Below are 57,671 nucleotides of genomic sequence, written 5' to 3' on the forward strand. Positions count from 1 at the left end.
AGCCGCTCCCCGACCGCGCCTGGACCACGCCACAGACTCACCCGTCGAAATTGTCGCCCTCCCAGGTAGGCAAAGGGCCCGAAACGCTACCTGGGAGGGTGATCGGGCTGCATCGCGCTGGAAAAGGTGGCGGTAGAGGTCACCAACCCCACCGCCTAGTCCAGCCCCCAGTTCCAGTCCTTCGTGGCGGTGCGCAGGTGCGCGTAGGAGCGCACGGTGCGTCCGTTGAAGGCGGCTGAGGCCGGCGAGGTGCCCGCCACCGTCCACTCCGGCGGGTTCTCGGCACCGGACAGGGCCCACGCTGCCTGGCGGGCCGCACCCAGGGCCACGTATTCCGCGGGGTCCGGGACCAGCACGTCCACCCCGAAGATGGACGGGGCGACCGCGCGCACCGCGGCCGAGCGTGCGCCGCCGCCGATGAGCAGCACGCGGGTGGCCTCCACACCGGTGGCGCCCACGAGCGCCTCCACGGCGTCCTTCATGGAGCACAGCAGTCCCTCCACGGTGGCGCGGGCGAAGTCCTCGCGGGTGGTGGCGGTGGTGATGCCCTGCAGGATGCCGGTGGCGTTGGGACGGTTGGGGGTGCGCTCGCCGTCGAGGTAGGGCTGCAGCACCAGGCCGCCGGCGCCGGGGTCGGACGCCAGGGCCAGGTTCTCGAACTCCTCCCAGTCCACGCCGAGCAGGCGGCGTCCCATGTCCAGCACGCGCGCGGCGTTGAGCGTGCAGACCAGCGGGAGGTAGCGTCCTGAGGCGTCGGCGAAGCCGGTGACCATGCCCGCGGAGTCGTGCACGCTGTCGGGGACCACGGCGGAGGCCACCCCGGAGGTGCCGATGGACACGCTCACGTCGCCGGGCTGCAGCGCCAGGCCCAAGGCCGCGCCCTGGTTGTCGCCGGTGCCCGCGCCGATGACGGTGCCACGCTCGGCCGCAGCGGCGTTCACCGATGCGGCGACGACCCCGACCCGCTCATTCGGCCCGGCCAGACGCGGCAGTTCGACGTCGTGGCCCAGGGCGCGCTCGGCGAGCTCGGGCAGCCAGCGTCGTTCGCGGGTGCTGTAGTAGCCGGTGCCGGACGCCTCGCCGTGGTCGGTGACCTTCTCGCCGCGTTCGGAGAGGTGCCAGGTGAGGTAGTCGTGCGGGAGCAGCACGCTGGCGGTGCGCGCGGCGTTCTCCGGCTCATGGTCGCGCATCCAGCGCAGCTTCGAGGCGGTGATCGAGGCGACGTAGCGGCTGCCGGTCAGGTCCACGCAGGCCGCGGGGCCGCCGAGTTCGTCGATGAGTTGCTCGGCGGCGCGTGCCGAGCGGGTGTCGTTCCACAGCAGGGCGTCGCGCACGACCTCCCCGTCGGCGTCGAGGGCGACCATGCCGTGCTGCTGGCCGGCGACGGACACCGCGTCGGCGCGGTCCAGCAACCCGGCGGTCGCCTGCTCCATGGCGTCCACCCAGGCCCGCGGGTCGACCTCGGTACCGTCGGGGTGCGTGGCGCGTCCCTCGTCGACGACCTCCCCGGTCGCCGCGTCCACCAGCAGTGCCTTGCAGGACTGGGTGGAACTGTCGATTCCCAGCACGAGTGCCATATCAGTTGTCTCCTTCGATCTCTCCGAGCACGTGGAGGGTCGCTCCCGTGTTCTCCAGCAGGGCGCGGTCGGCGTCACTGATCTCATTGTCCACGACGACGTGGTCGAACTCCGTAACGTCGGCGATCTTGAACACCCCGGGGGCACCGAACTTCGTGGAGTCCACGACCAGCACCTTCACCGGGGCGGTGTCGAGCAGGGCCCGTTTGGTCTCGGCGGCCTCGGTGTCCGGGTGGAAGATCGCCGGCCCGCCACCGGCGGAAGGACGCACCGCGGTGGTCGAGACGAAGACCACGTCCGCCGACAGCCGCCGCAGCTGCTCGGACGTGACCGCCCCCAGGAAGGAGTCGGTCTCCGGGATGTACTGGCCCCCGCAGCCGATCAGGCGGATGTTGCCCGCCCCCGTGCGCTGCCGGTGCAGGCTCATCGCCGCCAGCGAGTGGGTGATCAGCGCCGAGGGGCTGCGCTGCGGCAGCAGGGTGACCAGGGACTCCAGGGTGGTGGAGTCGTCGACGGAGACCACCGCCCCGTCCTCGACGAGTTCGGCGGCCAGGGCGCACAGTCCGCTCTTGACGTCGCGGTGCAGTTGGCGGCGCTGGCCAACCCCCAGCTCGCTCATCGAGGGGCTGACCGAGCGGGCGCCGCCACGGACCCGTTCCAGCAGGTTCTCGGCGGCGAGGTGGTCGAGGTCGCGGTGCACGGTCATCGGTGAGACCTCGAAGTGGCGGGCGAGGTCCTCGACGCGGGCGGTGCCGTGGCGGGTGACGTAGGCCACGATGTTCTCGCGGCGTTTGTCGGGGCGCTTGTCGGCTCCCGTCGCAGGTGCGGGCTGTGACGTTGGGGGCATGGGCGCAACATTAGCACGGGGGCGATGTGAAGTAACCCCCGTTTTCAACATTTTTTTGTTGTAAGTGGTGACTTTCTAACATAATGGCGGTAGGTTGATCGCATCGGGCCACCAGGTGTGACCCACATCCCTCCCGCCTGACGCTTCAGGAGCACAGATGACTTCCAGCACCACACAGCCGGACACACCCCGGCTGCTCGAACGCCTCGGCATCCCCCGGGCACTGATCTGGGGCTTCGTGGGCCTCACCATCTTCATGATCGGCGACGGCGTCGAGACCAACATCCTCGAGCCCTTCCTGCGCGACGACCACGGGTTCTCCACCTCGCGGGTGGGCACCCTGGTCACCGTCTACGGCATCTCCGTCGCCATCGCCGCCTTCTTCGCCGCCGCCCTGTCGGACCTCTGGGGCCCGCGCCGGGTGATGATCCTGGGCGTGAGCGTCTGGGTCACCCTGGAGCTGGTGTTCCTGTGCCTGGCACTGCCGACGTCCAACCCGTGGCTGATCTTCATCACCTACGGACTCAGAGGCTTCGGCTACCCGCTGTTCGCCTACGGGTTCCTGGTGTGGATCACCGCGGTGGCCCCCGCCGAGGACCGGGCCACCGGCGTGGGCTGGTTCTACGTGAGCTTCTCCGCCGGCCTGCCCACCCTCGGCGCACTGACCGCGACCGTCTCACTGTCCCTGCTGAACCTGGACTTCTACCAGACGCTCTGGCTGTCGCTCTCCCTGGTCATCGTCGGCGCGTGCATCGCCCTGTTCGGCGTGCGCGAGCAGGTCGGACGCAAGCCCCTGGTCGACAACCCCGAGGAGGTCAGCGCCACCCTCTCGCGTGGCTTCAAGCTGCTGGCCCGGGACAAGCGCGCCCGCCGGGTGACCTACATCCGTACGATCAACTCGGTGCCGACCTACGCCATGGCCGTGTACTTCCCCGCCTACTTCACCGACGAACTCGGCTGGAAGCTCGGCTGGTTCCTCATCCTCACCACGGTGATCTACGCGGTAAACCTCCCGTTCAACCCGCTCTACGGACGCATCGGCGACCGCTTCGGCTGGGCCACCACCATGTTCTGGGCCGGTGCGGTCGCCTGCGCCGTCACCCTGGCCGCGGTGTACTTCACCCCGCTGATCGGACGCTCCCTCGGCCTGCCCGACCCGCTCGTCTACGGCGTGACACTGGCCTTCGGCGCCCTGTTCGGCGTCTCCCTGGCCGGCTACGTCCCGCTCTCGGCGATCGCCGTGGCGATCGACCCGGAGCACCCGGGTGCGGCGATGTCGACCTACAACCTCGGCGTCGGCGCCGCGGTGGCCGTCGGCCCGCTGCTGGTCGCGGTGTTCCTCCCGCTGGTCGGCGCCACCGGCCTGACGCTGATCATGATCGGCCTCTACCTCTTCGCCGCCTACCTGTCGCTGACCCTGCGCGGCAACCAGCCCGGCTTCGACGGCGTGCCCGACAACGTCCCTGAACCCCTCGCGGAGAAGGCTGCCGAAGAAGCAGCCCGCCAGAACTGACCCACTCCACTCCACAGCACACACCCACAGCAAGGAGAACTCCCGTCATGCCCACCCTCAGCACCTCCCTCCTCCCCGACGTCCCTGAGATCACCGCGCACACCGGCAACCCCACCGCCGTGCCGTCCTACGACCGCTCGCAGGTCACCCCGGGCATCGTGCACATCGGCGTCGGCGGTTTCCACCGCGCCCACCAGGCCATGTACCTCGACCGTCTGATGAACCAGGGCGAGGCGCTGGACTGGGGCATCGTCGGACTCGGCGTGATGCCGTCCGACGTGCGCATGCGCGACGCCCTCGCCGGCCAGGACCACCTCTACACCCTCACCACCAAGGCGCCGGACGGTTCGGAGGACGCCCGCGTCATCGGCAGCATCGTCGACTACGTCTTCGCCCCGGACGACCCGGCGGCCGCCGTGGCGATGCTCGCCGACCCGCAGATCCGCATCGTGAGCCTCACCGTCACCGAGGGCGGCTACAACATCGACCACGTCACCGGGGAGTTCGTGGAGGACGCCGAGCTCATCGCCGCCGACCGCGCGGCCCTGCGCTCCGGCGACCACGCCTCGCTCAAGAGCTTCTTCGGTCTGGTCACCGCCGCACTCGACGAGCGCCGCCGCGCCGGCGTCGCGCCGTTCACGATCATGAGCTGCGACAACATCCAGGGCAACGGCGAGGTCGCCCACGCCACCTTCGTCGCCTTCGCCACCAGCGTGGACGCCGAGCTCGGCGCCTGGATGGACGCGTCCGTGGCCATCCCCAACTCCATGGTCGACCGCATCACCCCGGAGACCACCGACGCCGACCGCGAGGACGTCGCCGCGCGCGGCTACACCGACGCCTGGCCCGTCGTCGCCGAGGACTTCACCCAGTGGGTGCTGGAGGACAAGTTCACGGCCGGACGTCCGCCCTACCAGGACGCCGGGGTCCAGCTCGTCGACGACGTGGTCCCCTACGAGCTGATGAAGCTGCGCCTGCTCAACGCCTCCCACCAGGGCCTGTGCTACTTCGGCCACCTCGCCGGGCACCGCATGGTCCACGACGTGATGGCGGACCCGCGCTTCGGCGACTTCCTGCTGGCCTACATGACCGACGAGGCGACCCCCACCCTGCGACCGCTGCCGGGCGTGGACCTGGACGACTACCGTCGCACCCTGATCCAGCGCTTCGGCAACACCGCGGTCAAGGACACCGTGGCCCGGCTGTGCGCCGAGAGCTCCGACCGCATCCCCAAGTGGCTGCTGCCGGTGGTGCGCGAGAACCTCGCCGCCGGACGCCCCGTCCGCCTCTCCGCGGCGATCGTGGCGTCCTGGGCACGCTACGCCGAAGGCGTGGACGAGGACGGTGCACCGATCACCGTCGTCGACCGGATGGCCGACCGACTCAAGGAGTCCGCCTCGCACAACCGGGAGGACGCCCTGTCGTTCCTGCGTGACCGGGAGGTGTTCGGCGACCTGGTGGACTCCCCCGAGTTCACCGCCGATTACACCCGGGTGCTGGAGTCGCTGCACACGGTCGGCGCCGAGGCCACGCTGGACATGCTGCTCGCCGAGCGCTGATCCTCCTCCCACCCCGTCCCTCCGACGGGGGTGATCTGTATGGCAGGTGGGGCGGGGGTGGACCGGTACCCGCACGGGCTCTTGTCGCGGTTGTTTCCTCTGTAGTAAGTTCGGTACGGCCCGCTACAGTTAAACGTAGCCTACGGTTAGAGACGTTTCACCAACACCACCGCCCGGCGAACTGCTCTCCACGGCATTCCCACCCCGTCGCCGGGCCAGGAGAGGATCCCCCTTCATGCTGCACACCGCCCGCCGCTCCACCGGACGTACCGTCCGCCGGACCCTGACCGCCACCGTGCTCGCCGGTGGCCTCGTTCTCGCCGGCTGCTCCACCGATGACTCGGACAGCAGCTCGGACGACACCAACTCCTCCGACAGCGCCGAGGGTGGCGCCGAGGAGTCCGAGGTCACCATCGACAACATGTACGGTGAGGCGACCTACAACACGAACCCGGAGACCGTCGTCGCGATCGGTACCGCCGTGGACAACCTGCTCGCCCTCGGCATCACCCCGGACGTGATCGTGGAGCGTGGCGATGACGCCAACGCGGACTGGAAGAACCCGGACCTCGAGGGCGTCGAGCGCATTGCCGTCTCGGAGGACTTCCCGCTCGAGGAGGTCGCCGCCAAGGATCCCGACTTGGTCGTCGGCGACACCTACCGCATCGACGAGGACACCTACAACGAGCTGTCCAAGGTCACCGACGTGCTGCCCGGCATGGACGAGGACGCCAACTGGGAGCCGCAGCTGCAGGCCCTGGGCGAGATCTACGGCCTGGAGGACAAGGCCCAGGAGGTCATCGACGCCGACGAGGAGGCCTTCGCCTCCGCACGTGAGGAGTTCCCCGGCCTCGAGGGCAAGACCGCCCTGACGGTGCAGGACCGCGCCGGTCAGTTCGGCGTGATCGCCGACCCGGAGAACATCGCCAACAAGTTCTACTCCCGCCTGGGCATGACGCTGCCGGCCTCCTTCACGGACGGCTCCCTGAACGTCGACGCCGATCGCGCGCAGATCTCCTACGAGCGCGTGTCCGACCTGGCCGCGAACTTCATGGGCATGTACGCCACCGAGGGCATGGACAAGATCCGTGCCATCGCCGGCTACAGCCAGCTGCCGCAGGTCGAGTCCGGCGCCGTGGTCGAGGATGACAAGGCGGTCATGGCCGCGCTGAACATCCCGTCCTCGCTGTCCAACGCGTGGCTGCTCGAGCAGCTGCAGGACCAGCTGCAGATCGTCTCCGACGAGGACGCCGTCGACGCCGAGTAGTTGATTCGACAGTAAATGTAGTGGGGAGATACTTTCCCACTACAGAATGAGGGCCCGGGATCAGATTCTGATCCCGGGCCTTCTCATTGTCTGCAGGCCTTCACTGCCGTCCGTCGAGGGTCAGCGGATGACCTTTCGCACGGTGGTCTCCTTGTCGCCGAGGTACTCGCGGCGGAAGTAGCTGTCGAGCAGCGAGCTGCCGAGGGACTTCTTGCCGCGCTGACGTGACGTTCCCTGGCCCGTCTTCCCGAACAGGGCACCTGGGCTCTTGCCCTTGCCCGCCCGGCCGGCGGCGCCCTTCTGCCCTGCTGCACCGGCGGCTCCCGCCGCTCCTGCCCCGGCTGCCATTCCATTACCGCCGGCACGTTGTCCGGCGGCGTTGTTGCTACCGGACACAGGGGCCGCCCCGCCTGCCGCCGGGACTCCTCCCCTGGCACCAGCGCCTCCGTGTGCGGCGCCCGCCCCCGGACTGGACGAGCCACCGGCTCCGGCGAGAGGCATGGCACCGGGACTGCGGGGTGTTGCGGTGCTGACGCCTCTGGGGAGAAGGGGTTGGGCCACGGACCCTGGCACGCCTCCGCGCAAACCGGTGGTGGTCCCTGGGGCCGCCGTCCCCGGGGTGACGGTCGGTGTCCCGCGTCCGCCGACTGCTCCGAGGGCCTGGTTCTGCCCGGCGACCATGGATGTCGGCGAGCCTGCCTGCGCGCCACCGGGTGCGCCGTAGGCACCGCCTGTGGGCCCCATCGGCGATTGCCCGACGGGTGCTGCCTGGTTCGCCGCCGCTGGGGCCGCCCCGATCTGGCTGGCTTGCTGTGCGACGGCGTTGGGCTGCGCGGCGGCCTGGGTAGCAGCTGGTGTCGCTGCGCCACCGGCGACCTGGGTGATGGCTTCTTCAGCTGCCATGGTCGCTGCCCCCGCGGAGGTCAGCGCCCCACCACCGGTGTGACTGGTCACCGGTACCGAGAGGTTGGTGACGAGCGGCCGGGCGGTGTCGAGCGCGGGCTGGAGGTAGCCGGCGACGAATGCTGCGACCTGTGCCTGGGATTTCGCGGCGATGGCCGCGGCCCCGGCACCTCCGGTGGCTGCTCCGGCCGCGGTTGCCTCTGCAGCCAACTCGAGCTCCATGGCGACGAGTTGGGTGTGCGCGGCCGCCCGGATCGGCGGCAGCTGCAGCATGGAGGTCGCCATCGCCGTGGAGTTGGCCGAGACGACAGCGCACTGTTCCGCGATCGTCGATATCCCCGCGTAGATGTTCGTGAAGACTTCACCTTCCGTGGTGGAAGCAAGTGAGCTGGCGGCACTGCGAAGCAGTTCCGAAGCAACGATCATTTTTCCGGCCGACTTCGACCACGAATTTGCCGCCGACACGATCCCGCTATCGTCACCGGCGAACATGACTGTCAGTGCCTTCAGGGGTGTCACCGCCTCCACGGCCGCAATTGGGGGAACATAGCCGAGGTCCAGTATAGGAGTCTCGACGCGCGAAGGGAGGATATAATTCTCAAACTCCTCCATGGACTCATCGAACTCCAACATCATCTTGAAGGCGCCCTCCGACGCGATCTCCTGAGCGCGCAAGGACTTCGCCAGCGGAACCAGAGAATCATACAGCCACCCAACATTCGAGATCGCAGCCGTCGTTGCAACCGCAAGGGAACCCGGATGACCGAGAAGATAGGATGCATACTGAGTGGATACGGCAGTCAGGGAAGGTGAAGTAGTAAACAAAGATGTCACAGCATCATGGAGTCCAATGCCATTCAACTCCCTATTAGCAAAGTCGACCCCCTGAGCAACTCGCCGTAGACTATCATAGTCATACTTAAACATAGAATCCCCCACCTAAGATATTCTTGAACAATTGAAGCACCGAAGCCGAACGCTGACATTCCACATTTGCAGCACTATCTGCACTTCCCGAAAACGCGCTATACCTCCCCACCGCTACCTGATCAACAGCAATGCAGCCTACCGCCAACTCCGCCGACCCCGCCCCCAGCCTGAGATATCCATGTAGAGGATCAAGATCGTCCTGATCAATCTTGGAAAACGCACGATAGTCCTCGACGAATCCAATATCAAAAGTACGAATTCCGGAATTGATACTGTCGGCTGCAACCAAGCCACAAAAGGCTATTCCCAAGCCATCATCCGGAGAAACGTCGACATCGAGTCCGATTTGCCCAATTCTATTGTCAATTTCGGGATGACAGGGTTCAGGCATGTCCTCCCACTGCGGCATCATCGCCCTCTCCCCGAGCAGCTCCAGGACGACAGGTTGCCCCACGAATCGTTGGGACTTGTACACCAGGTTATCCATTGGATCCAACGGCCTGGTCTCGAACCAGAGGCCGGTGTGTCCCGCAGGCTGAATCATCCGGCCGTCGTCCGTCACCTCGGGTTCCGCGATCATGCCATCAAGCGCAGCTTCCCCCTCCCCCGCGCCGTCCCCGGAATGCTCGGCCGCGGCGACGTCCACCCCATCCCCGGCCTCACCGTCAGCAGGCGAGCACGCCGTCACCATCATCACCATCACCAGGACGACGACCACGCACGGCAGCCACAACAGCCGATGCGAACCGTCGTCTCCCACGCTCTCCCGATGGACCATAGGCCCCACCCCGCCTCTTCGACTCAATTATCGCCGTCCCACCAGGGACGACATCCAGACAGCCGCTGTTCCCCACGACCCCCACCCGAACCCCCGACGGGCCGGACCACCACAGGGTAACCCACATTCACGAGCGTGTCCAGGGGTAAAACTATCCTTCTGTAGACCGGCTCAGGACGTCCGTTTCCGGTCCACCGGCGTCCCCAGCACGGACAGTGCCGTCGCCAGGCCGGCGTAGTTCGTCACCAGCATCACCAACGCCACCAGCTCCCGGTCGGAGAGGTACGTCGCCAACGCCGACCACGTCGGCTCGTCCACCTCCCCGTGCGCCACGATCTGGTCCACGGCGTCCAGGATCACGCCCCAACGCCTCGTCTGACCATGCGACTCCCCTTCCATCGCCTGAATCTGCTCATTCTTCAGCCCCGCCGACGCCGCCAGCTTCCTGTGGTGCGCCGCCTCATACTCGGATCTCTGCAGATGTGCGACGCGCAGGATCACCAGCTCGGTCTCCCTGCGCGACAGATAACCGAACGGCATCATCATCGCCGAGTACACCAGCCACGGCTTGAACAGCCGACGGGCCCTACCGATCGTGGAGAACACCCCCATGGTCTCCGTCCCCTGCACCTTCGCGCCGATTCGCGCGATCAGGTGGTTGAGCACCCCCAGCTCGCGGACGCCGGGGACCTTCTCACCGGGGCGGGTGATCCGCGCCGAACCCTCGGGTGATGCCTGTGTGGACAGTGACTCCGGGCCAGATACGTTCATACCCCAACACGCTACCCGGCCCGAAGCCGCCACGGGGCCGGCCCGGCAAAAATCCGCCCACAAGACCGCGACGGCACCACCGGTCTACTTGACCGTCTGGTCCTTCTCGTCCTCACGCAGGGTCAGCACGTCCACACCGGTCTCGGTGACGACCATCGTGTGCTCGAACTGCGCGGACCACTTGCCGTCCCGGTTCTGCACCGTCCAGCCGTCGTCCCAGATGTCGTAGGGCAGCTCGCCCAGGTTCAGCATCGGCTCGATCGTCAGCGTCATGCCCGGCTCCAGCACCGTGTTGTACGCCGGCTCGTCGTGGTGCAGCACCACCAGACCGTTGTGGAACGTGGGCCCCACCCCGTGGCCGGTGAAGTCACGGACCACCGAGTAGCCGAAACGCTTGGCGTAGGCCTCGATGACCCGGCCGATCACGTTGATCTCCCGGCCCGGCTTCACGGCCTTGATGCCGCGCCACATGGCGGCGTACGTGCGCTCCACCAGCAGGCGGTGCTCCTCGGAGACATCGCCGGCCAGGTAGGTGGCGTTCGTGTCACCGTGCACACCGTTCTTGTAGGCGGTGACGTCGATGTTCACGATGTCCCCGTCCTGCACCACCGTGGAGTCCGGGATGCCGTGGCACACGATCTCGTTCAGGCTCACGCAGGCGGCCTTGGTGAAACCACGGTAGCCCAGGCAGGACGGGTAGGCGCCGTGGTCGCACATGTACTCGTGGGCGACCCGGTCGATCTCGTCGGTGGTCACGCCCGGAGCCACCACGGCACCGGCCGCGGCCAGGGCGCCGGCGGCGATCCAGGAGGACTCGCGCATCGCCTCGACGACCTCGGGTGTCTGCACCCAGGGCTCACCGACGTTCTCCTGCACCTCGTCCCGCCACGCGTACTCCGGACGTTCGATGGAGTCCGGAACCTTCCGGATCGGGGTGGGGTTACCGGGTGTCAGAAGCGCTCTACTCATGACGCCCCAGCCTACTCCCCGTCCAGGTTGTCGAAGAACTGCTGGGTCACCGCCACGGAGTGCTCCGACCCGCCGCCCAGCACGATCATCGTGGCGAACGCCAGGTCGCCGCGGTATCCCATGAACCAGGCGTGCGAGCCCTCGTTGATCTCCGCCTCACCGGTCTTGCCGTACACCTCGCCGGCACCGGAGATCGCCGAACCCGAACCGCTGGTCACCACCGCGCGCATCATGTCGCGCAGGTTGCCCAGCATGCCGGGGTCCAGGGGCTCGCCCTCCACCGCGTCATTGCCGTCGGTGTCCAGGGTGTGCACCCCGTCGGTGTTGATGAGGTTCGGCACCGGGGTACGTCCGTTCGCCGCGGTGGCTGCCACCAGCGCCATGCCGAAGGGGCTGGCCAGGTCCAGGCCCTGCCCGTAGCCGGCCTCCGTGCGGTCCAGCATCACCTCGCCCTCGGGCACCTGGCCGGTCATCGTGGTCAGCCCCGGGATGTCGTAGTCACGGCCCAGGCCGAACTTCGCTGCCTCCTCCTTCAACTCCCCCGGCTCCAGGTCCGTGGAGATCCGGGCGAACGTGGTGTTGCAGGACTGGGCGAAGGCGTTGCGCATCGAGGTGTTGCCCAACGAGAAGGAGTTGTAGTTCGTCACGATACGACCGCCGATGTCCTGCGTCGCCGGGCACGCCACCGAGGAGTCGGCGTTCAGCCCCTCCTTCTCCACCCCGGCCGAGGCGGTGATCACCTTGAACGTCGATCCCGGCGGGTACTGGCCGGACAGCGCCACGTCGCCCTGCTTGTCCGCCTCCTCGGTCTGCGCCACCGCCAGCACCTCACCGGTGGACGGGCGCATCACCACCATCATCGCCTCGTCGTTGGGACGGGTGTCCACCGCCTGCTGCGCGGCCTCCTGCACCGCGCGCGACAGGCTGACCTTCACCGCCGGCGCGGGGGCGGGTTCGGCGCGTTCCAGGGTGCGCACCACCGAGGCGTTCTGGTTGACCGCCACGACCTCCCAGCCGGCCTCGCCCTCGAGCTCGGGTTCCACCAGGTCGGTGACCCGGGACATGATGTCGGGGGCGAAACCCGGATCAGGACGCACCATCGCCGGTTCCTCGTTGAGCCGGACCCCGTCGATCGCCTCCAGCTCCTCGCGTAGCTGGTCGCCGAACTGGCCGGGGATCATCGTCACCGAGTAGGTGCCCGAGGCGTCCGATGCGGCGGACGACACGGCCGCCTCGTCGATCGTCGGGATGGCTTCCTCACCGGCGTGCGCAGCGGTGAGCACACGTCCGATGCGTCCCACCGCGCCCTGCACCCCACCGGACGTACGTGCCTCGTCGAGGTCCAGCACCACCCGCCAGGTGGTGCCCGGGGTGGCGAGCACCGCACCGTCGGAGCCGACGATGTCGGCGACCTGCGCGTCCATCCGACGCAGCTCCAGGTGCTGGTCGGCGCCCAGGTCCGGGTGCAGCACCGAGGAACGCCACCGCACCGTCCACTCCCCGCCGGTACGCGTGGCGGTGAGGGTGGCGTCGTAGCTGAACTCGCGTTCGCCGGGCAGGTCCCAGGTCATGGTGTAGTCCGCGGTGGCGACGTTGTCGTCGGTGCGCACGCCCTCCACGTCGACCTGCAGGCCGTCGGCCTGCAGGGAGTCCCAGGACTGCTCCAGGGCGTCGGACGCCACGGCGTCGTCGTCGGTGAGCCGGGCGGCGGCCTCGACGTCGCGTGACGAGACCGCGTCGAGGAAGTCACCGACCACGTCGTCGGCGACGTCCGGACGCGGGGTGCAGGCGGAGACCGTGACCAGTACGACGCTGAGCACCAGGCTCAGTACGCCGGCTACGGACGACACACCGGCGCGTGTGGTGGTGGTGCGTCTCGGGGGCCGAGCGCCGGGCGCCCCCAGAATCTGGGTCATGCCGGTCACGCTAGCAGCGCAGCGCGCTGGTTCCCCGGACAAACACGAACCGCTTTCACCCGGCCCCCTGCCAGGTGTGGCCCCGCGGTCTAGGTGGTGACCTTGACCTGGGGGGAGCCGGTGACGCCGGCGGCGGCGAGCTCCTCGGGGTCCATCTCGTCGGCGATCTTCATCGCCTCCTCGATGAGCACCTCGACGATCTCGTCCTCCGGCACGGTGCGGATGACCTCACCCTTGACGAAGATCTGGCCCTTGCCGTTGCCCGAGGCCACGCCCAGGTCGGCGTCGCGTGCCTCACCCGGACCGTTGACCACGCAGCCCATCACGGCCACGCGCAGCGGAATCTCCATGCCGTCCAGCCCGGCGGTGACCCGCTCGGCGAGGCTGTACACGTCCACCTGCGCACGCCCGCAGGACGGGCAGGACACGATCTCCAGCTTGCGCGGACGCAGGTTCAGCGACTGCAGGATCTGGTCGCCGACCTTGATCTCCTCCACCGGGTCCGCCGACAGGGAGGTACGGATCGTGTCGCCGATCCCCTCCGCCAGCAGGGCGCCGAAGGCCACCGCGGACTTGATGGTGCCCTGGAAGGCCGGACCGGCCTCGGTGACACCGAGGTGCAGCGGGTAGTCGCTCTGCGCGGCGAGCTGACGGTAGGCCTCGACCATGATCACCGGGTCGTTGTGCTTCACCGAGATCTTCAGGTCGCCGAAACCGTGCTCCTCGAACAGGCTCGCCTCCCACAGCGCGGACTCCACGAGGGCCTCCGGGGTGGCCTTGCCGTACTTCTCCATGATCCGCTTGTCCAGCGAACCGGCGTTCACGCCGATACGGATCGGGATACCCGCCTCACCGGCGGCCTTGGCGACCTCCTTGACCCGGCCGTCGAACTCCTTGATGTTGCCCGGGTTCACGCGCACCGCGGCACAGCCGGCGTCGATGGCGGCGAAGATGTACTTGGGCTGGAAGTGGATGTCGGCGATCACCGGGATCGGCGACTTCTTCGCGATCGCCGGCAGCGCCTCGGCGTCGACGGTCTTCGGGCACGCGACCCGGACCATGTCGCAGCCGGTGGCGGTGAGCTGGGCGATCTGCTGGAGGGTGGCGTTGACGTCGTGCGTCTTCGTCGTCGTCATCGACTGGACGCTGACAGGGTAGTCACTTCCGACGCCGACGTTGCCGACCATGAGCTGGCGGGTCTTGCGACGGGGAGCCAGCACCGGCGGCGGAGCGTCGGGCAAACCGAGGGAAATTCCGGTCATCGTGTTGTCTAGTCCTTACTTTCCGTGTGGATCTACGGGCACAGTCTACGCCCGGGCGTCCTGACGGGCTAAAACAGTTGGAGTGGGTTGACGACGTCGGCGACGATCACGGTCAGACCGAACACCAGCAGGATCGCCGTGGCCACGTAGGTCACCGGCATCACCTTGACGTAGTCGACCGGGCCGCCGGGCTCGAGGCCGCGCATCCTGCGCAACCGGTCACGCAGCTTCTCGTAGATGACGATGACCGCATGGCCACCGTCCAGGGGCGGCAACGGCACGAGGTTGAACACCGCGAGGAAGAAGTTGAGGTTCGCCAGCAACAGCAGGAAGCTCATCCACTGGCTCTGCTCCACCATCTGCCCACCGATGTGGGAGGCGCCGACCACGCTGACCGGGCTGTCCATCTGACGCTCGGCGCCGAAGATGGACTGCACGACCGGCCAGTAGCGCTGCGGCAGGTCGACCAGCGCCTTCACGGTCTCCTTGCCCAGGTAGTAGGTGTAGTCGGCGGTACCGCCGACCGCGGTGACCGGGTTGTAGTCCACCATCTCCGCGCGCCCGTCGAACTGCACGCCGATCGCGCCGACGGTCTGACCCTCGCGCTCCACGAGCTGCACCTGCAGGTCCAGGTCCACGTCCCGCCCGTCGCGCTGGACCGTCGCCGGCACGGTGACGGTGTCGCCGACGGCCGAGCCGTCCTGCCCCGCGGTGCGTCCGACCTCCTGGACGCCCGAGATGACCTCGGGGATGCTCCCGACATCCTCGCCGTCGACACTCACGAAGGTGTCGCCGACGGCGACGCCGGACGCCGCGGCGGAACCCTCACCGGAACAGGTAACGTCCTGTGTGGCGTCGGTTTCCGGCGAGCACACCAGCTCGACGGCCTTCGGTGCAGGCGCCTCGGTGGACGGCAGTCCGAAGCTCACCGCCACGCTGAAGATGATCAGCGTGCCGAGCACGATGTTCACGATGATGCCCGCCATCATCACGAAGACCCGCTTCCACGCGGGCCTGTTGATCATCAGGTACGGCTCTTCCTCCTCCGTCCACGGGTCGTTGACGGTCATGCCGGCGATGTCGCAGAAACCGCCCAGCGGGACGGCCTTGAGGCCGTACTCCGTGTGGCCGCGCGTGGTCGACCACACCGTCGGCCCGAAGCCGATGAAGTAGCGGCGCACGCGCATGCCGCACACCCGGGCGGCGACCATGTGGCCGGCCTCGTGCAGGGCGATCGTCACCCCGATCCCCAGGGCGAAGAGGATCACGCCAAGAGCGAAACTCACCGGCCCATCCTCTCGTGGGCCCGCGCACGGGCCTCGCGCTCGGCGGCGAGGACGTCGTCGATGTCACGCGGACGCTGCACCAGCGACGCGCAGTCCCCCATCACCTCGGCGATGGTGTCGACGATGCGCGGGAACGCCAGGGTGCCGGCGAGGAACTCCACCGCGGCCTCCTCGTTCGCCGCGTTGTATACCGCGGGCATGCACCCGCCGGCCGTCACGGCCTCGCGTGCGAGCCGGACGGCGGGGAACACCTCGTCGTCCAGGGGCTCGAAGTCCCACGTGGACGCCGTGGCGAAGTCCAGCGACGTCTGGGCGCCGGGGACGCGCCCCGGCCAGCCCAGCGCCAGGCTGATCGGCAGCTTCATCGACGGCGGGGACGCCTGGGCGATCGTCGCGCCGTCGCGGAAAGTGACCATGGAGTGCACGATGGACTGCGGGTGCACCGTCACCGCGATCTGTTCCGCCGGGACGCCGAACAGTAGGGACGCCTCGATGAGCTCCAGCCCCTTGTTCACCATCGACGAGGAGTTCAGCGTGTTCATCTGCCCCATCGACCAGGTCGGGTGGTTCGCCGCCTGCAGCGGCGTGACGTCCTGCAGCGCCTCGCGCGTCCACCCGCGGAACGGCCCGCCGGACGCCGTGAGCACCAGCTCCGCGACGTCCTCGTGACGTCCCGACCACAGGCACTGCGCCATCGCCGAGTGCTCCGAGTCCACCGGGACCAGCTGGCCCTCGGACGCGGCGTCCAGCACCAGCCCGCCGCCGGCGACGAGCGACTCCTTGTTCGCCAACGCCAGACGCGCCTCGCCGGTCAACGTCGCCAGGGTGGCGTCCAGTCCCAACGACCCGACCAGGGCGTTGAGGACGACGTCCTCACTGCCCAGGCCCAGGTCCCCGGTGGTGCGCTCCACGAGCTGACGGGCCGAGTCCGCCCCGCGGACCACGTGGCCGTCCAGCTCCCGCTCGATCTCGTCGGCACTGCGGTCGCTGGCGACCGCCACCTGCCCGGCGCCCAGGCCGAAGGAGCGCACCTGCTGAAGCAGCAGCTCCGGTTTCGTCCCGTGCGCGGAGATGCCCACCAGCTCGAAACGCTCCGGGTTGTCCGCGATGATCTCGAGCGCCTGCGTACCGATTGAACCGGTACTACCCAGCACCACTACTCGTCTCTTCACCCGGCCCATTGTTCCACGGGCCCGCGGCGCCACGGTAGCCGGGACGCCACCTCCCCGCGCTCCCCCAGCAGACCTCCAGGCTGCCCCCAGCCGCCGGTCAGGTGAGGGGCCTGCCTGCAGGGTCTGTGTGCGGGGTGAGCGGCGGGGTCACTGGCGGGGGAACCCGCGGCGGGGCGGAAGTTCACCGCGCGCGGCGGATGTGCAAGAATGGAGGCGATAATTCGGCAGGTGACCACTGCCGTCCTAGTTCAGGAGGATATCGACGTGGCCGATCACGCAAATCATGGCACGAAGGTGGCAGTGTACAACGGCGTCTCCACCGAGGATGAGCCGTCCGCAGCCTGGGGCTGGCACCAGTTCCCCCGGAAGACGACGATCGTCGTCGGCTACCTCGGTGGCCTGTCCATGTTCGGCATGCTGTTCGGTAACCACCCCGGCCACGTCGAGAACATCTGGCTCGTCTGCATCGGCGTGCTGCTGATCGTGGGCACCACGCTCTACGCACGCCACTCCTCGCCGAACTGGAAGCCGAAGCCCGCGCGCGCCACGGTGACCTCGCACAACAAGCCGGCCGGCCACCAGGAGCCCGACTGGGCCGCCGACCAGCGCAACCTCACCGGCGTCTACGCCAACATGACGACCGCCGAGCTGCGTTCCTGGAACCTGCCGGGTGTCGGCTCCGACGGTGTCGAGAGCATCGAGACCCCGAAGCACGCGCTGCACCACTAGGGTCCGCACAGGGTCCGCACGGAGAAAGCCCCCTCCCCTCCCAGTCACCTGGGTCGGGGCGGGGGCTTTTCTTTGTCCCCACCTGCCCTGGGGCAGGCGGACAACAGCAAGGAGCCTAGCGCTCCTCGGCGGCGAGCTGGCCGCAGGCTGCGGCGATCTCCTGGCCGCGGGTGTCGCGCACCGTGCAGGCCACGCCCTGGGCCGCGACCCGGCGGACGAACTCGTCCTGCACGGGCTTCGGCGAGGCGTCCCACTTCGAACCCGGGGTGGGGTTCAGCGGGATCAGGTTGACGTGCACCTGGTTGCCCAGCGCGCCGCGCAGCTTCTTGCCGAGCAGGTCGGCACGCCACGGGTGGTCGTTGATGTCGCGGATCAGCGCGTACTCGATGGACACGCGACGGCCGGACTTGTCGGCGTAGTAACGCGCGGCATCGAGGACCTCGTCCACCGACCACCGGTTGTTGACGGGCACGAGGGTGTCGCGCAGTTCATCGTCCGGGCAGTGCAGGCTCACGGCCAGGCGCATGTGCATGCCCTCGTCGGCGAGCTTGCGGATCGCCGGGGCCAGGCCCACGGTCGACACCGTCACGTTGCGCGCGGAGATGCCGAAGCCCTCCGGTGCCGGCGCGGTGATCCGACGGATCGCCTTGACCACGCGCTTGTAGTTGGCGAGCGGCTCGCCCATGCCCATGAAGACGATGTTGGACAGACGACCCTCGCCGCCCTCGACCTCACCGTCGCGCATGGACTTCGCCGCGGCGCGGACCTGCTCGACGATCTCGGCGGTCGACAGGTTGCGGTCCAGCCCGCCCTGGCCGGTGGCGCAGAACGGGCAGGCCATGCCGCAACCGGCCTGCGAGGAGATGCACAGCGTCGCGCGGTCGGGGTAGCGCATCAGGACGGACTCGAGCATGGTCGCGTCGTGCAACTTCCAGAGCGTCTTGCGCGTCTGGCCCTCGTCACAGGAGATGTTGCGGACCGACTCCATCAACGTGGGGAACAGGGCGTCCTTCACGGTGGTGCGCAGACCTTCGGGCAGGTCGGTCATCTGGGAGGGCTCGCCCTCGAGACGTCCGTAGTACTGCTTGGCGATCTGGTTGGCACGGAAGCCGGGAAGTCCGGCGTCGGTGACCGCGGCCTTGACCTCGTCGTCGGTGAGGTCGGCCAGGTGGGTGGGTGGCATGCCCCTGGTGGGGGCACGGAACTGCAGTTGAACCGGTGTAGTCATGGTGTCGGCAATTATTGCACGTCGTGGGAGGTGGGGGCACATCGTGCAATACCACTACACTTGGCGGCATGGCTAAGAGACCAGAGAATGAACGCTCAGACGACCTGACCGTCCCGACCACCGACACCGCCGAGCTGCCCGACGCCGGCGGCTTCGCCGACACGTCCGACGCCGCATCCACCGAGGTGGAGACGTCGGAGGCCCCCGCCCCGGAGGGCACCGCCGCCGACTCGTCGGCGAAGCCCTCCGTCGCCGGCTCGATCGCCGGGTCCACGTGGGTGGGCCTGAGCGTCGGCGCGGTGATCCTGATCCTGCTGCTGATCTTCATCCTGCAGAACCAGGACTCCGTGCAGCTGAAGATGTTCGTCTGGGAGTGGAACTTCCCCATCGGTGTGGGGATGCTCATCGCCGCCATCGCCGGCGCCCTGGTGATGTCGTGCGTGGGCGCGGTGCGCATCCTGCAGCTGCGCCGTCAGATCAACCACCCCGACAACGGCGGCAAGAAGAAGCGCAAATAGCGTGACCTGCGGGCTGGCCGACCGGGGTCAGCCCGCGACGGCGGTCATCACGATCCACGTGAGCATCGCCGCCGGCAGCATGCCGTCCAATCGGTCCATGATGCCGCCGTGGCCGGGGATCATCGCCGACATGTCCTTGATCTTCAGGTCGCGCTTGAACTGCGACTCGACCAGGTCGCCGACGGTGGCGCACACCGCCAGCCCGGCGCCCAGCGATATGCCGAGCACGTAGTGCATCGGCTCACGCAGGTCGAGCAGGAACAGCACCGACAGCATGCCGATGACGGCGGCGAACACCACCGAGCCGATGAAACCCTCCCAGGACTTCTTCGGGCTGATCGCCGGCACCATGGGGTGGCTGCCGAAGAACACGCCGGAGGCGTAACCGCCGACGTCCGAGGCGATGACGCACAGCATGAAGGTGAGCACCAGGCTCCACCACGGCACGTCACGGTAGGTCAGCTGCGAGAGCATGCCGGCGAAGGCACCGCACATCGGGATCCACACCAGCACGAACAGTGAGATGCCGATGTCGCGCAACCAATTCGTCGGAGGCGACGTCCTGCCGTTGTGGAACAGGCGGGCGACCACGGCCGCGACGGCCGTCAACGCGAACGCGGAGACCAGCCCCGTGGTCCCGTAGGGCCACGACAACCAGATCATCGCCTGCCCGCCGATGAGCAGCACCGGCAGGTTCAGCGAGTACCCGTTCTCCTTGAGGCGCGAGTGCACTTCGTAGGTCGCCAGCCCCATCGCCGCGGCGACCAGGGGGTACCACACGTAAGGGATCGCGAGGCCGGCGACGACCAGCAGGCCGAGGACCAGCGCGCTGGTGATGGCGACCGGGAGGTTGCGTCCGGCGGAGTTCTTCGGCTGCGGCAGGCGGTAGCCGTCGCGTCCAGTGCTCTTACCTGCGCTATCTGCGCTATCTGCGCTGCCTGCGTTCGCAGGGTTCCCGGTGTTCACGGCGTCGCCTGTCCCTGATGGTTGTCCAGCAGTCACTAGACCTCCATCAACTCCTTCTCCTTGGACTCAACGACCGCATCGACCTGGCCGGTGTACTGGTGCGTGACCTTGTCCAGCTCCTTCTCCGCGGCCTTGACCTCGTCCTCGCCGGCGTCGCCGTCCTTCTGGATCTTCGCCAACGCGTCCATGCCCTTACGGCGGATGTTACGGATCGCGATCTTGGCGTCCTCCCCCTTGGACTTGGCGACCTTCACCAGCTGCTGACGACGCTCCTCGGTCAGCTGCGGGACGGTGACACGCAGGACGTGCCCGTCGTTGGTGGGGTTGACGCCCAGGTCCGAGTTGCGGATCGCGTTCTCGATCTCCTGCATGGCCGACTGCTCGTACGGCTTGATGATCAGCATGCGCGGTTCCGGCACGCTGATGGTGGCCATCTGGGTGATCGGGGTGCGAACACCGTAGTACTCGCCGAACACGCCGTTGAACATCGCGGGGTTCGCGCGGCCGGTCCGGATGGTCATCAGGTCCTCGCGGACGTGCTCCACCGAGCGGCTCATGTAGTCCTCGGACTCGAGCAGGGTGTCGTCAATCATTGCTGTCCTCTTGTCGCAGATAAATCAGTTGCGGGCAGGTCTTGCCGTTCCAGTGACGAATCTACCAGTCACCGGCACGGAGTTTCCCGGAAGTTCACCGACGGGGGCGTCCTGCGCCTCCCCGCCGGTGGCGGGTTTTCGGGTACGGCCGTGAAGGTACGACCGTTCAGGTACGGCCCGTTCAGGACGCCGGGGTGGCGACCAGGGTGCCGATCTGCTCCCCCGCCACGGCGCGTGCGATGTTGCCGTCCGTCAGGAGGTTGAACACGAGCATCGGCATGTTGTTGTCCATGCAGAGGCTGAAGGCGGTGGCGTCGGCGACCTTGAGGCCACGCTCGATGACCTCACGGTGGGTGATCTCGTCGAAGAGCTCGGCCTCCGGGTTGGTGCGCGGGTCGTCGCTGTAGACGCCGTCGACGCCCTTGGCCATCAGCAGCACCTCGCAGCCGATCTCCAGGGCACGCTGTGCGGCGGTGGTGTCGGTGGAGAAGTAGGGCATGCCCATGCCCGCACCGAAGATGACCACGCGGCCCTTCTCCAGGTGCCGGTCGGCGCGCAGCGGGAGGTAGGGCTCGGAGACCTGCGCCATGTTGATGGCGGTCTGCACACGCGAGTCGATGCCCTGCTGCTCCAGGAAGTCCTGCAGCGCCAGGCAGTTCATCACGGTGCCGAGCATGCCCATGTAGTCCGAGCGGGCGCGGTCCAGGCCGCGCTGCTGCAGCTCGGCGCCTCGGAAGAAGTTCCCGCCGCCGATGACCACGGCGACCTCGGCGCCCGTGGCGGCGACCTCGGCGATCTGGCGTGCCACGTTCTCCACGACGTCGGGGTCGATGCCGACCTTGCCGCCGCCGAACATCTCACCGCCGAGCTTCAGCATGACCCTCTTGTAACCGGACGGGGTGTTCGTGTCGCTTGCGGGGTTCGCTGTGCTTGCAGTGCTCTCGGCCACCGTGGGATCTCCTTGGGGGTGTTGGTGCGTGTGTGTCCGATTGATCATCCTAGCGTGCCGGCCGGTCCCCCACAGCACCGACAGCACCGAACCCGCCGTCCCCGGGCAGAGCCGGGGGCGGCGGGTTCAGGTGGTGCTGCAGTCCTGCGGCAGCTCGCGCTGCGCAAGCGGGTGACCGGGGGTACTAGCCCTGGCCGACCTCGAAGCGCACGAAACCGGTCAGCGTGACGCCGGCCTCGTCCATGACCTGCTTGACGGTCTTCTTGGACTCGGTGACGGACGGCTGGTCCAGCAGGCAGGCATCCTTGAAGTAGCCCTTGAGGCGACCCTCGATGATGTTCGGCAGGGCCTTCTCCGGCTTGCCTTCCTCGCGTGCGGTCGCCTCGGCGATCTCGCGCTCCTTGGCGACGGTCTCCTCCGGGACGTCGTCGCTGGAGAGGTAGGTGGCCTTCAGCGCGGCGACCTGCATGGCGGCGGCCTTGGCCGCACCCTCGTCGTCACCGGTGTAGGCGACGAGCACGCCGACTGCCGGGGGCAGGTCGGACGAACGGTGGTGCAGGTAGACGGCGACCTTGTCGCCCTCGATGGTGACGGCGCGACGCAGCTCGAGCTTCTCGCCGATCTTGGCGGAGAGCTCCTTGATCACGGTGTCGGCGGACTTGCCGTCGACGTCGACCTCGGCCAGGGTCTCCGGGCTGTTCGCCTTGGCTGCGGCAGCGGCCTCGGCGATGCGGTTGGAGATCTCGATGAACTCGGAGTTCTTCGCGACGAAGTCGGTCTCGGAGTTGATCTCGACCATGGTGTTGCCGGACACTGCGATCAGGCCCTCGGCCGCGGTGCGCTCGGCGCGCTTGCCCACGTCCTTGGCGCCCTTGATGCGCAGGATCTCGACTGCCTTGTCGAAGTTGCCTTCGGACTCCTCGAGGGCCTTCTTGCAGGCCATCATGCCGGAGCCGGTGAGCTCGCGGAGCTTCTTGACTTCAGCAGCGGTGTAGTTCGCCATGTGAGGCGATCCTCCTTCAGATGGTGGAAGTGAAAAGTACAGACGTAGAGAGAATTTCTCCGGTGAGAACTACTCTGCAGACTCGGCTGCGGGGGTCTCCGCGGCAGCGGCCTCGGGAGCCTCTGCGGCCTCCGGAGCCTCGGACTGTTCGGTCTTCTCGGTCTTCTCAGCCTTCTCGGCGGGGGCCTTCTCGGCGTCGCCTGCGGACTCCTTGGCGGCGGCGGCCTGGCGCTCGGCGCGGGCCGTGCGTCCTGCCTCGACGGCGGAGGAGATCACGGAGGTCAGCACCGTGGTGGCGCGGATGGCGTCGTCGTTGCCCGGGATCGGGAAGTTGACGTCGTCCGGGTCACAGTTGGTGTCGAGGATGGCGACGACCGGGATGTTGAGCTTCTTCGCCTCGGAGACGGCGATGTGCTCCTTGTTGGTGTCCACGATCCACAATGCGGAGGGGATCTTGGACATGTCGGAGATGCCGCCCAGGACGCGCTCGAGCTTGTTCCGCTCGCGGGTCAGCATCAGCACCTCCTTCTTGGTGCGGCCCTTGTAGCCGTCCTCGGCAGCCTCCATTGCCTGGAGCTCCTTGAGACGGTGCAGACGCTTGGCGACGGTCTGGAAGTTCGTGAGCATGCCGCCGAGCCAACGGTGGTTGACGTAGGGCATGCCGACGCGCTCGGCCTCGGAGGCGATGGCCTCCTGGGCCTGCTTCTTGGTGCCGACGTAGAGGACGTTGCCGCCGTGGGCAACGGTCTCCTTGACGAACTCGTAGGCCTCGTCGATGAAGGTCAGAGTCTGCTGCAGGTCGATGATGTAGATGCCGTTACGGTCGGTGAAGATGAAACGCTTCATCTTCGGGTTCCAACGACGGGTCTGGTGACCGAAGTGGACGCCGGCGTCCAGCAGTTCGCGCATGGTGACAACAGCCATGATATTTCAGGGGAGTTCGCTGGTCAGGGACTTTTCCCTGACTGCCGCTCCCCTTCCTCGCTTTCAAAAGTTCAGGTTGACGGTTCTTGTACGGCCGACTTGCCGACGGGGTTTCTCCGTCGATTCACCGGTCGTCCTGGCAGGCATCCCCGGGTTGTCCCCGCCCAGATAACCCCGCTTGAGTCAGCGGGGACCGTTGGCGGACGGGCCACAATGTTCGGATCACGCGATACCTACGCGATGTCAGCACACCCACCCGACCAGGTGCTGATCGGACCGCTCCCGCCGCTCCCACCACAGATCGCGTGTGACTGTGGCCGTCGCGGGGACCGCATTCGGCAACCGGTGGAAGACCACCAGCTGAGCGCCGCACCAGACTGGCGGGCATACTGCAGTTGATGAATCTACCCTGAACCTGAGCTTCCCACAACTCCACGTGCCCGCCCTGTGCACCGGCTCCGCCGCCGGTCACCCGCGGTACCGGAGTTGTCCACATTTCCGGTTCGACCCGGCTTTTCACACCTCTCCCACCGGTAACATCAGCGCCCATGACGGGGACATCACGGCGGGGGCCGTACCGGACGATCGCAGCCACTCTCATCGCGGCGGTGCTGGCCACGGGCGTGAGTGCCGCCCAGCCACCGGGGCAGGGACAGGCACAGGTGCAGGGGCTGCAGTACGTGCAGGACGCTGCGGGCGCTGCGGGCGTTGCAGGCACGGGCGATGCCGACCGCGTGGGGACGCACCGGCGTCCGGTGCCCGGGGCCGTGCTGCGTGGCGCCGACATCCCGGAGCAGAACTGGTTGCCGGGTCACCGCGGGGTGGACCTGGCGGCCGCCCCGGGGGACGTGGTGTCGGCGAGTAGCGCGGGGACCGTGCACTTCGCCGGCGTCGTCGCCGGGACCCCGCTGGTCTCCGTGGACCACGGGGACGGACTGCGCACCACCTACGAGCCGGTCATCGCCTCGGTCTCCACCGGCGACACCGTGCACGCCGGCCAACGCATCGGGGTGCTGGCGGACGCCGCGTCCCTGCCCTCCACCGCCCGACGCGGGGAGGGACTGTCCTGGGGCGCGCGGGTGGAGGCGCCTGACGGAGGTTCCGCCGTGCGCTACATCGACCCGATGAGCCTGCTGGGTGTGGTCCACGTCCGGCTGTGGTCCTGACCCCGGCCCGGCCGACTCAGTCGTTGTAGCCGGAGCGTGGATGTGCCTGCCGGTACACCTGACGCAGCCGCTCGGTGCCGACGTGGGTGTAGATCTGCGTGGTCTGCATCGAGGCGTGTCCGAGAAACTCCTGGACGACCCTCAGGTCCGCGCCTCCCTCGAGCACTGCGGTGGCGCTGGAGTGGCGCAGTCCGTGCGGGGTGACCCCGGGCGTGCCGGCGGCCTCGGCCGCGGCGTGGACGACCTCGCGCACACGACGCTGGTCGATGCGTCCACCACGGCTGCCGAGGAACAGCGCCGAGGTCGCCGGACGCTTCGGCCCACGTCGGGCGGCGAGGTCCCCGCGCACCTCCAGCCAGGCGTCCAACGCCGTGCGTGCCGCGGTGCCGAAGGGCACCACACGGGTCTTAGCTCCCTTGCCGGTGACACGCAGATCACGGTCGCCGAGGTCGGCGAGGTCGGCCCCGCAGAGCTCGGCGACGCGGATGCCGCTGGCGTAGAGAAGTTCGAGCATCGCCCAGTCACGCACCCTCAGGGCGTGGGCGTGCGCGTCGGGGGCGTCCTGCGTGCCGTCTTGAATCTGTCCCTGTGCCAGTCGCTGGGCCCGTTCGAGCAGTGTGCCGGCCTGGTCGTTGGACAGCACCCGCGGCAGATGGCGTTGCGGCGGCGGGGCCTGCAGGGCCGAGACCGGGTTCCCGGGCAGCCGGCCGGTGTGGCTGAGCCACCCGCCGAAACCACGCATGGCGGAGACCAGCCGGGCCACCGTCGCCCGCGAAGCCCCGGCCTCCAAAGCCCAGTCCAGGACGTCGCGGCCACGTTCCAGGGTGAACTCCTCGACGCTCCCGAGCCCCTCGCACGCCGAGTAGAGGTCCCGGCCGTAGGCACGCACCGTGTTCGGCGAACGCCCCTTCACCAGCTCCAGGTACTCCAGGTACCCCCCGATGGCCTCCTCCACGGGGCCCGGGGTCCCGCCGACACCGTGGATGTGACCGTCACTGCTCATGGTTCACGATCCTAGCCCGGCGCGCTCCCATGGTGAGTCTCGTCCACCTTGTTCTCCTGCACCGCGTTCTTCTTCACAGGGCTCTCGTCGACCGTCTTGATCCACCGGTTGCCTGAACGCACCACGAGGCTCATCCTCTCCAGCTCGGTGATGGTGCGCACCACCGCCGCCATCGGCATCGACGTCTCGGCGCTGATGTGCTCGGTGTCGCCGAGGCCGTCGGAGGCGACCCCGCAGGAGTCGTACACCCGCAGCTGCTCCGCACTGAGCCGCTGGACCGGGCTGGCCCCGAACTCGAGGGCGAGCTGCAGTTCGGTGTCCACGCTGCCCACCGGTTCCACCACCTCGCGCACGTCCGCCGCCCGGGTGATCAGGATGCCCGCGCCGTCGCGGATGCGCTTGTGGCAGCCGATGTAGTCGGCGGAGTCCACCGGGCCGGGCAGCACCATCACCGGCCGGTACATGCTGTCCGCCCAGTTCGCCGTGTTCACCGCCCCGGAACGGTAGCCGGCGGCCAACAGGACGGTGCCCTGCGACATCGCGGCGACCAGCCGGTTGCGGGTGAGGAAGCGGTGGCGGGCGGCACGCTGGTGCGGCGGGTACTCAGAGACCACGAGGCCTCGTCGGGTCGCCGCGTGGAACAGTCCCTCGTTCGTGCGTGGGTACACCTCGCCGGGGCCGGTCGCGGTGACGACCACGGTCCGTCCTGCGGCACTGAGCGCCCCGGAGTGCGCGGCGGTGTCGATCCCCAACGCCCCACCGGAGACCACCGTGTACCCGGCGTTGGCCAGTTCACTGGCCATGGCGTGGGTGGTGCGGTTGCCGTAGGCCGTCGACGACCGCGTCCCCACCATCGCCACGCTGCGCTCCACCGCCTCGTCCAGCCGGGCGGTGCCGGTGGCCCACAGCGCGAAGGGCTGGGTCGCCTGCCCACGGATACCGTCGACGACGGTGTCTGGGCCGATGTTCATGAATGAGCTGGCGAAACGTTCCGCGGGCCACTCTGGTGAGTCCGGGGTGATCAGCCGCCAGCCCTGCTCACGGGCGAAGGACAGGTCGAGCGACTCGTCCACGTCCGCCCTGCGCCGGGTGCTCTGCAGCAGCGCCTCCGGCAACGCCGAGTCACGACGCCGGATCATGCCGGCCGCCCGCTCCACGTCCGCCGGCGCACCGGTGTCGACGCTGGCCGCCGCGCCGTCGTCGACGCCGTCCGGCCACAACAGTTCCAGCAGTTCCATCTGGGAGGCCTCCACCACCCGCCGCAGGTACATCCACGCCCGCATCCGTACGCTGCCGTGGTCCTCGGCCGTACTCCCCGTACGTCCTGCTCCGCTCATGCCAGTCCCCCTCGTTCCCGTCATGTCCCTCATGCCCGTCGTTTCCGTCATCTCAGTCCCACCGCTCATCCCTTGCTCCAGTTCCCGCCCCCGCTGCCGCCGTCCCCGGCGATGTCCACGCAACCGGTGAACAGCTCGAGCGCGTCCATGACCTCGCCCATCCCGGGCCGGCCACCACCGGCCAGGTCCGTCATCGTCCAGGCCACCCGCAACGTACGGTCCACCCCACGCTGGGAGACCACGCCGGTACGCAGCTTCTCCTGCAGCATCACCATGCCCGCGTCGTCCGCGGAGTGGTGACGCCGCAACGCCGGACCCGGTGCGGCGGCATTCGACCGCCACGTCCGCCAACGGTGCACCGCCCGGTCGCGCGCCTCGACCACCCGCTCGCGCACCTGCGCGCTGGACTCCGGGAGCTGAGTGCCCGCTGTTCCCGCGCCTGAGCCGATCAGCGACTCCCCCTGCCCGGCGCGGGTCCGCACCGCCAGGTCCACCCGGTCCAGCAACGGCCCCGACAGACGTTGCAGGTAGCGGTCACGCACACCACCGCGGCACCGGCAGTCCACCGGCTCGGCCGCCCCGCACGGGCACGGGTTCGACGCCAGCACCAGCTGGAAACGCGACGGAAAACGCACCGTACCGTGGTGACGCACGATGTCGATGTGCCCGGTCTCCATCGGGGTGCGCAGCAACTCCAGCGTCCCGGCGGACACCTCCGGCGCCTCGTCGATGAACAGCACCCCGTTGTGTGCGATGCTCACCGCCCCGGGACGGATCCGCCCGGCACCACCACCGGCCAACGCCGCACGCGTCACCGAATGGTGCGGGGCCACGAAAGGACGCTGCCCGAGCCACACCTGCTCGAGGCGCTGACGGGCCCCGGCGACCGAATGCACCGCGGCGGTCTCCAGCTGCTCGGACTGAGCCAGCGGAGGCAGGATGCCGGGCAGCCGCTCGGCCAGCATCGACTTTCCCGTCCCCGGCGGCCCGGCGAGCCACAGGTGGTGGCCGCCCGCCGCGGCGATCTCCAATCCCCGTCGGGCCTCGTCCTGCCCGCACACGTCGGCCAGGTCGGCCCCGCCCGCCGCCTCCGAACCCTGACCGGCACCGGGAACCACCGGTCCGCCGGCGTTGTCCGAGAGGCAGGACGCCAGGTCGTGGGCGGGCTCGCCGCGTATCCACGGCAGCAGCTCACCCAGGTGGGCCAGACCGACCACGTCCAGGCCGGTGGCCTGGGCAGCGCGGGCGGCCTCGGCGGCGTTGCCGACCGGTACCGCCGCGCGGCGGAAACCCGCCCCCTCGGCGGCGACGAGCATCGGCAGCACCCCGTCCACCGGACGGACCGAACCGTCCAGCCCCAGCTCACCCACCACCACCGTGGAGCGCAGCTCCTGTGACGGCACCGCGCCCTGGGCATCCAGGATCGCCAACACCATCGGCAGGTCGAAACCCGCCCCACGTTTAGGCACCGAGGCCGGGGACAGGCTCATCATCACCCGGCTCTTCGGCCAGTCCAGGCCACTGTTGATCATCGCCGAACGCACCCGGTCACGCGCCTGGACCACCGCAGTGTCGCCCAGGCCCACGATGCTCATCCCCGGCAGCCCGCGGCTGATGTCACACTCCACGGTCACCGGGGTTCCGGTGACACCGTTGAGGGCGATGCCCTGCGCCTGGCCCACGCGCACCGGTGAGCGGTCGCTGAACGTGATCACCATCCCACGCCCTCGTAGTGGGTGATCTCGCCGGCGGTGATGTCCAGCACGTCGAAGCGCACATGCCGGGCACGGTGCTCGGGATGACGACGCAGCCACTCCGCCCCGGCGTGGCGCATCGCGGTGAGCTTGGCCGGGGTCACCGCCTCGGCACCGGTGCCGTAGCGTCCGTCCAGACGCCACTTGACCTCGACGAAGACGATCTCCGAGCCGTCACCCGAATCCGGGCCCGCGAGGATGATGTCCACCTCCCCACGGGCGGTGAAGAAGTTGCGTCCCAGCAGCCGGTAGCCGCGCTCCAGGAAGTAGGCGGCGGCAACGTCCTCCCCCGCCGCACCGACCTCGCGCAGGTTGCGTCCCGCCCGGCCGCTGCGACCTGCGGGCCCGCCCTGCTGCTTGCCTTGTCTCTGTGGCTTCGTCTCGTCCGACATACCCCAGCACTCTGGCAGGCCGCACAGACCGCGCCGGGCCCGCACGGGGCATCGTCGCAGGAACCTGTGGACAACCCGACCCCTGTGGAGGACACGTCCTCCCCGCCCCAGACTGCCAGCAGAACTAGTCGGGCATGCGCAGGTCAGGCTTGTCGAGCTCCTCGATGTTCACGTCCTTGTACGTGATCACCCGCACGTAGCGCACGAAACGGGCGGGGCGGTACATGTCCCACACCCAGGCGTCCGACATCCGTACCTCGTAGTAGACCTCACCGTTGGCGTTGCGCGGCAACAACTCCACGGCGTTGGCCAGGTAGAAACGTCGTTCGGTCTCCACCACGTAGCTGAACTGGCTGACCACGTCCCGGTACTCGCGGTACATGGACAGCTCCACGTTGGCCTCGTAGTCCTCAAGCTCCTCGGCGCTCACGGTTGCTGGTCATCTCCCTTGTCGATCGGCGGTCCTGCCTGCCACCGCCGATGTGCGGCGGCCACATTCGAATAAGTGTAACGGTGCTCGGGGGTCCCGCCGAGCAGACTCACCGAGGCCATGTGAGACGCGGTGCCGTAACCCTTGTGGCCGGCCAGCCCGTAGCCGGGGAACTCGGCGTCCATCTCGACCATCAGCCGGTCGCGCGAGACCTTCGCCAGCACACTCGCCGCCGAGATGCACCGGGCGATCAGGTCCCCCTTGACCACCGGCAGGTGCGGCCGCGGGAAGCCGTTGACCTTCATCGCGTCGGTGAGGATGTAGCCGGGGCGCACCTCCAGACACGCCACCGCCCGACGCATCCCACCCAGGTTCGCGTGCTGGATGCCCCAGGTGTCCACGTAGGACGCCGGGACATGCACAACCGCCCAGTCCTCGGCGACCTCGCGCACGATGTCGAAGTAGAGGTCGCGTTTCTTCGCCGTCAGCTTTTTGGAGTCGGTCAGCCCCTCCAGTTCCGGGAGGGGCCCCGGCGGCAGGACGCAGGCGGCGACGGTGACCGGCCCGCAGCACGCGCCGCGTCCTGCCTCGTCCACGCCGGCGACCGGCCCCAGGCCGGCCTTGTGCACGGCCCACTCCAACGTCCGGCCGTCCGGCATGGTTCGTACCGCGGACACGGTTACTGCTGGATGTCCGGCGCGTCGACGCCGCCGATGCGGTCCAGGGGCCAGATCTTCGCCGTGACCTTGCCGACGACGTCGTCGACCGGCACGGTGCCCTGGAGTTCGTCGCCGATGTGGAATCGGGAGTCACCGGAGTTCGTCCGGTTGTCGCCCATCACCCACAGGTTGCCCTCGGGCACGGTCACCGGGCCGAAGTAGGCACCCTGGCAGGCGTCCGACCCGGTCATCGGGTCAACCTTGTAGGTCATCGGCGAGCGGGTGTAGGAGTCGTCGACCTTCTTGCCGTCGACCATCACGCCGGGGTCGCCGGCCTGGCACTGCACCGTCTGGCCACCGGTGGCGATGACACGCTTGACCAGGGCGTTCTCGTCCGGGGCGAGGATGCCGATGTACGACAGCGCGGTCTGCACGCCACTGACCACGCTGTTGTCGGAGCGCTGGGAGACGTACTGGTCGTTCCAGGACTCCGGCCCGTTGAACACCACCACGTCGCCCGGCGTCGGCTCACCGCCGAAACTGTAGGACAACTTGTTGACGAATATGCGGTCGCCCACGCAGTCCTCACAACCGTGCAGCGTGGGCTCCATCGACTCCGAGGGGATCAGGTACGGACGCCCCACGAAGGAGTTGAACAGCGCCAGCAGCACCAGGGCGACGACGAGGATGATCGGGAACTCCACCCACCAGGGATAGGTCCGCTTCTTCTTCCGCTCGGACTCCTCACGGCGTGCCGCGACCTTCTCGCGCTCCGTGAGGGGACGCTCCTGCTCGTCCTGCTCGTCCCGTTCGTCCGGACGGTTCCCCCAGGTGTCGTCGGACTCCGGGGGCCGTGCGGCGTCCGGGGTCTCGAGTCCGTCGGCGTCGTCAGGGGTGTTCGGATCAGTCACGGCAACAGACGTTACCAGTTACAGTGCCCAACCCCTCCCCACCGATCGGGCCGGCCTCCGGGTCGAGCGCTACGCGCCGCCTCCCCCTCCCCAACTACCCCCGGGCGTATCGGGTTCGGCGGAGCCGCACCGCGCCGAGAATCGCCCCACGAACGTCGGCGACGAGGTCAGCCCCACCACATCCCCCGCACGGGATGCTGAAGTATCCCGAACTGTAGGCACTTTACTTAACTGTGTTTACCCATCGTTCCAAGATAAGTAGAGACATCACACATTCTTAATATCGGACCGGGGTCATCCCCGACCGTGACCGACGGCCGGATCGCGAGACCGGCGCATTGACGACCTCGCCCACACACGGGTGAGTCACCTTCTCGAGAGGACCAAGCATTATGACCGACCAGAACCAGTACGCCCAGCACCCCCAACAGCAGCCCTTCCAGCAGCCGACCCCCGAGAAGAAACCCTTCTACAAGCGGGCGTGGTTCATCATCCTGGTGATCATCGTGGTGGTCATCGTGCTGGCCAATGCGCTCAGCGGAGGCGACGACGACGCCTCCAGCGACTCCAACGACTCGTCCACGAGCCAGGACGCCCAGGGCAACGGCGAGGGTAACGACGAGGGCACCGACGACAGCGGGGACGCTGACGGGGAGGCCGGCCCCGCCCAGGTCGGCGACACCGTCAGCACCGACAAGGCGGACATCACCGCCAGCAACCTGCGCGCGACCACCGATGCCCTGGGCAGCCAGTACCTGTGCGTCGACGTCAACTTCCAGGTCACCGGCGATGACTCGGTGAGCCTGAACGGGGCGATGGACTGGAAGCTGACCGACCCCAACGGTGTGACCCAGAGCCAGACCTTCTCCACCGAGGCGGACTACGACTCGGTCGAGGTCGGCCCCGGCGGCAGCTACGCCGGCGTCGTCTGCTTCGACGGGACCGGCGAGCCCGGCGACTACCGCCTGAACTTCGAGGAGGCCATGTCCTTCATGAACTCCGCCGAGGCGGAGTGGACCACCACCCTCTAGACGAGATACCGGGGCCCTGAGCTACAGCGAGCCCCGCTCGACCACCGTGCCGGTGACCACCTGCACCGGGTCGGCCGGCATCTCGCCCGACTCGATCATCTCCAGGAGCATCGACACCGCGATGCGTCCCATCTCACGCTGCGGCGCATCGAAGGTGGTGATCCCGGCACCGAGCAGCCGGTACCACTCCGGGTCGTCGAAGGCAGCGACGGCGACGTCGCCGGGGATGCTGAGCCCGCGCTCCCCCAGCACCTGGGCGACGCCGGCCATCAGCCGGGGGGACGCCACGATCATCGCGTCCGGCGGCGGGTTGCCGTCCGCCCGGTCGAGGAGGTCCTGCATCATGAGACGTCCCGACTCGGCGGTGTAGGCACCGGAGAAGTAGCGCACGCGCGCGTCCGTGCCGTCCACCGCCTGCAGTGCCCCGGCGGCGCGTGCCCGTGTCGTCGACATCGCCGGGTCGCCGAACAGCACCGCGATGTCGCGGTAGCCGCGGGCCACGACGAGCTCGGCGAGGCGCCGGAAACCGTCCTCGTCGTCACAGAGCACGCACGGCACCCCCTCGCCCAGCCCGGACCGGTTGAACTGCACCAACGGCAGGTCCGTCGTGGCGGACGCACCGACCACGGGAACCTGGATGATGCCCGCGACCTGCTGCTGTTCCAGGGACGTCACCAGGGCGTCCTGCCCGGCGGCGGTGGCGTCGGCGACGGTGATCATCTGGTAGCCGGCGTCCGCAAGGGCGTCGTGGATGGTGTCCAGTGCCTCGGTGTAGTACTCGTTGCCCAGGTCAGGAAGAACGAGGCCGACGAAGGTGGTGCGCTGGCGGCGCAACGCGCGCCCCAGCATGTTGGGCACGTAGCCCAGCTCTTCTGCGGCGGCCTGCACCCGCTGGCGGGTCTCCGGGGCGACCGACCCCTCACCCGACAGGCTGCGCGAGGCGGTGCCGTAACCCACGCCGGCGCGCTCGGCGACGGCCTTCAGGGACGGACGTGGTGTCTGCGACGTCATGACAGATCACCAGATCCCGACGAGGTTCATCCAGGCGCCACCGACCACGATCCAGATGGCCAGGGAGACCACACCGGCGATCAGGCCGACACGCCACCACTGGGCGACCGTGTTGTACTTCGTGCCGAAGAACGTCGGGGAGGCTCCGCCCGCGTAGTGCGTCAGCGACTGGAACAGGTTCGAGCAGTAGCCCAGGATCAGCGCGGCCAGCAGCGGCGGGGCGCCGAGGGACAGCGCCGCCCCCAGGAAGGCGATGTACATCGCGGAGATGTGCGCCGTCGCCGAGGCGAAGAAGTAGTGGGCGAAGAAGTAGATCACGATGAGCAGGACCAGGGCCGGCAGCCAGCCCATCGAGCCGAGGGAACCGGCGATGAGGTCGGAGATCCAGTCGATGAAGCCGTAGGCCGACAGGGTCGTCGCCATCATGTAGAGCACGGCGAACCAGGTCATCGTGTCCCACGCGGCCTTCTCGCGGATGATGTCCTCCCAGGTCAGAACCTGGAAGATCATGAGGATGATCACGCCGAGGAAGGCAGTGGTCGTAGCGGAGATGCCGAGCACCAGGTCGCCGACCGTCCACAGCAGCAGCAGGACGAGGAACGTACCGGCCAGCACCTTCTCGCCGTAGGACATCGGGCCGAGGGCGTCGAGCTCGTTGCGCGCCATCTCCTTGACCTTCGGGGTCTTCTTCAGCTCCGGCGGGTAGACCACGTAGATCACCAGCGGGATCACGATCAGGGCCGTGATGCCCGGGACGATCGCGCCGAGCGCCCAGGTCGCCCAGGAGATCTCCACGCCCTGCTGTGCCGCGAGCGAGGCGATCAGGGGGTTACCGGCCATGGCCGTGAGGAACATGGCGCAGGTGATCGAGTTCGCGTTCGAGGAGACCAGGGACAGGAAGGAACCTGCACGCCGGGCCGTGGGGCCGGGCTCGGAGTCGTAGGTCTTGGCCACCGAGGTCATGATCGGGGCCATGATTCCGCCGCCACGGGCCGTGGCAGACGGGATGGCCGGGGACATCACCAGGTCGGCGAGGCTGAGGCCGTAGCCGACACCGAGCATGCGCCCGCCGAACTTCGAGACGAAGAACAGGGCGATACGACGTCCGAACCCGGTCTTGATGAACCCGCGCGACAGCAGGAACGCCATGACGATCAGCCAGATCGTGGCGTTGCTGAAGCCCACCAGGGCGAAGGGCGCGGACGGGTCGTCGCTGTTCGGCGCCAGGGGCACCAATCCGAGCAGGACGGCGGCGACCATGCCGATGAGGGTGACGGCACCCATCGGCATCGGCGCCATGATGATGCAGACGATCGTGGCGACGAAGAGGCCGAACATGCGCCAGGCCTCGTCGGTGAGCTCAGCCGGGTGGGGGCTGAACCAGAAGATGGCCGTGATCAGGATCGGGATCCCGAAGCCGATGAGGATCGACTTCCAGTGGGACGCCGGCGGGGCGTCGACCCGTGGGTGTTCCTGTGTTGCTGCTGCTGTCGTGGTTGACATGTCGCAGAAATCCTTTGTGCGATGCGGTTCGGATGGTCCCGCTGTCCTCGTTGTCCACCGGTGTGTGGATTCGATTCCAACGCGTTAATGGAATCGTATCCATCCGGTCCGTGCGCGGGCAAGACATGGGCGTGTGATTTTTAGACGTTGCTCTTCGTATAGTGACCTGCATTACCCCGGGGGTGAGCGCGGAGGGGAACTCAGTCCAATACTCGCTCAATCTTCTTTTTATCTGTGTACTATCTTCTCAAGTCTCCACGCTCAGGGAGGGACTCTCCACCACCCCACGCATCCACTCACGAAGAAGAGAGTCAACCATGGCCATCGACCAGGCGATCAGCGCACTCGCGACAAAGGTCCGCGAGCTCAAGCCCATCATCGAGACCGAAGAGGCGACGAAGACCGCGTTCATCATCCCCTTCATCAGCAATGTCCTCGGATACGACGTCACCGACCCCCGCGAGGTCATCCCGGAGTACACCGCCGACATCGGCAAGAAGAAGGGCGAGAAGGTCGACTTCGCGATCAAGTCAGGCGACGACTTCCGGTTCCTCATCGAATGCAAGAAGATCGGTGAGCCACTCGACCTCAGCCATGCCACACAGCTCGTCCGGTACTTCAACGTCACCGACACCGAGTTCGCCATCCTCACCAACGGTGAGGTCTACCAGTTCTACGCCCAGCTCGACGCGGTGAACCGCATGGACGAGAAACCGTTCATGACCCTCGACCTCTCGTCGGTCGACGCGAGAATCTTCCCCCACCTCGAGATGTGCACCAAGACCCAGTTCGACTCTGAGACGATCGCCGCAAGCGCCGAGGAACTCAAGTACGTCTCCGAACTGCGCAAGACCATCGCCGCAGAACTCAGGGAACCGTCGACGGACTGGGTGAAGATTCTCGCCGCCCGAGTCACCTCGCGCCGCATGACCGCAGCGAACCTGGATCTCTTCACCCGTCTCGCGGCGACGGCCGCGGGCCAGTACCTTCGCGATGAAACCAACCGACGGCTACGATCCGCCCAGGACTTCGAGGATCCCCGTTCAGCGGTCGCCGTGCCCGTGGAAGGACCGGAAGACCAGCCGGAACCTGAACCCGTCTCGGAGGACGGCATCGTCACCACCGAAGAAGAACGCCACGCCCACAGCATCATCCGCGCCATCTGCTGCTCCGATGTCTCGGCCACCGACATCACCATGCGCGACGCCAAGTCCTACTGCGCGATCCTCTTCCAGGACAACAACCGTAAGCCCATCGCCCGCCTCCTCTTTGACAGGAAGGTCCCCCGGATCGTCCTGTTCGACGAGAACAAGGCAGAGACCCCGCACGACCTGAACTCCATCGACGGAATCTACGAGCATGCAGATCACCTCCGTGCCCGGGTCCGATCGCTGATCGCCAGCTGACCGGAAGGAGACGACAGAGTGCCTGACCAACCCTGGAACCCCACGAATCGCCCGTCTCTGCCGCAGAAGGCCGTTCTGCAGAACAAGTCGGCGGCCACCGCCCCTCCCAGCTACAGGGCGCCCTTCGACGCCTTCCAGTTGTGGGGCGTTGTCTCCGCCATCATATTCGTGGTCGCTGGCCTCATCGCGGTGATTGCGGTCGCCGATGCGCGAACGTCCCAAGACCTGGCCATCGGAATCGTCGCAGCCATCTTCGCTACCGGCGGTTTTACCGGAATCATCCTGTCCCGCATCGGCACCCAGCTACGACGATGCGGAGCACGCTGATGCGGACGCGGACCAGGCAGAGCCTTCTCGGGGTACTGATGCTCGGGCCCCTCGCCCTTGCTGGCTGTGGGGACGGGAATCAGGCGTCTCCCGCCGACTCAACGTCAGCCACCGCCTCGGCCGCCTTCACCTCTACCACGTCCACCTCGTCCTCATCGACGAGTGCCACCAGCACCTCGCAGGACACCAGCACGCCGGCGACCCCAGAAGTCCCCGCCCTCGTAGAACCACAGGCGGAGACACCCGTCGCCGAGGCAGAGGAGTTCACGCAACCTCAGGGGATCTGGGCTCCTCCCGGGCAAGGCACCCGCTGCCCCGGGACCGACGCCTACGTATGGGACTTCGCCGACTGCAATCCCTCCAACGGCGTCATCGACCCTGAGGAGTTCTACCGGCTCATGGAGGAGAGTGAGGATCCGGACCCGTCCACCATCCCGGCATGGCAGGGTGGCACCTGTTCATACGCGGAGTGCGGTTACCCGCCGGGCGAACCGGCACCCGGCACCATGCAGGCGGAGGTGGCGGAAGGTTGCCGCTCCGGTCAACTCGTCGGCACGGGATGCGAGCAGTACCTCTGAGCCCGAGGCTCTTGAGTACCAACGAGGGGCGAAGATCGAGCGTGGGATGTTTGAATCGGCCGGTTCAAACATCCCACGCTCGATTTTCGCCCCTCTCCCCGCGGGCTTCACCCACGGCGGGGTACCAAGTTGGACCTGGGGGTGTTGAGTGGGCCAACTCAACGCTTCCAGGTCCAACTTGGTACCCGCCTCCCCTCGTCCCGCCCGGGCCGGCCCCCGACCCACCGCCGAGCACCGGGCCATGACATGGGAAAAGCCCCGCCCCGCACTCCCCCGCAGACGGGGAGGTGCAGGCCGGGGCCAGTCACAGGCCGGTCAGGGCCTAGAAGCTCAGCGCTTCTCCTTGATCTTGGCGGCCTTGCCGCGCAGGTCACGGAGGTAGTACAGCTTCGCACGACGAACCTTACCGCGGGTCAGGATGTCGAGGTGATCGATGTTCGGGGAGTGGACCGGGAAGGTACGCTCCACGCCGACGCCGAAGGAAACCTTGCGGACCGTGAAGGTCTCGCGGATGCCGGAGTTCTGGCGACGGATGACCACGCCACGGAACACCTGGACACGGCTCTTGGCGCCCTCGATGACCTTGACGTGGACGTCGACGGTGTCGCCGGGACGGAAGTCGGGGATGTCGCTACGCAGCTGTGCGGCGTCGACCTTGTCGAGATAGTGCATGTTGTTTCCTTGCTTTGTCTTCGATCGGACAGAGGACCCACGACCTGCCCCGGGAGGCGGTACGCGTTCGTGCCCACACCATTGAATTTTGACGCGCGAGCACCCCGCATCACGGGGCGGATTCACGCAACCCGGCCATTATGCCAGCGTCAGGCCCTAGCGGCCAAACCCGGCCCGCTTGAGTGCGTCGGCCATGGAGCCCGAGGCGTTGGACGACTTCTGGTTGCCGCCTCCCTTGCCGCCACGGCCACCGTTGCCGCCGTTGTCCCGGCCGCCCTTGTGCGCCTGTCCGGGCTTCTTCCCGCCGCCGTTGCCGCGGCCACCGCCGTTGCCGCGCCCGCCACGGTCACCACGACCACCGTCACCGCGTCCACCGCCGTTGCCGCCGTTGCCTCCACCGCGTCGGGCCGGCTCACCCGGCTCGTCCTGCAGGCGCAGGCTCAGGCCGATGCGCTGGCGGTCGACGTCGACCTCCATGACCTTGACCTTCACGACCTGCCCGGAGCTGACCACGTCGTGCGGGTCGGAGACGAACTTGTCCGACATCGCCGACACGTGCACCAGCCCGTCCTGGTGCACGCCCAGGTCGACGAAGGCACCGAAGGCGGCGACGTTGGTCACCGTGCCCTCCAGCACCATGCCGGGGCTCAGGTCGGAGAGCTTCTCGATGCCCTCGGCCAGCGAGGCGGTGCGGAACTCCGGGCGCGGGTCGCGTCCCGGCTTGTCGAGCTCGGCGATCACGTCGGTGACCGTGGGCACGCCGAAGGTGTCGTCGGCGAAGTCGCGCGGGTTGAATTTGCCGAGCACCGCGGTGTTGCCGACCAGGTCGGTGACGGCCACGCCGGTGGCCTCGGTGATGCGTCGCACCAGCGGGTAGGCCTCGGGGTGCACCGCCGAGGCGTCCAGCGGGTCGGTGGCGCCGTGAATCCGCAGGAATCCGGCGCACTGCTCGAAGGCCTTCGGCCCGAGCCGTGAGACGTCCTTGAGCTGTCGGCGGGTGGCGAAGGCACCGTTGTCCTCGCGGTGGCGCACGATGTTGTCGGCGATGGTGGCGTTGACCCCGGCCACGCGGCGCAGCAGCGGCACGGAGGCGGTGTTGACGTCCACGCCCACCGAGTTCACCGCGTCCTCCACCACGGAGTCCAGGCCGGACGCCAGCAGCGCCTGGTTCACGTCGTGCTGGTACTGCCCCACCCCGATCGACTTCGGGTCGATCTTCACGAGCTCCGCCAGCGGGTCCTGCAGGCGACGCGCGATCGAGACCGCGCCGCGCAGCGCGACGTCCATGTCGGGGAACTCCTCGGCGGCGAGCTCGGAGGCGGAGTAGACCGAAGCACCGGACTCGCTGACCATCACCGGCGTCGGACGCGCCCCGGTGGCGTCCGCCACGGTGGCCGAGATCTCGCGGGCGAGCTTCTCGGTCTCGCGCGAGGCGGTGCCGTTGCCCACCGCCATGAGCTCCACGTTGTGCTTGGCGCACAGCGTGGCCAGGGAGGACGCCGCGGCGTCCCACCGGTTCTGCGGCTTGTGCGGGTAGACCACCGCGGTGTCGAGCACCTTGCCGGTCTGGTCGATGACCGCGCACTTCACGCCGTGGGCGTAGCCGGGGTCCAGGCCGATGGTGGCGCGCTGACCGGCGGGGGCGGCCAGAAGCAGGTCGCGCAGGTTGCGGGAGAACACGTCCACGGCAGCCTCGTCGGCGCGCTCCTTGAGGCGCATGCGCACGTCCACGCCGGACGAGACCTGCAGCTTGGTGCGCCACCCGAAGCGGGCGCACTCGGCGCGGAAGCCGTCCGCGGCGTCGCCACGGGGCTCCAGGCCACGGGCCAGGGCGATCATGCCCTGGTAGACCTCGTCGTCGCCGGCGTCGAGGTTGAGCTGCAGCACGCCCTCGGACTCCCCGCGCAGCAGTGCCAGGATGCGGTGGCTGGGCAGACTGGTGAAGGACTCGGAGAACTCGAAGTAGTCGCGGTACTTCTGCGCCTCGGTGGAGTTCTCCTTGCCCGCGGCGACCCCGGCGGTCATCGTCCCGGTGCTGAAGTAGCGTTCACGGACCTCACCGACCAGGTCGGCGTCGGTGGAGATCTCCTCGAGCACGATGGCACGCGCACCGGCGAGCACGGCCTTGGCGTCGGTGAAGCCCTCGGTGACGAAACCGGCGGCCAGCTCGGAGGGGTCGGTGGTGCAGTCGCCGAGCAGGGAGTCGACGAGCGGCTCGAGGCCGGCCTCGCGTGCGATCGTGGCCTTGGTACGGCGGGTGGACTTGAACGGGAGGTACAGGTCCTCCAGGCGGGCCTTGGTCTCGCAGCCGACGATCAGGTCGCGCAACTCGTCGGTCAGCTTGCCCTGTTCGTCGATGGCGGCGAGCACGGTCTGCTTGCGCTCCTCGAGTTCACGCAGGTAGCGCAGCCGGGACTCCAGGTCGCGCAGCTGGGTGTCGTCCAGCCCGCCGGTCACCTCCTTGCGGTAGCGGGCGATGAACGGGACGGTGTTGCCCTCGTCCAGCAGACCGACGGTGGCGACCACCTGGGATTCGTCGACCCCGAGTTCCCGGGCGAGGGTCGCGGTGATCGTGGAGGTGTGTGTTCCTGCGTTGTTTCGGACGCTCATTCGGACGATCGTAGCGTGGACGTCTGCCCGAACCAGAGTCCGGGCGTCCCGTCCGGTGCCGGCGGCAGACAACCGGCCACCGAGGCGGTGACGTCAGCGGTCCCCGGAGCCTCCCCCTGCCAGTTCGCCGACACGGTGAGGCGGTGAACCTGCTCGCTGATCGCGGGACTGTCGAAGCGTTGCTGGTACTCGGCGAGCAGCATGTTGTCCGGCTCGCAGGCGGACTCGATACCGGTCAACTCCACCTCCACCTGGCCCGCGCCACGCCGGGCGAGGACGCTGCGCACCGCCTCGCCGACCTCAGACCCCAGTTCAGGGCGCAGCAGGACGTTCATGTCGGTCCACGTGCCGTGTGCTGTCATGTCCGCCATCCTAACCACCCCCAATCAGAACGCGGGGAACTCCTGGGTCGCCACCCGCGGCGGCTGGCCGCGGTGCTGCTCATAGAGTTCGCGCTCCTTGAGGTCGTCGTCCACGGCACCGTCGACGACCTCCCGCAGCCGGTGGATGGTCACCGTGGAGCGCGGGATCAACGACCCCGAACCCGAGGAGGTGATCAGCCGGTGCGGGCTGGCGATGAGCCAGTCGGCGACCGAGACCTCCACCGCCCGGTCCGCCGACGGGCAGTAGGCCGACTCGACCTCCGGATAACGCCGACGCCACGGGTTGTCCTCCGTTACCGGCGGAACCGGGTCCCCGTACCCCTCCTCACCTGGATTCCCACCGTCGGCATCTTCCCCGTCATCCTCGCATCCGCGCAGGTCACGTTCGCGTTGCAGCTCGGCCTCCTGCTCCTCGATGTGGGCACGCAGCCCGGCGTGCCGGTCGAGTCGACGCCACACGGCGTCCATGTGGTCCAGCGTCATCCGCCCGTCCTCCATCGCCGCCCAGTACATCTCCGGCATCCGCCACGACAGTTCGGTGGCGTGCCGGAACCGCGCGGCGTAGGCGGCGCCGCGGGTGCGCACCATCTCCGAGATCGCCGCGCGCTCGGCCGCCGAGCGTCCCCGCATCCCGCTCTGTGCCATCCGGAGTTCCATCCGGTTGAACGGGTAGACGGTGAGTTCCTCGACCGACGGACTGTTCACCGGTTCGGTGACTGGCATGGTGTTCCTCCCCCTCGCACATGGCCGGCAGTTGTCCGGCCCTCGCCGCGAACACTAACCCCCGCCGCCGTCCCCGCCCGGCGCCCACCGCGCATCCGCCCAGGACGCTGTGGACAACCCCACCCCTGGGGAGAACTACTCCCCCAACACGCTGCGGTCGCGGGCGTCCAGGCCGCCGTCCTGCCCCAGGGCGTCGATCAGTTCGGGACGCACCGCCGCGGTCCTGCTCAACGCCTGGTCGCGGCGCCACCGGTCCACCTTCGCGTGGTCGCCGGACAGCAGCACGTCCGGCACCTCCAGGTCCCGCCACACCCGCGGTTTGGTGTAGCTCGGCCCCTCCAGCAGGCCGTCCTGGAAGGAGTCCTCCTCATGACTGCGCCGGTTGCCCAGCACCCCGGGGATCAGGCGCACCACGGCCTCGGCCATCACCAGCACGGCGACCTCGCCGCCGATGAGCACGTAGTCGCCGAGGGACACCTCCTCGACGCGGTAGCGGTTGGCCGCGTCGTCGAAGACGCGCTGGTCGATGCCCTCGTAGCGTCCGCAGGCGAAGACCAGCCGGTCCTCGGACGCCCAGCGCTCGGCGGTCTGCTGGGTGAACGGCGCACCCGCCGGGGTGGGCACCACCAGCACGGGACGGTCATCGGACGCCCCAGCGTCCGTCGCAGCGTCCGTCTCGCTTTCGGGGTCGTCGGACGCCGCGGCGTCCGGCGCCGTTCCGGGTACGTGGGCCTGCGCGCTGCGCAGGCTCTCACCGACGGCGGCGGGGCCGGTGAGGGCGGCGACGTCGTCCAACGCCGGGCCCCACACCGTGGGTTTCATGACCATGCCGGGGCCGCCGCCGTAGGGGGTGTCGTCGACGGCCTTGTGCACGTCGTGGGTCCAGGCGCGCAGGTCGTGGACGCCGACCTCGAGGATCCCACGCTCGATCGCCCGCCCCAGCAAGGCATGCCGCAGCGGGTCGAGGTACTCCGGGAAGATGGTGACGACGTCCAGGCGCATGGGGGTTGATCCTACCCGAGCTCCAGCAGGCCCTCCGGCGGGGTCAGCACCAGCGCCCCGTTGTCCAGGTCCACGATCGGCACGATGGCGTGCCGGAAGGGCACCAGGATCGTCGACCCCGCGGTCGACAGGGACGACTCGGCGTCGACGTCGACCTCCAGCAGTGTGCCGGCGGGCCCGTGGACGACACCGCTGACCTCGCCGATGTCGACGGGCTCGGGCTCCACGCCGTCGTAGGCGCGGGCGTTGGCGGTGTCCTCGTCGACCTGGCCGCAGTCGAGCACGCGCAGGCCCACGAGCTGGTGGTCGTAGTAGCCGTCGTCCCCCTCGTCGAGCACCGGATCGCCGAAGAAGCGCAGACCGCGCAGGGTCTCGGCCTCGGTGCGGTCGGCGACCTCGGCGACGGTGACCAGGAGCCGCCCCTGGTGCGGACGCGCCGCGGTGACGGTGAGCGTGCGCTCCACCCCGCGGTTGCGTCCGGTGAGGACGGCGCCGACGGCGAAGCGTCCCCCCGGGTCGTCCGTGGTCGCGTCGACCACGAGTTCCCCGCGCACGCCGTGCGGCTTGATGACCCGTCCGATCTGGAGCTGTTCAGTGCCTGACATGGAGGTCAGGATACCGTGCCTGCCCCGCCTAACGGGTGCCGGCGGGTGCCGGCCAGATCATCGACTAGATGATCCCCTGTGAGGCCATCGCGTCGGCGACCTTGCGGAAGCCGGCGATGTTCGCGCCCACCACGTAGTCACCCTCCATGCCGTACTCCTCGGCGGTCTTCGCCGTGGTGCGGAAGATGTTGCCCATGATGTCGCGCAGACGCTTGTCCGTGTAGTCGAAGGACCAGGAGTCACGCGAGGCGTTCTGCTGCATCTCCAGGGCGGACGTCGCCACACCGCCGGCGTTGGCGGCCTTGCCCGGGGCGAAGTCGATCTTGCGCTTGGAGAAGACCTGCACCGCATCGTGGGTGCAGGGCATGTTCGCACCCTCGGCGACGTACTTCACGCCGTTGTCGGCGAGCAGCTCGGCGGAGGCGCCGTCCAGCTCGTTCTGCGTGGCGCACGGCAGCGCCACGTCCGCCTCGACCTCCCAGACGTTGCCGCCCTTGTGGAAGGACGCGCCCTTGGCCTCCTTGGCGTAGTCGGCCACGCGCAGGCGACGGACCTCCTTGATGTCCTTGAGCAGCTCGACGTCCACGCCGTCCGGGGTGGAGACGTAGCCCGAGGAGTCGGAGAAGGCGACCACGTTGGCGCCGAGCTCCTGTGCCTTCTCGATGGCGTAGATCGCCACGTTGCCCGAGCCGGACACGATGACCTGGGCGTTGTGGAGACGCTCGCCGCGGGCGGCCATCATCTCCTGGGTGAAGTACACCGCGCCGTAGCCGGTGGCCTCGGTACGCACCAGCGAACCACCCCACTGCAGGCCCTTGCCGGTCAGGGTGCCGGACTCGTGGCGGCCGGCCATACGACGGTACTGGCCGAAGAGGTAGCCGATCTCGCGGCCACCGACTCCGATGTCGCCGGCGGGCACGTCGATCTTGTCGCCGATGTGGCGGCCGAGCTCGGTCATGAACGACTGGCAGAACCGCATGATCTCCAGGTCGCTGCGACCCTTGGGATCGAAGTCGGAGCCGCCCTTGCCGCCGCCGATGGGCAGGCCGGTCAGCGAGTTCTTGAAGATCTGCTCGAAGCCGAGGAACTTGATGATGCCCAGGTTCACCGACGGGTGGAAACGCAGCCCACCCTTGTACGGCCCGAGCACGGAGTTGAACTGCACGCGGAAGCCACGGTTGACGTGGACGTTGCCCTGGTCGTCGACCCACGGGACCCGGAAGATGATCTGGCGCTCCGGCTCGGTCAGCCGCTGGATCAGGCCCATGTCCGCGTAGTGGGGGTCCTTACGCAGAACGTGGGTCAGGCTGTCGAGAACCTCGGAGACCGCCTGGTGGAACTCCGGCTCACCTGCGTTGCGCTGGAGGATCTGCTCGTAATAGGTCTTGACTGTGGCATCGACGTCCATCGTGCTCCCTTCGGTGAAATCTTCTTTACCTGGGATATTTTACCTGCCGGACACAGTCGATTTAACAACCTCGCCACACAAGTGACCCATGACACACATTCTGACCTGGTTTGTTTCGTCCACGGCCAGCGCAGGAAATGGTGGCGAAACATTGGAGAAACCTGCTGCGGACGCTCCCCGGGCGCCCTGACCACCCCCGTGACCCACCCCTGTCGCTGATGCCGGCAGCACCATCGCACAGACCGGAGGTCGCACCAACGGTGCCCGGACCGCGCCCGGACACGAAAAAACGCCGCCTCCACCGTGTGCACGGTGGAGGCGGCGTCCGACTGGCCCGCCGAGGGCCTCTACGAGGCCCGGCGGGGAGACGGGAGTCCTACTCGGACTCGGCGGCCTCGGCGTCGTCAGCCTTCTCGGCTTCCTTCTCAGCGGCCTTGTCTGCAGCCTCAGCCTCGGCGGCAGCCTTGGCCTCGGCCTCTTCCTTGGCCTTGCGCTTCTTCTCGGTGATGGCCTCGGCGGTGGGTGCGTCGGCAGCCTCGGCGAGAGCGGCGTTGAAGAGGTCCAGCTTGGAGGTCTTCTCCGGCTGGGGCTTCAGGGTGCCCTCGGAGCCCGGGAGACCCTTGTGGGCCTGCCAGTCACCGGTGACCTTCAGCAGGGCGAGGACCGGCTCGGTCGGCTGGGCGCCGACGGACAGCCAGTGGCGGGCACGCTCGGAGTCGATCTTGATGACGGACGGCTCGGCCTTCGGCTCGTAGATGCCGATGTTCTCGATGACCTTGCCGGAGCGGGGGGTGCGGGCGTCGGCGATGACCACGCGGTAGTGCGGGGTACGGATCTTGCCGAGGCGCTGGAGCTTGATCTTGACGGACATGGTGGTCCTCTTTCCTGTTGACGGTCACCGGGCAGTACGGTCACCCGCTCCCCCACGCCTCCCACGACGGTGGGGACCTCTGGGGTCACGGGCCGGTTCAACCCTTGGATTTATCCTGCGCGTGACCACCGGACGACCGGGGTCGTGATCGGTGTTACGCAGACTACTCGACACTACAGTGCGGTAGATCAGCCGGACAAATCCGCAGGACGCCCCTGCCGGCCCGGCCCGGCCAGCCGGCGCGCGCCTTACGGAAGGAGGCGCCTAGCGCCCCTTGCCGAAGTCGAGGTTGTCCATGTCGATGTTCTCGAAGCCCTCCGGCATCTGCTGCTGCATCTTCTTCAGGTCGGCCATCGACGGCATGCCGCCGCCACCGGGCATCCCCGGCATGCCACCCATGCCCGGCATCCCGGGCATCCCCTGCGGCATCTGCGGCTGCGACGGGCCCTTCTTCGCGGGCTTGCGCTTGCCGTTCTTGCCCTTTCGTCCCTTGGGCTTCTTCTTCGTCGCCGAGCGGCCCATGCCGCCACCGCCCATGCCGAACTGGCCGGCCATCTTGCCCATCATCTTCTTCGCCTCGTGGAAGCGGCTGACGAGCTGGTTGATGTCGGCGACGGTGACACCGGAACCGGCGGCGATGCGCTTACGGCGCGAGGCGTTGAGGATGTTCGGGTTCTCGCGCTCGGCCGGGGTCATGCCGCGGATGATGGCCTGGATCCGGTCGAGCTGCTTCTCGTCGACCATGTCGGCCATGTCGTTCATCTGCTTGCCGCCGGGCAGCATCTTGAGCACGTTGCCCAGCGGACCCATCCTGCGGATCATCAGCATCTGGTCGAGGAAGTCCTCGAGCGTGAGCTCCCCGGAAGCCATGCGGGCGGCGGAGTCCTCCGCCTTGCGCTGGTCCATGACCTGCTCGGCCTGCTCGATGAGGCTGAGCACGTCGCCCATGCCCAGAATGCGGTTGGCCATGCGGTCCGGGTGGAAGACGTCGAAGTCCTCGAGCTTCTCACCGGTGGAGGCGTACATGATCGGCTTGCCGGTGACCTCACGGATCGACAGTGCGGCACCACCACGGGCGTCGCCGTCGAGCTTGGTGAGTACCACGCCGGTAAAATCCACGCCGTCGCGGAAGGCCTCGGCGGTGGTGACGGCGTCCTGGCCGATCATCGAGTCGATGACGAACAGGACCTCGTCGGGGTTGACCGCGTCGCGGATGTTGCGCGCCTGGGTCATCAGGGTCTCGTCGATGCCGAGACGGCCGGCGGTATCGATGATGACCACGTCGTGCTTGGTGCGCCCGGCCTCCTCGATACCGGCCTGGGCCACGGCGACGGGGTCACCGTGGCTGGTGCCCATCTCGTGGTCCAGGGAGTCCAGGGAGGTGCCGGGGTCCGGTGCGAAGGTGGGGACCTCGGCGCGCTCGCCGACGATCTGCAGCTGTTGCACCGCACCGGGACGCTGCAGGTCACAGGCCACGAGCATGGGCGTGTGGCCCTGCTTGGCCAGGTGCTTGGCGAGTTTTCCGGCCAGGGTGGTCTTACCGGCACCCTGCAGGCCGGCGAGCATGATCACCGTGGGCGGGTTCTTGGCCAGGTTCAGGCGCCGGGTCTCCCCGCCGAGGATGTTCTGCAGTTCCTCGTTGACGATCTTGATGACCTGCTGCGCAGGGTTGAGCGCCTCGGAGACGACCACGCCGTTGGCGCGCTCCTTGACCCGCTTGATGAAGGCGCGCACGACGGGGAGGGAGACGTCGGCCTCCAGCAACGCCAGGCGGATCTCACGCGCGGTGGCGTTGATGTCCGCCTCGGTCAGCCTGCCTTTTCCGCGCAGGCCCTTGAGGGCGCCGGACAGGCGATCGGACAAGGACTCAAACACTGTGGAACTACTCCCTTACGCAATGGCTTCTGACCCCACCACCGTACCCGGTGTGTGCGGACCTTCCTACTCACCCCCGAAAACGACGCAGGACGCACCGGGTGCGCAGGACGCCCCGCGGCCGGCGGGCCGTGGGGCGTCCGGTGCGTCCGGTGCGTCCGGTGCGTCCTAACTCTTCTGGTGCGCCTCGTCGGCGAGGTCGTTGGCCCGGTGGGCGTCGCCCTGGGCGGAGTCGAAGTCGTCGACCTCCTCGAAGTCCTCCTCGTCGGAGTAGGAGTAGGCGGACTCGGCGTGCTGGGTGGTGTCGATGCCGGCGGACTCGTCGTCGCCGGAGATCCTCCAGCCCATGGTGTACTTCAGCGCCAGGCCGATGACGGCGGTGACGACGGTGCAGAAGACCACGGCGACCAGGGCGATGACGATCTGGACGATGAACAGCTTGAAGCCGTCCGCGCCACCACCGGTGAGCAGGCCACGGTCGGTGGCCAGCAGGCCGATGCCCATCGTGCCCCAGATACCGGCGACCAGGTGGACGCCGACGACGTCCAGGGAGTCGTCGAACTTGAAGCGGAACTTCAGGCCCACGCCGACGGCGGCCAGGGCGCCGCCGATCGCGCCGAGGATGATGGCGGTGACCGGGGTCAGGTCACCGGCGGCCGGGGTGACCGACACCAGGCCGGCGACGACACCGGACGCGGCACCCAGCGAGGTGGTGTGGCCGTCGCGCAGACGCTCCACGAGCAGCCAGCCGAGCATCGCCGCACAGGTGGCGGCGGTGGTGTTGAGCCACGCCAGGCCGGCCTCGCCGTTGGCACCGAAGGCGGAGCCGCCGTTGAACCCGAACCAGCCGAACCACAACAGGGCCGCGCCGAGCATGACCAGCGGCAGGTTGTGGGGGCGCGAGCCCTCCTTCATGAAGGTGCGCGAGCGCCCGATGATCAGGGCAAGCACCAGGGCCGCCACACCGGCGTTGATGTGCACCACGGTGCCGCCGGCGAAGTCGATCGGGGCGATCGCGGCCACGTTTTCGCCGTCCTCGGTGACGGTGCCGAACATCATCGCGGCCAGGCCGTCCTCGCCGTCGGAGAGCAGTCCGCCGCCCCAGACCATGTGGGCCATCGGGAAGTAGGCCAGCGTGGCCCAGATCCCGGCGAAGACCATCCAGGTCGAGAACTTCACGCGGTTGGCCAGCGAGCCGGAGATGATCGCCACGGTGATCACCGCGAAGGTCAGCTGGAAGCCGATGTCGATCACGTTGGCGTACCCCTCGGCGCCGGCGATGTAGTTGCCGTTCGCGTCGGTGACCGAGTCCTTCAGACCGAAGAACTCGAAGGGGTTGGAGAACAGTCCCCCCACGGTCTCGGTGCCGTAGGACATCGACCAGCCCCACAGCACGTAGATCACGCCGATCAGCCCCAGCGTGCCGAAGGACATCATCATCATGTTCAGGGCGGACTTCTGACGCGACATTCCGCCGTAGAACAGTGCCAGTGCCGGCGTCATCAGCAGCACCAGTGCGGCGGACATCAGCATCCAGGCCGAGTCGCCTGTGGCTGCCGCCATTTCCTCGGGTGTCATTTCGGGGGACTCCTCAGGGTTGCGTGGGGGTTGTCTCCGGCCAGTAGCGCCGGTGTCTCACCCTGAGTAGTTAAGTGCCCCGATGTTTCGTCTGTTCATGCCGGATGATTTCGTGTGCATGAAAAACACCGCCGCAAGATTACGGCGGTGTTTCAGTGGTGCGGTTCCAGGCCTGGGTTTAGCCCAGCAGAGCGTCCACGAAGCCCTCGACCTCGAACGGGGCGAGGTCGTCGGCGCCCTCGCCCAGGCCGACGAGCTTGACCGGCACGCCAAGCTCCTCCTGCACCTGGAAGACGATGCCTCCCTTGGCGGTGCCGTCCAGCTTGGTCAGGGCGACACCGGAGATGTCGACGACGTCACGGAACATGCGTGCCTGGACCAGTCCGTTCTGGCCCACGGTGGCGTCGAGCACGAGGATGACCTCGTCGACCTTGGCCTTCTTCTCGACGACCCGCTTGACCTTGCCGAGCTGGTCCATCAGGCCCACGGAGGTGTGCAGACGTCCGGCGGTGTCGACCAGGACGACGTCGATGCCGTCGTCCACACCCTTGGCCACGGCGTCGAAGGCGACGGACGCCGGGTCCGCACCCTCCTTGCCGCGCACGGTCTTCGCCCCGACGCGGCGTCCCCAGGTCTCCAGCTGGTCGGCGGCGGCGGCACGGAAGGTGTCCGCCGCGCCCAGCAGGACGGAGTGGCCCATGCCAACGAGCACGCGGGAGAGCTTGCCGGTGGTGGTGGTCTTGCCGGTGCCGTTGACACCGACGACCATGATCACCGCGGGCTTGCCCTCGTAGGGCATGGCGTGGATCGAGCGGTCGAGACCGGGCTTGCAGGCGTCAATGAGGCAGGAGCGCAGCAGGGCGCGGGCCTCCTCCTCGCTGGAGACACCCTGGTTGGAGATCCGGCCCCGCAGATCCTCGACCACGGCGAGGGTGGTCTTGGTGCCGAGGTCCGCCATGATCAGCGTGTCCTCGATCTCCTCCCAGGCGTCCTCGTCGAGGTCACCGGCGGACAGGATGCCGAGGACACCACGTCCGATGACGTTCTGCGACTTGGAGAGGTTGCCGCGCAGACGACCGATACGTCCCTCGACCGGGGCGATCTCCTCCACGGGCTCCGGAGTCGGCTCAGGCTCGGGTTCCAGTTCGGGCTCGGGCTCCGGCTCCGGCTCGGGTTCCGGTTCAGGCTCCGGCGTGGGCTCCACGACGGGTGCGGGAGTCGGCTCCGGTTCGGGGACGGGCTCCTGCTCGACCTCCGGCTCCTCAGCAGGCTCAGCGTCGACCTCCGGCTCCGCTTCGGGCTCAGGCGTCGGCTCAGGTTCCGGGGTCGGCTCCGGCTCAGGGGTTGCCTCAGGCTCAGGCGCGGGTGCAGGCTCGGGTGTCGGCTCCGGCTCGGGTGCAGGCTCGGGCTCGGGTGCGGGCTCGGGCTCGGGTGCGGGCTGCGCGACCGGCGGCGTCGGGGCGGTCGGCGGCTCCTTGTCCCCGCCGAGTTCCTGACCCGGGAGAACCTCAGGCTCCTTCTCCGCCACCCCGGCGGCGCTACCGGCGCTGAAGTTGAATCCACCCTGCGCCTGGTAGTTGCCGGAGGTCGGCTTCTTCTCCTCGATCTCCGACTTCTTCTCGAAGGAGATCTCCTTCTGCTTGCCCCGACGGATGCCGAGGACGATCAGCAGGGCGACGATGACAATGACCGCGACGGCGGCTATGACTATCCAGATAATCGGGTCCATGTCACCAGTGAACCAAACGACCGCCGCCCCGTGTGCCGCAGGGCGTGGATTTCTTCCCCAGTGCCCTCTTCTCCCCCGCCGCCGTCCACCAATTCAGGACGACACCTTGACCCCTCAGGTCGCCGAGGCCCCTCCTCAACGACCTGAGGGCTCAAGGTGCGGCACCTTGAGCCCTCAGGACGCCTCGGGCCCCGGTGCTACTCGCTGATGATGGAGTCGATCGCGGCGTCAGCGGCGTCAGCAGCACCATCCTCAGCCGAAGCCTCAACCTCATCCTCCACCTCGTCAGGCCCGAACACGCCGAGCACCATCGCGTCGGCCGCGACGAGGTCACCGGTCACGAGGTCAGGCACGATGCGCGCGATCTCCGCCCAGCCCGGGTACGCCGAGGACAGCTGCCCGGTCGAACCCAACCGTCCGTGGGCGTGCATGCGCGCGGCGATCGCCAGGATCATGCTGATCACCGGGGTCAGCGCCCACCGGTTGTCCGGGTTGTCGGTGTCCACGTTGTCGAGCTTGTCGAAGCGCACGCGCGCGGAGGTGTACAGCTGCCGGTTCGTCTGGCGGATCCGGCGCAGCAGCGCCAGCGCCACGCGCAGCAGACCCGGGTCGGCGAGCACCTGGCCGAGTTCCTCACGGTGGCGGAAGGTCTCGAACACGGCGATCAGCCGCGAGTTCTCCTCCGACAGCGCACCGGGCACGACCTGCGAGCCGGCGAAGAAGGTCGACAGCACGGCCTCCTGCTGCTCCGGGGACAGCTGCGCGATCTGCACGGTGGTGGCGTCGATGCAGGACGTCTCCAGCGTGGCGTCGCGTCCGGTCTCCACGGTCTGCGACAGCGGTGTGCCGCCGATGCCGGAGAGCCGGCGTCCGATCTCGCGGCGGGCCATGGTGTCGTCGTCGTCGGTGGCGGCGAGTTCGCCGAGGATCTCCAGCGCGGCGATCCAGGCCACGCCGGGCCGCGGGTCCGGGGAGGTGGAACGCAGTGAGGCGTGCACCAGCCCGGACAGGATGAACTGCGCCGGACGGTCGGAGGACGGCACCAGCGAGCGCGACATCGCGCGCAGGGCCTCGCGCGGGTGGCGCGCCAGGGCGGCGTGCATCGCGGCACTGGCGTCCGCGGTGGCCTCCCCGGTCAGCCAGCCGGCCAGCACGTCCCACAGCACGGTGAGCACGTCGGTGTCCTCGGGCAGTTCGTCGGACGCCCCGGCGAGGTAGGCGGCGAGCTGCGTCCAGGGGCCGCCGTCGTCCGGACGGGCGTGGCCGGGGACGTCGACGCGCAGGGCGCCGGGGCCGGGGGACGCCGCGGGGTGCAGCGGGCTGAAGCGGTCCCGGTTGTGGAACTGCACGCTCAGCGCACCGGCGTCGGTCAGCTCGGCGGGCAGTTCGGCGACACCGTCGGTGAAGCTCAGCACGCGGGCGGACATCCAGGGTGCGGTCAGCGACCACACCCACGCCGGGGAGTCGACCTTCGGCGACACGCTCAGGCTGCCGCGGGTGCCGTCGCCTTGCGGGGCGGTGTAGGTCAGGGTGCGGTCCTCGGCGGGACGCATCGTCACCAGGCGCACACTGTGGCTGCGTCCGTCGGCGACGAACTCCAGCTCGCAGGAGCCCTCGGTGAGCAGCGGCAGCGAGGCACGCACCGACGACAGCGACACCGACCAGGTCACCTGGTCCACCGTGCCCAGGCGCAGGGTGCGCACCGGGGCACCGTGACGGTCACGGATGACCAGTCGAGGGGACTCCACCGGCATGCCCGGACGGATCCGGAAGCGCGCGGCGGAGTTGATCTCCACGGCCGGGGCCACGAGCGACTCGGTGCGCCACATCGGGTCCTCACCGATCAGCGGCAGCTGGAAGCGCAGCCGCGGCGGCTCCACGACCAGCGGCAGGGCGTCGCCGGCATCGGTCTCGGCGATGACCTGGACGGACTTCTCCTCGGTCTTCACGTCCACGGTGCGCGGGATGAACAGCTGCTTGTCACCCTGGAACAGCGAGACGGTCACCGGGGTCAGCCCGGCGACCAGGCCCAGCCGCGGGCTGGCGGGGGCCTCGATGTCCAGGCCCTCGACGATGGCGAACTCGTGACGGAAGGACTCGTTGCGCGGGCCGCGCAGGCGCACTAGGTACTCCCCGACCCACGGGGTCTCGTAGGCCTCGGGGTCGAAGACGTCGAACATGCCGCCCTCGGCGGGCACCTCCAGCGGCTCCTCCTCGGTGACCTCCTCGCCGGTCTCGTCCGGGCCGGCCCAGGAGCTCACCGACAGGAACCAGATCTCCGGCGCACCGGAGACGGTGGCCGGGAACACGGCCTGCAGGCTCGACGAGTGCACGGGCAGTCCGCCGACGGTGCGGATCGCCGGCAGCACGTTCTCCGGCTCGCGGAACCACACGCGCTGGCGGGCGTCCACGCACCGTACCGTGCCCATCGCCGGACGTGCCACGCCCGGACGGTCGATGAGCAGTGCGGTGGCCTCGGACAGGTCAAGGTCGCGGATGACCCAGCCGTCCCACGCCTTGACCTGCCACTCGCCCAGCACCGGGATGGTGCGGTCGGCCACCGGGTCCACCGCGGTGGAGTCCTGGGGGCAGACCACGAGCACACGCGAGTGGTGCAGGGAGACACGGTCGGTGAGGTCCTTGCCGCGGCGGGTGAAGACCATGACCGGGTCGGCGTCGTCGACGACGGGCAGCACCCAGGACTCGCCGTGGGTCAGGTCGCGCACGCCGATCTCACGCACCGGACGGCGCACCGGCAGGTCCAGCGTCTCGGTGACCGGACGCCCCGGGGCGTCGGAGCGACGCGTGCGGAAACCGGCCGGCCGGCCGTCGACGTCCACGTGCCAGCGCACCTCGTCGACAGGGTCGACAGGGTCGACGGAGTCGACGGAATCGTCGGAGTCGCCGGGATCCTCCAGCGGCTGCTCGGGAAGACGCAGCACCACGCGCTGCCGGGCCAGGTCGATGGCCAGGCGCGGGCGGTCCTCACGGGTACCCACGCCCACGCGGTGGCGTCGGGCCGTGGTGCCGGAGGGACGCTCACGCAGTTCCTCGACGACGTCCTCGAGCACCAGCGGCGCGACCGCGGCGTCCTGCCCGGCCTCAGACCGGGCCTCCGTCACGGAGTTGACCCAATGGTCGGGGTGCTCGGCGGCGAGCTGCACCACACGCACCACCGGGGCGATCAGCCGCTCGGCGAGCGCGGGCAGCGCGGCACACAACGGGCCGGCCTGCAATGACTCCTCGGCGAGCACGGCGACCACGGCGGCGGCCTCCTCGGCCGGGGTCGCCAGGGCCTCGCCGGCCAGCCGGCGGGTGTCGATGAGCTCGATGAGCTCGGGCACCCAGTCGGTGGCGATGCCCACGTGGGCGAACAGGCGCCCCAGGTCCCCGTCGGAGCCGGCGGCCGCGGCGTCCACCGGGTCCAGGCCCGCGCGGGTGAGGATCTCGGCGTAGTCGATCAGCGAGACCCGCTCCGGAGTCGGCTCGATCCCCAGGCCGGTCCAGAACTCCGACTCCAGCTCGCCGACCACGTTGAGCCTGGCGGCGCGGAAGATCAGGGTGGAGGCGGTCAGCGCGGGGCAGGTGCGCAGCAGCGCGTCCTCCCCCGCGCCGGCACGGATCTGGCGGGAGAGGAACTCCCCGTAGAAGATGGTGAGGCGTTCAAGCTCGTCACCGGTGATGTCCAGGTCGACGAACACGGCGGGGTCCCCGCTGAGTTCGCCGAGACGTCGGGCGAGTTCTATCTCCGTGCTGGACGCCCAGGCGAGGAGATTGTCGGAGAGATCGGCGATGGGGCTGTCTGCAGGAGTCGGGGTGTTGCTCACGTCGACCTATTCTAGGAGGAGCCGGAGGGTTCGGCAGGTTTGGGGTCCATGCGTTGGGAAATGACCCGCGTGACGCCGTCGCCGCGCATGGTCACCCCGTAGAGCACGTTGGCCACGTCCATGGTGGGCTTCTGGTGGGTGATCACGATGAGCTGCGAGTCTTCGCGCAGTTCCTCGAACAGGGCGATGAGCCGACGCAGGTTCACGTCGTCCAGCGCGGCCTCGACCTCGTCCATGACGTAGAAGGGGCTGGGGCGGGCGCGGAAGATGGCGACGAGCAGCGCCAGGGCGGTCAGCGACTTCTCCCCGCCGGAGAGCAGCGAGAGGCGTTTGACCTTCTTGCCGGGCGGGCGGGCCTCGACCTCGATGCCGGTGGTGAGCATGTCGTCGGGGTCGGTGAGCACCAGGCGTCCGGCGCCGCCGGGGAACAGCGTGTCGAAGACGCGGGGGAACTCGTCCTCCACGTCGTTCCACGCCTCGGTGAACAGGGTGAGGATGGTGTCGTCGACGTCCTTGATCACCCCGTCGAGGTCGTCGCGGGCCTTCTCCACGTCATCGAGCTGGGTGGCCAGGAAGCGGTGGCGCTCCTCGAGGGCGGCGTACTCCTCCAGCGCCAGGGGGTTGACCTTGCCCAGCGAACGCAGGGACTTCTCGGCCTGCTTGAGTTCACGGGCGGCGAGATCACGGTCGAAGTCCTCGCCCGGGGCCTCGGCGAGCAGCTGGGCTGAGCTCATGCCGAGCTGGTCCATGGCCTGTTCCAGGGCCTGCTCGATGCGCAGCTGCGCCTGGCTGCGGGCGATCTCGGCGGTGTGGGAGGTGTTGGTCAGGTGGTTCAACCGCAGGGTCAAGGTGTTGACCTTGTCCTTGCGTTCATTCAGTGCGCCCTGCCACTGCCGGTGCGCCTCGTCGGTGCGCGCCCGGGTGCCTTCGGCACGGTCCAGGGCGTCGCGGATGCGCAGGTCCACGCGCCTGGCCTGCTCGGCGACGACGGCGGCGCGCTCACGTGCTGCCCGACGACTCGCGGCCGCACGTTCGAACTGCTCGCGTGCCGCGGTCTCCTGGCGGGCCTGGCGGCGCAGCCCCTCGGCCCGTCCACGGTGGTTGCCGGCGCGTTCCTCGGCGGTGCGCAGCGACAGCCGGGCCTCCATCTCCATGGCGCGCGCCTGGGTCAGCGCCTGGGACGCCGCATCGCGTTCTGCGGTGGACGGTTCGGCGTCACCGCCGGGGCTCTCTCCTTCCTCATCCAATCGCGCCAGACGCTCGGCGACCTCGTCGGCCTCGGTGGCCAGCGCGTCGCGGCGGGCTTCGGCCTCGTCGCGTTGGGCGACGACCTTGTCCAGCAGTCGGCGAGCCTGGCCCGCACTGCGCTCGGCGGCCTCGGCCCGCTGGCGGGCGGCGGTGAGCCGGGTACGGTGGTCGCGCACCGCGGCGGTCGCCCCGGCTGCGGCGGTGCGCAGCTCCTCGGCGGCCTGTTCGGCGCCGGTGAGTGTGGCCTGCAGGTCGGCGAGTTCCGCCTGACGTTCGGCGATCTCCCCGGACGCCCGGTCGATGCGGGTGGACAGCTCCACCGGGGTCGTCCCGCCGGAGCCGGCGGCGACCCAGCCGGCGCCGAGGAGCACACCGTCGGCGGTGACGGCGCGCAGGCGCGGGTCGGCGGCGACCACGCGGCGTCCTTCCTCGACACCGGGGACGGCGACGACGTCGACGAGCAGGGCGGTGACGGCCGGTACCACGGCGTCGTCGACCTCCAGGTGGTCGAGCAGCCAGCCGGCCCGGGAGTCTGAGGTGGCGATCGCCGTGGAGTCCAGGCGCCAGGAGCCGCCCGCCCCCTCACCGGCAGCTGCACCGTCACCGGCGAGCAGGACGGCGCGTCCTTCCGCCGCCTCCACCAGGGCGTCCACCAGCGAGTCCACGGAGCCGGCGTCGCCGCCGGCGAGCCCGGCGGGCAGCACCGCGGCGACCGCGCGCTCCCAACCGTCGTGCACGCTCAGCAGGTCGGCGAGTGGACGCAACGCGTCCAGCCCACGCTCGGCGGCCGCACGCACCGCCACCGCCGCACCGTCGGTGGGACGCAATTGATCGCGCCAGGCGTCCACCGACGCCTCCAGCGAGGCGACGGCGCGTTCCAGGTCGCGTTCGGAGCCGCGCAACTCCCCCACCCGCCGGTCGGCGCCGGTGGACTCCTCGGCCGCGCGTGCCGCGGCGTCCTCCAGTCCGGCACCCTGGTTCTCCAGCTCGGCCAGCGCGTCGGCGGCGTCGGCCGCCTCGGAACCCGAGGTTGCCTCCAGGGCCTCGCGCTGCTCGTCGACGGACTGCTGGAGCCTCTCGATCTCCTCGGCCGCGGCGGTGCGCCGCTGGTCCACGGCGTCCTGCTGGGCGAGCAGCCGGACGATCCCCTCCCGCCGGTCGGCGATCGCGCGGACCTGTGCGAGGTGCTCGCGCTCGGCCTCACGGGCGGCCTCGTCACGGGCGGCGACGTCCTCCCGGATGTTCTCCAGCCGCTCCGCGGCGAGCTCGACCTCCTCGTCGAGCACCGACTGCTCCTCCTCCGCCTGCTCGGCGCGGGCGATGAGCTCGTCGGGGTCCTGGCCGGTCCAGGTGGTGTCGGCACCGGAGTCGTCGGCCCGGTCGGCGGCGATGCGCAGGGTGGCCGAGTTCTTCTCGGCGACCGTGGACAGCCGAAACCACAGGGACTTCGCCGCCTCGGCCTCCTCCAGGGCGGTGCGCAGCTCCTCCTCGGTGACCGCCAGCGCGGTGGTGTGCTCCTCGAGCTCGGCGTTGAGCTCGGCGATGTCGGCGTCGAGGACCTTGGTCTGTGCGTCGGCGTCGTTGAGTTCCTCGGAGAGCCGACGGACCTTGTCGGCGGTGAGCAGCAGCCGGTTAGAACGGATCGTGGCCTGCACCTGCTCGGCGCGTTGGGCGGCCTCGGCCTGGCGTGCCAACGGCTTGAGCTGCTTGGCCAGCTCGTCGGTCAGGTCGTGCAGACGATCCAGGTTGCCTTGCATCGACACCAGCTTGCGCTGGGCCTTCTCCTTGCGACGGCGGTGCTTGAGGACGCCCGCGGCCTCCTCGATGTAGGCGCGGCGTTCCTCCGGACGCGACTCCAGGATCTGGGCGAGACGCCCCTGCCCGACGATGACGTGCATCTCGCGGCCGATGCCGGAGTCCGACAGCAGCTCCTGGATGTCCATCAGACGGGCCTTGGAACCGTTGATCTCGT

General features: G+C 68.6%; 48 protein-coding genes (1 of these 48 running past the window's edge). 10 read left to right on the forward strand and 38 right to left on the reverse strand.

The genetic code is table 11. The features are described from left to right. Window positions 1-155 precede the first annotated feature (155 nt). Window positions 156-1,577 (reverse strand): xylulokinase, encoded by a 1,422-nt coding sequence (gene xylB / locus ACT3TD_RS06300; protein ID WP_301443786.1) that lies wholly within the window; start codon window positions 1,575-1,577, stop codon window positions 156-158. A gap of 1 nt (window position 1,578) precedes the next feature. Beyond that, window positions 1,579-2,424 (reverse strand): DeoR/GlpR family DNA-binding transcription regulator, encoded by an 846-nt coding sequence (locus ACT3TD_RS06305; protein ID WP_301443785.1) that lies wholly within the window; start codon window positions 2,422-2,424, stop codon window positions 1,579-1,581. A gap of 157 nt (window positions 2,425-2,581) precedes the next feature. Between ACT3TD_RS06305 and ACT3TD_RS06310 the strand changes: the two genes are divergently transcribed. The 3 genes from ACT3TD_RS06310 to ACT3TD_RS06320 all read left to right on the forward strand — a co-directional run bounded on the left by ACT3TD_RS06310 (window position 2,582) and on the right by ACT3TD_RS06320 (window position 6,763). Then, a complete protein-coding gene (locus tag ACT3TD_RS06310; RefSeq protein ID WP_441579123.1) occupies window positions 2,582-3,937 on the forward strand; it encodes an MFS transporter in 1,356 nt (451 codons plus the stop codon). A 47-nt stretch (window positions 3,938-3,984) separates the two neighbouring features. Next, complete coding sequence (locus ACT3TD_RS06315; protein WP_301444028.1) at window positions 3,985-5,496, forward strand: mannitol dehydrogenase family protein; 1,512 nt, start codon at window positions 3,985-3,987, stop codon at window positions 5,494-5,496. A 235-nt stretch (window positions 5,497-5,731) separates the two neighbouring features. Further along, window positions 5,732-6,763: an ABC transporter substrate-binding protein gene (locus tag ACT3TD_RS06320; protein WP_301444029.1), complete on the forward strand. Its 1,032-nt coding sequence runs from the start codon at window positions 5,732-5,734 to the stop codon at window positions 6,761-6,763. Between the two features lie 120 nt (window positions 6,764-6,883). On the opposite strand, the gene ACT3TD_RS06325 is transcribed toward ACT3TD_RS06320, so the two are convergent. After that, on the reverse strand, window positions 6,884-7,951 hold the full coding sequence (locus ACT3TD_RS06325) for a hypothetical protein (RefSeq protein ID WP_441582270.1): 1,068 nt from the start codon (window positions 7,949-7,951) through the stop codon (window positions 6,884-6,886). A gap of 61 nt (window positions 7,952-8,012) precedes the next feature. Between ACT3TD_RS06325 and ACT3TD_RS06330 the strand changes: the two genes are divergently transcribed. Then, a complete protein-coding gene (locus ACT3TD_RS06330; RefSeq protein ID WP_441582271.1) occupies window positions 8,013-8,216 on the forward strand; it encodes a hypothetical protein in 204 nt (67 codons plus the stop codon). Window positions 8,217-8,585: 369 nt separating this feature from the next. On the opposite strand, the gene ACT3TD_RS06335 is transcribed toward ACT3TD_RS06330, so the two are convergent. From ACT3TD_RS06335 to dxr, 7 genes are all read right to left on the reverse strand, one after another. Beyond that, complete coding sequence (locus ACT3TD_RS06335; RefSeq protein WP_441579122.1) at window positions 8,586-9,356, reverse strand: hypothetical protein; 771 nt, start codon at window positions 9,354-9,356, stop codon at window positions 8,586-8,588. A 189-nt stretch (window positions 9,357-9,545) separates the two neighbouring features. Then, the gene (locus ACT3TD_RS06340; RefSeq protein ID WP_301443293.1) at window positions 9,546-10,145 is read right to left on the reverse strand and encodes a carboxymuconolactone decarboxylase family protein; all 600 of its coding nucleotides are present in this window, start codon (window positions 10,143-10,145) and stop codon (window positions 9,546-9,548) included. Window positions 10,146-10,229: 84 nt separating this feature from the next. After that, window positions 10,230-11,114 carry a type I methionyl aminopeptidase gene (gene map, locus ACT3TD_RS06345; protein WP_301443292.1) on the reverse strand — a complete coding sequence of 295 codons (885 nt, stop codon included), beginning with the start codon at window positions 11,112-11,114 and terminating at the stop codon, window positions 10,230-10,232. Between the two features lie 11 nt (window positions 11,115-11,125). Continuing rightward, window positions 11,126-13,030: a penicillin-binding transpeptidase domain-containing protein gene (locus tag ACT3TD_RS06350; protein ID WP_301443291.1), complete on the reverse strand. Its 1,905-nt coding sequence runs from the start codon at window positions 13,028-13,030 to the stop codon at window positions 11,126-11,128. Window positions 13,031-13,119: 89 nt separating this feature from the next. Continuing rightward, entirely contained in the window at window positions 13,120-14,292 is a 1,173-nt protein-coding gene (gene ispG, locus ACT3TD_RS06355) for a flavodoxin-dependent (E)-4-hydroxy-3-methylbut-2-enyl-diphosphate synthase (RefSeq protein WP_301443290.1), read from the reverse strand. A gap of 68 nt (window positions 14,293-14,360) precedes the next feature. Continuing rightward, on the reverse strand, window positions 14,361-15,578 hold the full coding sequence (locus ACT3TD_RS06360; protein WP_301443289.1) for a M50 family metallopeptidase: 1,218 nt from the start codon (window positions 15,576-15,578) through the stop codon (window positions 14,361-14,363). Then, a complete protein-coding gene (gene dxr, locus ACT3TD_RS06365; RefSeq protein ID WP_301443288.1) occupies window positions 15,575-16,759 on the reverse strand; it encodes a 1-deoxy-D-xylulose-5-phosphate reductoisomerase in 1,185 nt (394 codons plus the stop codon). Before dxr ends, ACT3TD_RS06360 begins: the two co-directional genes overlap by 4 nt. Window positions 16,760-17,014: 255 nt before the next feature. On the opposite strand from dxr, the gene ACT3TD_RS06370 reads away from it, so the two are divergent. After that, the gene (locus ACT3TD_RS06370) at window positions 17,015-17,479 is read left to right on the forward strand and encodes a DUF2631 domain-containing protein (protein WP_441579121.1); all 465 of its coding nucleotides are present in this window, start codon (window positions 17,015-17,017) and stop codon (window positions 17,477-17,479) included. A 115-nt stretch (window positions 17,480-17,594) separates the two neighbouring features. Here the strand turns inward: ACT3TD_RS06370 and rlmN are convergent, their stop codons facing one another. After that, complete coding sequence (gene rlmN / locus ACT3TD_RS06375; protein WP_301443540.1) at window positions 17,595-18,707, reverse strand: 23S rRNA (adenine(2503)-C(2))-methyltransferase RlmN; 1,113 nt, start codon at window positions 18,705-18,707, stop codon at window positions 17,595-17,597. A gap of 68 nt (window positions 18,708-18,775) precedes the next feature. On the opposite strand from rlmN, the gene ACT3TD_RS06380 reads away from it, so the two are divergent. Beyond that, window positions 18,776-19,225, forward strand: a complete 450-nt coding sequence (locus ACT3TD_RS06380) for a LapA family protein (protein WP_301443539.1) — start codon at window positions 18,776-18,778, stop codon at window positions 19,223-19,225. 27 nt (window positions 19,226-19,252) lie between these two features. Here the strand turns inward: ACT3TD_RS06380 and ACT3TD_RS06385 are convergent, their stop codons facing one another. The 5 genes from ACT3TD_RS06385 to rpsB all read right to left on the reverse strand — a co-directional run bounded on the left by ACT3TD_RS06385 (window position 19,253) and on the right by rpsB (window position 23,660). Next, the gene (locus ACT3TD_RS06385) at window positions 19,253-20,107 is read right to left on the reverse strand and encodes a phosphatidate cytidylyltransferase (RefSeq protein ID WP_301443543.1); all 855 of its coding nucleotides are present in this window, start codon (window positions 20,105-20,107) and stop codon (window positions 19,253-19,255) included. A gap of 119 nt (window positions 20,108-20,226) precedes the next feature. Beyond that, complete coding sequence (gene frr, locus ACT3TD_RS06390) at window positions 20,227-20,784, reverse strand: ribosome recycling factor (protein WP_301443538.1); 558 nt, start codon at window positions 20,782-20,784, stop codon at window positions 20,227-20,229. A 181-nt stretch (window positions 20,785-20,965) separates the two neighbouring features. Further along, the gene (pyrH, locus tag ACT3TD_RS06395; protein ID WP_301443542.1) at window positions 20,966-21,661 is read right to left on the reverse strand and encodes a UMP kinase; all 696 of its coding nucleotides are present in this window, start codon (window positions 21,659-21,661) and stop codon (window positions 20,966-20,968) included. A 256-nt stretch (window positions 21,662-21,917) separates the two neighbouring features. Next, window positions 21,918-22,736 carry a translation elongation factor Ts gene (gene tsf / locus ACT3TD_RS06400; RefSeq protein ID WP_301443537.1) on the reverse strand — a complete coding sequence of 273 codons (819 nt, stop codon included), beginning with the start codon at window positions 22,734-22,736 and terminating at the stop codon, window positions 21,918-21,920. 69 nt (window positions 22,737-22,805) lie between these two features. Continuing rightward, the gene (gene rpsB, locus ACT3TD_RS06405) at window positions 22,806-23,660 is read right to left on the reverse strand and encodes a 30S ribosomal protein S2 (protein WP_444614763.1); all 855 of its coding nucleotides are present in this window, start codon (window positions 23,658-23,660) and stop codon (window positions 22,806-22,808) included. Window positions 23,661-24,208: 548 nt separating this feature from the next. Between rpsB and ACT3TD_RS06410 the strand changes: the two genes are divergently transcribed. Further along, on the forward strand, window positions 24,209-24,826 hold the full coding sequence (locus ACT3TD_RS06410; RefSeq protein WP_301443769.1) for a M23 family metallopeptidase: 618 nt from the start codon (window positions 24,209-24,211) through the stop codon (window positions 24,824-24,826). Window positions 24,827-24,842: 16 nt separating this feature from the next. On the opposite strand, the gene ACT3TD_RS06415 is transcribed toward ACT3TD_RS06410, so the two are convergent. The 7 genes from ACT3TD_RS06415 to lepB form a co-directional block, all read right to left on the reverse strand. Further along, on the reverse strand, window positions 24,843-25,829 hold the full coding sequence (locus tag ACT3TD_RS06415; RefSeq protein WP_301443768.1) for a tyrosine recombinase XerC: 987 nt from the start codon (window positions 25,827-25,829) through the stop codon (window positions 24,843-24,845). Between the two features lie 11 nt (window positions 25,830-25,840). Further along, a complete protein-coding gene (gene dprA, locus ACT3TD_RS06420) occupies window positions 25,841-27,166 on the reverse strand; it encodes a DNA-processing protein DprA (protein ID WP_301443767.1) in 1,326 nt (441 codons plus the stop codon). A 65-nt stretch (window positions 27,167-27,231) separates the two neighbouring features. After that, the gene (locus ACT3TD_RS06425) at window positions 27,232-28,884 is read right to left on the reverse strand and encodes a YifB family Mg chelatase-like AAA ATPase (protein ID WP_441579118.1); all 1,653 of its coding nucleotides are present in this window, start codon (window positions 28,882-28,884) and stop codon (window positions 27,232-27,234) included. Continuing rightward, a complete protein-coding gene (locus tag ACT3TD_RS06430; RefSeq protein ID WP_301444091.1) occupies window positions 28,878-29,312 on the reverse strand; it encodes a YraN family protein in 435 nt (144 codons plus the stop codon). Before ACT3TD_RS06430 ends, ACT3TD_RS06425 begins: the two co-directional genes overlap by 7 nt. A 124-nt stretch (window positions 29,313-29,436) precedes the next feature. Then, the gene (locus ACT3TD_RS06435; RefSeq protein ID WP_038548047.1) at window positions 29,437-29,742 is read right to left on the reverse strand and encodes a DUF2469 domain-containing protein; all 306 of its coding nucleotides are present in this window, start codon (window positions 29,740-29,742) and stop codon (window positions 29,437-29,439) included. Beyond that, window positions 29,739-30,401, reverse strand: coding sequence for a ribonuclease HII (locus tag ACT3TD_RS06440; protein WP_301444093.1), 663 nt, complete (start codon window positions 30,399-30,401; stop codon window positions 29,739-29,741). The genes ACT3TD_RS06435 and ACT3TD_RS06440 overlap by 4 nt, the downstream gene beginning before the upstream one ends. A gap of 20 nt (window positions 30,402-30,421) precedes the next feature. After that, entirely contained in the window at window positions 30,422-31,312 is an 891-nt protein-coding gene (lepB, locus tag ACT3TD_RS06445; protein WP_301444092.1) for a signal peptidase I, read from the reverse strand. A 392-nt stretch (window positions 31,313-31,704) separates the two neighbouring features. On the opposite strand from lepB, the gene ACT3TD_RS06450 reads away from it, so the two are divergent. Then, window positions 31,705-32,343, forward strand: coding sequence for a DUF4352 domain-containing protein (locus tag ACT3TD_RS06450; protein WP_301443647.1), 639 nt, complete (start codon window positions 31,705-31,707; stop codon window positions 32,341-32,343). 21 nt (window positions 32,344-32,364) lie between these two features. On the opposite strand, the gene ACT3TD_RS06455 is transcribed toward ACT3TD_RS06450, so the two are convergent. Both ACT3TD_RS06455 and ACT3TD_RS06460 read right to left on the reverse strand, forming a co-directional pair. Then, window positions 32,365-33,354 (reverse strand): LacI family DNA-binding transcriptional regulator, encoded by a 990-nt coding sequence (locus ACT3TD_RS06455; RefSeq protein ID WP_441582881.1) that lies wholly within the window; start codon window positions 33,352-33,354, stop codon window positions 32,365-32,367. Between the two features lie 6 nt (window positions 33,355-33,360). Further along, window positions 33,361-34,857 (reverse strand): anion permease, encoded by a 1,497-nt coding sequence (locus ACT3TD_RS06460; protein WP_301443649.1) that lies wholly within the window; start codon window positions 34,855-34,857, stop codon window positions 33,361-33,363. A 317-nt stretch (window positions 34,858-35,174) separates the two neighbouring features. Between ACT3TD_RS06460 and ACT3TD_RS06465 the strand changes: the two genes are divergently transcribed. Next, the gene (locus ACT3TD_RS06465; RefSeq protein ID WP_301443650.1) at window positions 35,175-36,263 is read left to right on the forward strand and encodes a type I restriction enzyme HsdR N-terminal domain-containing protein; all 1,089 of its coding nucleotides are present in this window, start codon (window positions 35,175-35,177) and stop codon (window positions 36,261-36,263) included. 18 nt (window positions 36,264-36,281) lie between these two features. Further along, on the forward strand, window positions 36,282-36,590 hold the full coding sequence (locus ACT3TD_RS06470) for a hypothetical protein (protein WP_301443651.1): 309 nt from the start codon (window positions 36,282-36,284) through the stop codon (window positions 36,588-36,590). 908 nt (window positions 36,591-37,498) lie between these two features. Here the strand turns inward: ACT3TD_RS06470 and rplS are convergent. From rplS to smc, 13 genes are all read right to left on the reverse strand, one after another. After that, complete coding sequence (gene rplS, locus ACT3TD_RS06475) at window positions 37,499-37,840, reverse strand: 50S ribosomal protein L19 (protein ID WP_301443798.1); 342 nt, start codon at window positions 37,838-37,840, stop codon at window positions 37,499-37,501. Window positions 37,841-37,996: 156 nt separating this feature from the next. Beyond that, entirely contained in the window at window positions 37,997-40,450 is a 2,454-nt protein-coding gene (locus tag ACT3TD_RS06480; RefSeq protein ID WP_441579531.1) for a Tex family protein, read from the reverse strand. After that, entirely contained in the window at window positions 40,447-40,812 is a 366-nt protein-coding gene (locus ACT3TD_RS06485) for a hypothetical protein (protein WP_301443800.1), read from the reverse strand. Before ACT3TD_RS06485 ends, ACT3TD_RS06480 begins: the two co-directional genes overlap by 4 nt. Before the next feature lie 24 nt (window positions 40,813-40,836). Then, window positions 40,837-41,556 (reverse strand): hypothetical protein, encoded by a 720-nt coding sequence (locus ACT3TD_RS06490; RefSeq protein ID WP_301443801.1) that lies wholly within the window; start codon window positions 41,554-41,556, stop codon window positions 40,837-40,839. A 135-nt stretch (window positions 41,557-41,691) separates the two neighbouring features. Then, window positions 41,692-42,558, reverse strand: coding sequence for a tRNA (guanosine(37)-N1)-methyltransferase TrmD (trmD, locus tag ACT3TD_RS06495; protein ID WP_441579530.1), 867 nt, complete (start codon window positions 42,556-42,558; stop codon window positions 41,692-41,694). 11 nt (window positions 42,559-42,569) lie between these two features. Then, on the reverse strand, window positions 42,570-43,163 hold the full coding sequence (locus tag ACT3TD_RS06500; RefSeq protein WP_301444166.1) for a ribosome maturation factor RimM: 594 nt from the start codon (window positions 43,161-43,163) through the stop codon (window positions 42,570-42,572). A 64-nt stretch (window positions 43,164-43,227) separates the two neighbouring features. Further along, window positions 43,228-44,571, reverse strand: coding sequence for an NADP-specific glutamate dehydrogenase (gene gdhA / locus ACT3TD_RS06505; RefSeq protein WP_301444167.1), 1,344 nt, complete (start codon window positions 44,569-44,571; stop codon window positions 43,228-43,230). A 376-nt stretch (window positions 44,572-44,947) separates the two neighbouring features. Next, window positions 44,948-45,442: a 30S ribosomal protein S16 gene (rpsP, locus tag ACT3TD_RS06510; RefSeq protein ID WP_441579528.1), complete on the reverse strand. Its 495-nt coding sequence runs from the start codon at window positions 45,440-45,442 to the stop codon at window positions 44,948-44,950. Between the two features lie 264 nt (window positions 45,443-45,706). Continuing rightward, a complete protein-coding gene (gene ffh / locus ACT3TD_RS06515) occupies window positions 45,707-47,317 on the reverse strand; it encodes a signal recognition particle protein (RefSeq protein ID WP_301441837.1) in 1,611 nt (536 codons plus the stop codon). A gap of 168 nt (window positions 47,318-47,485) precedes the next feature. After that, a complete protein-coding gene (locus tag ACT3TD_RS06520) occupies window positions 47,486-48,895 on the reverse strand; it encodes an ammonium transporter (protein WP_301441838.1) in 1,410 nt (469 codons plus the stop codon). Window positions 48,896-49,073: 178 nt separating this feature from the next. Then, window positions 49,074-50,624, reverse strand: coding sequence for a signal recognition particle-docking protein FtsY (gene ftsY, locus ACT3TD_RS06525; protein WP_444614762.1), 1,551 nt, complete (start codon window positions 50,622-50,624; stop codon window positions 49,074-49,076). Window positions 50,625-50,821: 197 nt separating this feature from the next. Next, on the reverse strand, window positions 50,822-54,451 hold the full coding sequence (locus tag ACT3TD_RS06530) for a hypothetical protein (RefSeq protein WP_301441840.1): 3,630 nt from the start codon (window positions 54,449-54,451) through the stop codon (window positions 50,822-50,824). An 11-nt stretch (window positions 54,452-54,462) separates the two neighbouring features. Further along, on the reverse strand, window positions 54,463-57,671 hold the 3' portion of the coding sequence (smc, locus tag ACT3TD_RS06535) for a chromosome segregation protein SMC (protein ID WP_301441841.1). Its footprint extends 334 nt past the window's final position; 3,209 of the gene's 3,543 nt are visible here — the last part of the coding sequence; the start codon falls outside the window, past its right edge — the gene reads right to left on this strand; its stop codon occupies window positions 54,463-54,465.

The organism is Corynebacterium sp. AOP36-E1-14, from assembly GCF_052377495.1.
GTDB lineage: Bacteria > Actinomycetota > Actinomycetes > Mycobacteriales > Mycobacteriaceae > Corynebacterium.

Bases quoted from the DNA above. Each gene is read 5' to 3' on its own strand.
- xylB (WP_301443786.1), bottom strand. From the start codon at position 1,577: ATGGCACTCGTGCTGGGAATCGACAGTTCCACCCAGTCCTGCAAGGCA.
- ACT3TD_RS06305 (WP_301443785.1), bottom strand. From the start codon at position 2,424: ATGCCCCCAACGTCACAGCCCGCACCTGCGACGGGAGCCGACAAGCGC.
- ACT3TD_RS06310 (WP_441579123.1), top strand. From the start codon at position 2,582: ATGACTTCCAGCACCACACAGCCGGACACACCCCGGCTGCTCGAACGC.
- ACT3TD_RS06315 (WP_301444028.1), top strand. From the start codon at position 3,985: ATGCCCACCCTCAGCACCTCCCTCCTCCCCGACGTCCCTGAGATCACC.
- ACT3TD_RS06320 (WP_301444029.1), top strand. From the start codon at position 5,732: ATGCTGCACACCGCCCGCCGCTCCACCGGACGTACCGTCCGCCGGACC.
- ACT3TD_RS06325 (WP_441582270.1), bottom strand. From the start codon at position 7,951: ATGGCGACCTCCATGCTGCAGCTGCCGCCGATCCGGGCGGCCGCGCAC.
- ACT3TD_RS06330 (WP_441582271.1), top strand. From the start codon at position 8,013: ATGTTCGTGAAGACTTCACCTTCCGTGGTGGAAGCAAGTGAGCTGGCG.
- ACT3TD_RS06340 (WP_301443293.1), bottom strand. From the start codon at position 10,145: ATGAACGTATCTGGCCCGGAGTCACTGTCCACACAGGCATCACCCGAG.
- map (WP_301443292.1), bottom strand. From the start codon at position 11,114: ATGAGTAGAGCGCTTCTGACACCCGGTAACCCCACCCCGATCCGGAAG.
- ACT3TD_RS06350 (WP_301443291.1), bottom strand. From the start codon at position 13,030: ATGACCCAGATTCTGGGGGCGCCCGGCGCTCGGCCCCCGAGACGCACC.
- ispG (WP_301443290.1), bottom strand. From the start codon at position 14,292: ATGACCGGAATTTCCCTCGGTTTGCCCGACGCTCCGCCGCCGGTGCTG.
- dxr (WP_301443288.1), bottom strand. From the start codon at position 16,759: ATGGGCCGGGTGAAGAGACGAGTAGTGGTGCTGGGTAGTACCGGTTCA.
- rlmN (WP_301443540.1), bottom strand. From the start codon at position 18,707: ATGACTACACCGGTTCAACTGCAGTTCCGTGCCCCCACCAGGGGCATG.
- ACT3TD_RS06380 (WP_301443539.1), top strand. From the start codon at position 18,776: ATGGCTAAGAGACCAGAGAATGAACGCTCAGACGACCTGACCGTCCCG.
- frr (WP_301443538.1), bottom strand. From the start codon at position 20,784: ATGATTGACGACACCCTGCTCGAGTCCGAGGACTACATGAGCCGCTCG.
- pyrH (WP_301443542.1), bottom strand. From the start codon at position 21,661: ATGCTGAAGCTCGGCGGTGAGATGTTCGGCGGCGGCAAGGTCGGCATC.
- tsf (WP_301443537.1), bottom strand. From the start codon at position 22,736: ATGGCGAACTACACCGCTGCTGAAGTCAAGAAGCTCCGCGAGCTCACC.
- rpsB (WP_444614763.1), bottom strand. From the start codon at position 23,660: ATGGCTGTTGTCACCATGCGCGAACTGCTGGACGCCGGCGTCCACTTC.
- ACT3TD_RS06410 (WP_301443769.1), top strand. From the start codon at position 24,209: ATGACGGGGACATCACGGCGGGGGCCGTACCGGACGATCGCAGCCACT.
- ACT3TD_RS06415 (WP_301443768.1), bottom strand. From the start codon at position 25,829: ATGAGCAGTGACGGTCACATCCACGGTGTCGGCGGGACCCCGGGCCCC.
- dprA (WP_301443767.1), bottom strand. From the start codon at position 27,166: ATGAGCGGAGCAGGACGTACGGGGAGTACGGCCGAGGACCACGGCAGC.
- ACT3TD_RS06425 (WP_441579118.1), bottom strand. From the start codon at position 28,884: ATGGTGATCACGTTCAGCGACCGCTCACCGGTGCGCGTGGGCCAGGCG.
- ACT3TD_RS06430 (WP_301444091.1), bottom strand. From the start codon at position 29,312: ATGTCGGACGAGACGAAGCCACAGAGACAAGGCAAGCAGCAGGGCGGG.
- ACT3TD_RS06440 (WP_301444093.1), bottom strand. From the start codon at position 30,401: ATGCCGGACGGCCGGACGTTGGAGTGGGCCGTGCACAAGGCCGGCCTG.
- ACT3TD_RS06450 (WP_301443647.1), top strand. From the start codon at position 31,705: ATGACCGACCAGAACCAGTACGCCCAGCACCCCCAACAGCAGCCCTTC.
- ACT3TD_RS06455 (WP_441582881.1), bottom strand. From the start codon at position 33,354: ATGACGTCGCAGACACCACGTCCGTCCCTGAAGGCCGTCGCCGAGCGC.
- ACT3TD_RS06460 (WP_301443649.1), bottom strand. From the start codon at position 34,857: ATGTCAACCACGACAGCAGCAGCAACACAGGAACACCCACGGGTCGAC.
- ACT3TD_RS06465 (WP_301443650.1), top strand. From the start codon at position 35,175: ATGGCCATCGACCAGGCGATCAGCGCACTCGCGACAAAGGTCCGCGAG.
- rplS (WP_301443798.1), bottom strand. From the start codon at position 37,840: ATGCACTATCTCGACAAGGTCGACGCCGCACAGCTGCGTAGCGACATC.
- ACT3TD_RS06480 (WP_441579531.1), bottom strand. From the start codon at position 40,450: ATGAGCGTCCGAAACAACGCAGGAACACACACCTCCACGATCACCGCG.
- ACT3TD_RS06485 (WP_301443800.1), bottom strand. From the start codon at position 40,812: ATGACAGCACACGGCACGTGGACCGACATGAACGTCCTGCTGCGCCCT.
- ACT3TD_RS06490 (WP_301443801.1), bottom strand. From the start codon at position 41,556: ATGCCAGTCACCGAACCGGTGAACAGTCCGTCGGTCGAGGAACTCACC.
- trmD (WP_441579530.1), bottom strand. From the start codon at position 42,558: ATGCGCCTGGACGTCGTCACCATCTTCCCGGAGTACCTCGACCCGCTG.
- ACT3TD_RS06500 (WP_301444166.1), bottom strand. From the start codon at position 43,163: ATGTCAGGCACTGAACAGCTCCAGATCGGACGGGTCATCAAGCCGCAC.
- gdhA (WP_301444167.1), bottom strand. From the start codon at position 44,571: ATGGACGTCGATGCCACAGTCAAGACCTATTACGAGCAGATCCTCCAG.
- rpsP (WP_441579528.1), bottom strand. From the start codon at position 45,442: ATGTCCGTCAAGATCAAGCTCCAGCGCCTCGGCAAGATCCGTACCCCG.
- ACT3TD_RS06520 (WP_301441838.1), bottom strand. From the start codon at position 48,895: ATGACACCCGAGGAAATGGCGGCAGCCACAGGCGACTCGGCCTGGATG.
- ftsY (WP_444614762.1), bottom strand. From the start codon at position 50,624: ATGGACCCGATTATCTGGATAGTCATAGCCGCCGTCGCGGTCATTGTC.